Genomic DNA, 57,671 nt, shown 5'->3' with positions numbered 1-57,671 from the left:
ATCCTGTGCATCTGCATAGGTCAGGTTGAATTGGTTTGAGATAAAGGGTTGGCCTGGACGGGCATGGGTTAATTCTAAATTGGTTCTTAGATAATTTTCACTATCGATACCATAACGATAAATTTGTTCGGCTAAAAAACTGTAATCATTGTCGAGTTGCCATTTTTTAGCTGCTTTTAAGCGGACATATAGGTCATCACCAGAACGTAAACCTAGATCAACGTCAGTTTCGAAGGGCAGTCGATCTGAAATTTCTGACCAACGTAACGCGAGCGAACTGTTATCTTCACGGGTTTGCTTATTGTCATAATTTTTATCACTACGCCCCGCAGGGTTTTCATTGGTAATTGCAGCATTATTTTCTAATTCATTATCAAGTGAGTCATCACCAAAGACCACACTCAATTTTTTTTCTAAAGTGGGAAGCTTAATTTTACCGCGAATACGTGGCTTAATTTCGTATTCATCGTGCTTATTCCAACTGTTGTCTAAAATCACCCTAAGGGTAGCATTGGCTGGTTTATCAGGCTCACTTTGCCCAAACCAGTTATCCATGCGAACGGCCGTTCGATCTGCCCAATTTCGGACTTTCTTCTGTTGTCGATCGGTCCAGCTATTATTTTCCGTTTGTTCTGTTGTCGGAACAATGGGGTGATCTGATTGTTCAGGTAAGAAGGTCGGTGTTGCATCAATCCAACGAGGAATTTGATCTAAAAAATCATAGGTCTTTGGCATGATATACGGTGAACTTTGCTCGGTTGCAGGCACATCCTGCGAATGTTGCCCCTCAGTTTCATTGGCCCAAGCAACTTGATACATCAAGCTCATTGATGCGGAAAAAAGCAAAGTCCGAATAAAGTACTGTTGTTTTTTATGCATATGTTTTGGCTCTATTTAATTATCATCTGAGTATCCTGCATCTGTAGTTTTGTTATTTTTATCGGATAAATGCAAGCCAAACTACAAAATAAATGCAATTAATCTTCGGTCATTTGCTTAAGTGCTTGATAAAGCGAAATCACATCAATGGGTTGAGGCAATTGTTGGATCACATTTTGGATGCTCTGCCAATTTAAACCTTGCTGTCGATGGAGGATCAAATAGGGAAGGGCTTGTTCGGTACGCAAGAGTGCCATGCGTTTTTGACCGTGGATTAACCGTATTTTTTGACGTTCTTGTAATAATAACAACGGGGTATGTAGCGTCGGTTCAGGTTCATCAAAATGAATGAATTTTTGCGTATGAATTAATTGTGCCGGGATAAAGGGGTAATAGTCGTTTTGCGACCAAATCATTTCAGCCTGCTGAGACTGTTGATAGAGCTGATCAGGTGCAGCACAGAGTTGCTCTAGATTGTCCCATGTCATGACTTTAATCGCGGCAAGTTCATGTTGATGTTGTTGGCAAAACAGCTGAGAGAGTCGAATGGCTTCCATTTGCGTTTGAGCACCAAACAACAAGAGATATTTGATGAAGCGACCTTCGGTATTGATTTGCTCTGCTAAATACAGTGGCTGGTTTTTCCAATCTGTACCATCTGTCGTATGCAATAGAACATCAAGTTGCGTTGTGAGTTCAGGCTGATCTATAAACTGCAATTCATACAAGGCCAATTGCGCATCGATGTTTTGCAGCGTTTGAACGCGAGCGGCATATTGAGCGATTTGAACCTGTTCAGGAAGTTCAACGCCTGCCATTGTCGAGTTGAGATGTTCCTCCGATGGCGCATGTGTTGGCTGCTCAATTAGAACAAGAGGAACGGTATCAGGTGCAGAAAGCTCCGGTTTATTTGTATTTGAGTTATCAAGCAACGTATCCGCTTCATTGATTTGCTTATCGCAATGATCTAGATCGACAGAACCGTCTTTATTTATCGCTTCAATTGGCAGTAGGTCGTCCACACTTGCGGCAACACAGCTTGGCGCTGTAATGATTTCATCCTTTAGGCGTAAGGTATGTAGACTTAGATCGGTATCACTGATTAAACATTTATATAGCTGTTGTTGTTCAATTAACCAATCATAGCATTCGTTAAAATTGCCCCATTCACTGAGTAAAGCCGTGCGCTGTTTGGCTGGAATCATCCACACTTGCCAACCTAATTCATGGTCATGCAGCAAGGCCCAACCCATCTCTGGATATTGATATAAAGCATTTTCAAGTGCAGCATCATGGTTAAAATAGCCACGAAATAACAATGAATATGGCGTTTGTTTGGAAAATTCAGTGGCAGCCATTTGTGGCTTAGTTAATGCACGATAACTTAATATTTGCTTTTGAAAAATCGGTTCATCGCATAAGGCAAAAATTTCATGAATCCGACGTTTAGAAAGCGCAGTTTCATAAAAACTCAAAGCACGATGTTCAAGTTGATGGGTCAGTACATGGATTTCTTTTATTAATTGTACTTTGTCTTGTAAATTCATTTGTCCACTTCCTAAAGGACTTTTTGTGCTTTTTCTAAATATTTAGCCAATACAATATTGGTTGCAAGTTCTACTAATTTATATTCAGCCGAATTCGGGTTTCGATATGTATTGGCCAATTCAATCAGGTGCTCAATATCTATGACCTGCGGTGAAATTTTTCCTTGTATCAGTGCCTGAAGTTCTTGCATAGGACAATGTAAATTTAAAAATAAAGAAGTCGATTAGTTCATTTGATTATAGAGATTTCATTAAAAAAAACATGGAAATAAATGTCAGCTTCTACAAATTAAGCGTTAAATATGACAATTAATGCGCATTTTGTTTAAAAATAATACCAAATCATTAGCTTAAAGATAGGTTTTGCAAAAGATATAGCGGTATGGTTTGATCAATTTTTTTGAAGTCATCATCAGCGATCGAGCGCTTTTAGATGTTCATTTTTAATGTTAAGTAAAGAATAAAGCCCAAAGTAAAGGCACATAAAATAAAAAACCGATGGTGGGAGCCATCGGTTTTTTTTGGAAAAATCAGCTAAAAATTATGCTTTTTTTTCTGTGTTTGTTACAACTTTAGTTGTATCTGCAGCAGGTGCTTTGTTATCTGCATTGGCAGTTTCAGCAGTCACAGCTTTTTTTACTGGAAAATCTGGTACATAAACGATTTGTGCAGAAACAGTTGCAGAAAGCGCCATCACAGCAACAGCCATAGCATATTTGATTGCGTTCATTTGTGTATTCCTATCAATCATTAGTGACTCAAAAAATGAGTCAGGGAGAAAATTAATCACTTGAATTTATGTGAAAATAATATCAAAAAATAATCAATTAAAAATGATCGATTCGGCAACGCAAGATAAACGGTATGAATTAATATTTATATAAAACAATCTATTAGAGTTATTGCTCTAGAGCTTTTGGTGGCTGAGTGACAGCGTTGTATCACTCAGATAAAGATGAAAAATCTATGAATGTTTGGCACATTTCTTTTCATAGACTTTGCCTGCGATACCACCAATAATGGCACCGCTAATCGTACCAAAAACAGGCAAAATACTGCCTGCAACAGCACCGATCGCAGCACCTTTGACGGTCGGAGAAAAACGCGAGAGAAAGCTATTCTTCCCTGTTTGCGACTCGTTGGCGGTTGCTTGAGGGGTTGTATTGGTAGATAGATCGGTTTCAGCAGAAGTTACTTGAGGTTCAATTGTCATGACATTACTCCCGAGCATGATCATTAGAAGAATGAAGCTTTTAGCCTAATCGGAAGCGACCGCAGCTTAAACAGAAAGCATGTAATAAATGATGGTCAGTTTGTAATCCCTCGAAGTGGAATTCACTCCTGTGTAAGACATGTAATATTTTGCTGTTTTGATGTTTAAAAAATAACCAAAATAAGCGACTTAATCATATGATGAAGATTCAAAATCATAACAATGAGGATAAATACAATGTCTGTTGCTAAAGTCGTTGAAGTAAATGCAAGTAGCACAAAAAGTTTTGAAGATGCAATTCAAACGGGAATTAATAAAGTCACTGAAACTGTGAAAAACGTTCAGGGTGCATGGATTAATGAACAAAAAGTCGTGGTGAAAGACAATAAAATTGCGGAATATCGAGTGAACTTAAAAATCAGCTTCTTGGTGGAATAAGTTTCATTTTATTGATGTTAAAAACTGATCATAAAAAATCCCCGAAGTTCGGGGATTTTTGATTGAACGCGCTGAATTATTTTTCAGGTGTTTCACAGCTTTCATCATTACAGACAGGTGTAGGAGCAAGCTCAGGGAGTTCCGCAGCTTTGTCCATCACTTGTTTAAATACGTCTTTCGGTTGAGCGCCTGCTAAAGCAATGCGTTGCTCAAATACAAAGAACGGTACACCCGTAACTTTAAGTTGATCGCGTGCTACTTCTTCGTCGTATTTGACGAAATCAGCAAATTCATCTGAGTCTAATAAGTCATCGACTTCAACAGGGTTTAGACCAATACGAGATGCAACGTCTTCTAAGGTTTCACGTTCACCAATGGCCAAGCCTTGCGTCATATAGCTATAGAAGAAAGCTTCTTTGGCTTCACTGCCGAGACCTTTGCTTTGTGCAAGATGAATCAAGCGGTGCGCGTTGAAAGTATTGCCTGAATTGGCTTTTTGCCAGTTAAATTCAATACCTTCAGCTTTTGCCATTTCGGCAATATTGCGCTGCATTTCTTCAACTTCTTCAATACTACGGCCATATTTTTGAGCCAGACGTTCAGTATTGGAAATTTCTAGGCGAGCGGGCGCATCTGCATCAAGTTGATAGCTATGCCAAAACACTTCAAGTTCTACACCCGATTCTTCGGCAGCAGCTTCAAGGCGTTTTTTCGCAATATAACAAAATGGGCAAACCACGTCTGACCAGATATCTACACGCATGGGAAATCTCTTTTCTATGTTCTGGGAAAATGATGGGGGCAAATCCTAAAATTTAAAGCCAAGCAATGCAATCCATTTTTGTTTCGATGGCGCAATGTCGAATTTTTTTGATGTTGATACAAGGCTTGACCGAAGATTTGTCTGGCCACTAATCCGTGATTAAACGTTTACCCAAACAAATCACTTCAACCTCTTCATAGCCCAATTGTTCATAAAAATTTTGTACGTCAATGTTGTCTTGGCGAATCAGTAATTGAAGTTTTGGACAGCCTAAAGCAATTAAGCGTTTTTCTAATTGCTGAATGAGGGCAGTAGCGACACCATTTCGCTGAAAATGTGGATGTACGGCGAGATAATTGACCCAGCCTCGATGTCCATCATAGCCACCCATCACAGTTGCGATCAATTGATCATCTTTGACAGCCAATAAAAATAATTGATCACGTTGAGCCAATTTTCGAAATATATCAATTTCAGGGTTATTCCATGGACGGGTCAGATCACACAGTTCCCAAAGTGCAATCACATCATCTAAATCAGATTCGAGATAGGGGCGGATAATAAACATAATTTTTGTTTTAGCATGTATTTTGACCAATCTAGATTAGTCGAGTTTTGCAGACTTGATAAGTCATATTGAAAAATAAAAGCCATAAAAAAACGCTCCGAAGAGCGTTTTTTTATTCACTGTCAATTAAGCAGTTTTCACTTCAGGTTGAGCAGCTAACATGTGGCCGTTCTCTTCGAAGTTGATGTGCCAAGACAATGCTTCACGTAGAAGGTGAGGTGTTTGACCACCTTTCGCACATGCACGGTCGAAGTAATCATTTAGCGCATCACGGTACATAGGGTGAGCACAGTTGTCGATTACTGCACGAGCACGTTCACGTGGAGCAAGACCACGTAAGTCAGCAAGACCTTGTTCAGTAACTAAGATGTCAACGTCGTGTTCAGCATGGTCAATGTGAGAAGCAAATGGAACAACAGAAGAAATGTCGCCGCCTTTTGCAATTGATTTAGTCACGAAGATCGCCAAGTGTGCATTACGTGCGAAGTCACCTGAACCACCGATACCGTTCATCATTTTTGTACCGCAAACGTGAGTTGAGTTCACGTTACCGTAGATATCAAACTCAAGCGCAGTGTTGATACCGATGATACCTAAACGACGTACAAGTTCTGGATGGTTCGAAATTTCTTGTGGACGTAATACAAGTTTGTCTTTGTATTGTTCAAGGTTATTAAATACTTTTTCGCCATATTTAGCAGAAAGTGTAATAGAAGAACCTGAAGCAAATTTCATTTTGCCTGCGTCGATCAATTCAAATGTACAGTCTTGAAGTACTTCAGAGTACATGATCAAGTCTTCAAAGTTCGAATCTTTAAGACCAGTCAATACTGCGTTTGCAATTGAACCGATACCTGCTTGTAATGGACCAAGGTTTTTCGGTAAACGACCTTCTTCTACTTCTTTTTCAAAGAAAGCGATAAGGTGGTTAGCAATACCTTGAGTTTCATCATCAGGTGCAGTCACTGTAGATGGAGAGTCATGCAATTCGTTGTTAAATACGATACCTACGATTTTTGAAGGATCGATGTTGATTGCATGTGTACCAATACGTTCGTCAACATGAGTCAATGGAATCGCTTGACGTGTTGGACGATATGTTGGGATATAAATATCGTGTAAGCCTTCGAATGCTGGGCTTAAGTTGGTGTTGATTTCAACAATCACTTTTTCAGCAAAAATTGCGAAGCTTGCAGAGTTACCTACAGACGTTGTAGGAATGATGCCACCATCTTCAGTGATCGCAACAGCTTCAATAATTGCCACATCAGGCTTTTTAAGCTGAAGGTTACGCATTTGTTCAACTGTTTCAGACAAATGCTGATCGATGAACATCACTTCGCCTTTATTGATGGCTTTACGTAATGTGTTGTCTACTTGGAACGGTAAACGACGAGCAAGAACACCTGCTTCAGTCAATTTTTTGTCCAAATCGTTACCCAAGCTCGCGCCAGTAATTAGGGTAATTTTAAGAGGATTAGCATGAGCCTGTTGAACCAACGCTAAAGGTACAGCTTTCGCTTCACCTGCGCGTGTGAAACCACTCATACCTACCGTCATACCATCCTGAATGAATTCAGCAGCTTTTTCTGCGCTGATAACTTTGTCGTGAAGGGCAGCTAAACGGATGCGATCTAAAGACATCATATACTCTCGTGAAATTCTCAAAACTGATACGGATTGTACCGATCAAAAAAGCCATTTTGCATACCTGTTAGGCTAAGGTCTAATTTTTTGAAAAAATGTGGGTATAAGATTTTATTATGATTTTTAAACCACTGAATAATAAGGTTAAAAATATCAATGGTTAAAGCTTAAACAAAACTGTTCGTTGCTTTTTTGAACGCTTGTTAAAAGCGTTCAGTTAAACTTTGCTTAATTTTTTCCAATGGGCTGTTGTTTAATATTTCATCATTTTCGAGTTTTTGCAGTGGTAAAGAAATGATCGCTTCGAGTCCACCTTCTGCTCGATTGTGAATTGAAAGTTGACCTTCGTGAATATCCACAATACGTTTTACAATGGCTAAACCGAGTCCACTGCCTTGAATGGTACGTGCATCATTACCACGTACAAAAGGTTGCATCAGGTCTTCAATTTGGTCTTCAGGAATCCCTTCGCCATTATCGGCAACGCGAATTTGAATATGGTCACCTTCATATTCGGTAGACAGTTCAATCGGCTCGGCACCATAGCGTTTTGAGTTATTGATTAAGTTGCCTATTAATCGTTTTAAGGACAGGCTACGTGCTTGAATAATCGGTAAGTCTTGAGGTTCAAAGCGAATATCTAAAGGTTTAAATTGAATCACTAATTCCTGCAATAGCGCATTTAAATCAGTATCTTGCGGAACTTCATCTGAACCATCTCGCATATACGAAATGAACTGATTCAGAATCGCATCCATATCTTCAACATCGTAAATCAGACCTTCTTTTAGGAAGTCATCATCAGGCATCATTTCTGCGCTGAGTCGAATACGGGTCAGCGGAGTACGCAAATCGTGGGAAATACCGGCCAACATGATACGACGATCACGTTCAGTTTGTTCCAGCGTGTAGACCATGTGGTTAAAGGCTTGGTTTACTTCACGGATTTCTTGTGGCCCATGGTTGGTTTCTAAATAAGGTGCAGTGCCGTGTTTACTATAGTTGTTTGCCGCATCTTGTAAACGTTTTAGTGGACGGTTGAGCTGACGAACCAAGGTTAAGATAATGATGCCAGCAATCAGTGGAATACCCAATAACCAACCTAAAATCAGCTCTGCGCTATAGTTGGCATAGGTTTTTAAAGGCTCGCGAACCCAGTTTCCATTCATTTCTGGAGTTTGAATCCAGATGCGTGGGTCAGGTTTAAATTGGAAATACACGGTCGCATTATCAATGCGCATTTCTTTGGCCAGTTTCTTTTCAATTTGATTGGTAAAGAACTCTGCAATGACTTTGTCTTTGACATTGGGGAATTCTTTCGGATCGGTCACATATTCGATCCCGACACGGTTGCGCATCCAGTCGTCGACATCCACTTCGGCATTGTTATGAAAAATCCGTAAATCAGGATTGTTAATGATTTCAAGCTCGACCGCGAGGTAACGAGCATGTTGTTGAATTTCGGGTAAATAGAGTGTGCGCCAAAAGAACCATAAGGACATAAACAGGCTAAAAAACACCACAAATAAGACCAATACGGTGGTCCGCATGGCTGCAGAGCGGGGTTTGATTTTATCGAGGAAGCGTTCCCAAGGTGTCCGTTTTTTTTCGGAGTAGGTAACGTAGTCGGTAAATTCCTGTGGGTCGATGGGTTCGAGTTTCACGCAGAATCCTTTAAGCAAATTTTTTGAAAGGCAGTTTTTATTCTTTGCGATGGAATCTTACTGCTGGAACGTTCTTTGGGAGGAGTTCGTTATGTTACTTTTTAAAAAAGTAACCAAAATTTTTGCCATTCGCTGAACTCGCGCACATTACTTTTATTCATTCAATTTTAAGTGACTCAGACAGCAGCGAATGGCATTTCCGGACATGAGGTACGGTGGCTCGATTCTCAGGTCTTATTTTATGGCTTATTCAGCACCATCTGGAACAAAGACATAACCTACGCCCCAAACGGTTTGAATATAGCGCGCACGTGCTGGGTTTTCTTCAACCAAACGACGCAGGCGAGAAACTTGAACGTCAATTGAACGTTCCATAGCACCCCATTCACGACCACGAGCAAGATTCATTAACTTGTCGCGTGTCAGTGGTTCACGTGGGTGTTGAACTAATGCTTTGAGTACGGCAAATTCACCTGTCGTCAATGTGACGACTTGACCTTCACGGGTTAAGGTACGTGTAGATAGGTCGAGTGACCAAGGACCAAAAGACACCACTTCCATTTGTTGGCTTGGTGCGCCAGGTACTTCACGCACTTGGCGACGTAGTACTGCACGAATACGAGCTAATAGCTCATTCGGGTTAAATGGTTTTGGTAAATAGTCATCTGCACCGGCTTCAAGTCCAGCAATACGGTCTGAATCGCTACCACGAGCGGTCAGCATAATGATCGGGGTGTCGATGCTAGATTGGCGCAGACGGCGGCAAATACTCAAGCCATCTTCAACAGGCAACATAAAGTCGAGCACAATCAGGGAAAAGAGTTCCCGCTGCAACAGACGATCCATCTGAGTCGCATCATGTGCGGTTTTGACAACAAAACCTTTATCTTCTAGGAAGCGTTGTAAGAGGGTGCGTAGACGCACATCATCATCAACAACCAGAATGCGTTCGACTCGGTCGGTTTCGGCATGTACGGCATCTGTTTTTTCAGCAGGTACAACTAAACTCATGACGTGCTCCTTTATTCTTTATTGTCATCGTAAACAAAAAGTAGATTTCACTTGAGTATACGATTCATTTATATAAATTTACTATGCTCTAAAGCAACAAATATTGCAGTTAAAATCAAGACATAGATACCAAATGTATACATGTTAAGCGGTTTAAGTTCTGTACGCTGGATTCGCTAATTTGCTGTTTCATAGTCAGTTTAGTAAAAAAATGTGTCATTGCTATGGATTGGCAATAAAAACCACGCATAAATTTATAAAAACAATTGTGGATTTTATGGTCTTGGTCTTTATAATCATGGCTTTTAGAACTTATCCTTGCAGGGATCTAATACGATGACTGACTTAGTTCAGCAGTTGGCAAAAGAAATTGCCGTACGTCCAAATCAAATTGAAGCTGCCATCAAGCTCATTGATGAAGGTGCCAGTGTTCCATTTATCGCACGTTACCGTAAAGAAGTGACGCAAGGTCTGGACGATACTCAATTACGTCAGCTCGATACACGTCTGACTTACCTGCGTGATTTATTTGAGCGCCGTGAAAAGGTAATCGAATCTCTAAAAGAACAAAACAAGTTATCTGATGACCTACTTGCTCGAGTGAATGCAGCAGAAACGAAAAATGCTTTAGAAGAGATTTACGCGCCGTACCGTCCAAAACGTACCAGTAAATCATTTAAAGCCAAAGAAGCCGGTTTAGGCCCAATCGCTGAAAAAATCTTTAATGAAGCAGTTGATCCAACCGAAGCTTTAGCTGGTTTTAGTCATGAAGATTATGCTGATGTTGAAAGCCAATTAGATGCGATTCAACACATTTTAATTGATGACTGGGCACAAAATATTGCATTAACCACTGAGCTAAAAGCGACATTTGCGAAAACTGCAGTGTTGAAAAGTTTAGTTGCAAGCGATGAGAAAAAAGAAGTCGGTAAAAAATTCCGTGATTACTTTGATTTCTCTGAAAGCTTAAACAAAGTTCCTTCACACCGTTTATTGGCGATGCTCCGTGGCCGTCAAGAAAATGTCTTGGGCTTAAAAGTCGATGGTGAAGATGATGCACCATTGGCTCGTATTGATACTGAATACAATTTAGAAACAGCACAACCACAAGCACGTGCAGATTTCTTAAAACAAACTGCAAAATTATTCTGGCTCGGTAAAGTTCGTCCTGCGATTGAACATTCATTATTGACTGAAAAACGTTTGGCTGCTGAAGCTGAAGCGATGGATGTCTTTGCTGAAAACCTACGTCATTTATTACTTTCTGCTCCTGCAGGCGCACGTTGCACATTGGGTGTAGACCCTGGCATCCGTACGGGTGTGAAATTGGCTGTTGTGAATGCATCAGGTGATGTTCTTGCACATAGCACGATTTACCCATTTGCTCCGAAAGAAGATAAAGCAGGTTCAGTTGCTGAACTTGCGCGCCTTTGCCGCGAATTCAATGTTGAATTAATTGCGATTGGTAACGGTACTGCAAGCCGTGAAACTGAAGCTGTTGTGGCTGAAATGATGGCAGCAAATACAGACTTGAACTTGATTCGTGTGTCGGTATCTGAAGCAGGCGCGTCGGTTTACTCAGCATCTGAATTGGCGTCAAATGAATTGCCAGATTTAGATGTATCGATCCGCGGTGCTGTATCGATTGCACGTCGTTTACAAGATCCATTGGCTGAACTTGTGAAGATTGATCCTAAATCGATTGGTGTGGGTCAATATCAACATGATGTGAACCAAACCGGTTTGGCAAAAACGCTAGAAGCGGTTGTGGAAGACTGTGTGAACTCAGTAGGTGTTGATGTCAACACTGCATCATCTGCTATTTTGGGTTATATCGCGGGTCTAAACAAATCGATTGCACAACAAATTGTGGATTTCCGCAAAGAAAATGGTCGTTTTGATAACCGTCAAAGTTTGAAGAAAGTACCTCGTTTAGGCGAACGTACCTTTGAACAAGCAGCAGGTTTCTTACGTATTCAAGATGGTTCTGAACCATTGGATGCATCTGCAGTTCACCCAGAGTCATATGACTTGGTGGCAAAAATTGTGGCAGCGAAAGCAACCACAGTCAAAGATATTATTGGTAATACTGAAATTATCCGTCAGGTCGATGCAGCAGCATTTGTAAATGACCAATTTGGTTTGCCAACGATTCAGGACGTTTTATCTGAACTTGAAAAACCAGGTCGTGACCCGCGTCCAGAGTTCCGTACGGCAAAATTCCGTGAAGACATCACTGAAGTGGCGCAGTTGACTGAAGGTTTACAGCTTGAAGGTGTGGTTACAAATGTGACGAACTTCGGTGCATTCGTGGATGTGGGTGTACACCAAGACGGTTTAGTGCATATTTCTGAACTTGCAAATGAATTTGTTGCAGATCCGCACAAAGTCGTGAAACCAGGTCAAATTGTTCAAGTTCGTGTCTTGAATGTCGATGTTGAACGTAACCGTGTCAACTTGTCTATGCGTGCAGAAGGTGCTGCTGCAGCGAAACCACAACGTCAACCACGTCGTGACAATACGCAGCAAGAACAACGAGGTGAGCGTAAGCCACATGCGAAACGTCCACAGCATGCCCGTCCGCAAGGCGACCGCCCACAAGGTCATAAAAAACCTCAAGCAGCGAAACCACAAGAAAATAAAATCGGTGGTTTAGGTGCGTTGTTATTACAAGCAGGGATTAAAGGTTCGAAGTAATCTTTAACTGTTAAAAAAACCTCCCATATGGGAGGTTTTTTTATATAAGATTAAAACAATCAAAGCTTAAATAAACTTAGAAGACCATAATGTTACGTAGTTATTATCAGGGTTCAGTGCAACAATTCATACATACAAATGAACAAGAAATTATGGGGGCTTTGGCACTACAGCATGAATTTGCATTGGAAGATTTACAAAAGAACGCTTGGTTAAAACAAATTGAGATTTTAAAACAACAGTTGGATTTTTTAGATGAGGGAGAAATCTTTTTTGAATTCTCTATTCCACGGATGGGTAAGCGCGTAGATAACATTCTTTTGATACGTAATTTAATTTTTGTTATTGAATTTAAAGTAGGTGAAAAGAGTTACCCACAATATGCTAAGACTCAGGTCATAGATTATTGTTTGGATTTGTTGAATTTTCATGAAGGTAGTCATCAGCAAAAGGTCATACCACTTTTAATTTCAACCCAAGCTCAAAGTTGTGAACAGTCATGGTCAGCGGTATCCACTTATCAAGATACTTTATGCTGTAACACCCATAATTTACGGATTGTAATCGAACAAGCGCTTTATCAATTTGCAGGTCTTACGCAACTTAATATCAAACAGTGGGTTGAGTCTCGATATAAACCAACACCCACAATTATTGAAGCAGCTCAGGCGTTATATCAAGGTCATACAGTGGATGAAATTTCTAGAAGTGATGCCGGTGCAAAAAATTTAGCGATCACTTCGAAAAAAATCGAACAAATTATTGAAGATGCAAAATTAACAAATAAAAAAACGATTTGTTTTTTAACGGGTGTACCTGGTGCAGGAAAGACATTGGCCGGTCTTAATATTGCGAACCAGCGTTTAAAAACAAATGAACAAGAACATTCTGTATTTTTATCTGGAAATGGTCCTTTAGTTGATGTTTTACGTGAAGCATTGGTTCGAAATACCGTGGAACTTGCTAAGCAACAAACAGAAAAAAAGACGCGATCTGAGGCAGAACGTGAAGCCAAAGCCTTTATACAAAATATTCATCATTTTAGAGATCATTATTTGAAATCAAATGAGGTGCCAATCGAAAAAGTCGTTATTTTTGATGAAGCTCAAAGGGCCTGGCAAAAGGATCAGGTTTCAAACTTTATGAAACAGAAAAAAGGTATTGATAATTTTTCGATGTCTGAACCAGAGTTTCTCATTAGTGTTATGGATCGCCACGCTGATTGGTGTGTCGTTGTTTGCCTGATTGGTGGTGGGCAGGAGATTAACACTGGAGAAGCAGGTGTTTCTGAATGGCTATCAGCATTAGAACATAAATACCCGAAATGGAAGATCTACTTTTCTAACAAAATTTTGCAGGATAAAGTCTATTTAACTGATCCTAAACAACAATTCTGGGTTCAAAAAAATGGAAAAAATGAGGAAGATTTACATCTTGCTGTTTCTGTCCGGTCATTTCGCAGCGAACAAGTTTCACATTTGATTCAACATGTATTAGATGGTGATGCAAAGTCCGCGAAAGAAACTTACCATATGATGTCCCAAGATTATCCTATTCTGCTTTGTCGTGATTTTAATGTTGCTAAACAGTGGTTAAAAAGAAAGGCTAAGGGTTCAGAGCGCTTTGGGGTTATTGCTAGTTCGGGTGCCAGACGTTTAAAAGCCGAAGGTATTGATGTAAAGAATAAAATAACACCTGCAGATTGGTTTTTGAATTCAAATACAGATGTACGTTCTGCGTATTATTTGGAAGATATTGCAACTGAGTTTGATGTGCAAGGCTTGGAAATAGATTACAGTTGCGTGGCATGGGATATTAATTTTTATTTTGATCAAGATTGGCAATTTCAAGCCTTTAAAGGTAGTCGATGGCAAAATATAAGGCAAACTGAAAAGCAGAAATACCTGTTAAATGCATATCGAGTGCTACTGACTCGGGCGCGACAAGGTATGGTGTTGTATATACCATCTGTAGATGACAGTGACTGGACTCGTCCCAAGAAATATTATGATTCGACGTATAATTTTTTGAAGCAATGTGGTTTCAATACGCTATAAAAAACCTCCCATTTGGGAGGTTTTTTTATTTCTTTTAAGGCCTATCAAAGATAAATGAGCTGAATCTTAAACTTCGCAATAAAGTGTAAAAATCACACAAATCACGTATCAAAACACACTATAGAATCGTTCGATTGTCAGACAATATAAGTCACGCCATAAAGTGGTCACAAACTTTAGGCTTTACATACTTACATCTAATTATTTGATATTTATTATAAACGGTAAAATGATGACATCTAAAATTGAACGACATCGATTTCATATTCACGACTTTTTATCTGGAACAGTGGTATTTCTCGTAGCTTTACCGCTATGCCTAGGCATTGCATTGGCTTCTGGCGCACCGATTCTCTCTGGCATTATTGCCGGCATTGTCGGTGGTATTTTAGTCGGAGCATTGAGTGGCTCACATATCAGTGTTGCAGGGCCAGCAGCAGGTTTAACAGCAGTCATTTTGGTACAGCTTGAACTACTCGGCGGCAACTATGCCGCCTTTTTATTGTGTATTGTTTTTGCCGGTATCTTACATATTGGATTTGGCATATTTCGGCTCGGTTTCTTTGCCAACTTTATTCCAAACAATGTCATATTGGGTTTATTGGCAGCCATCGGACTGATCTTGATTGGGAGTCAAATACCTTATCTATTTGGCTTGAACCAATTTTCATGGTCTGTGCTGTGGCAGTCACAGCCGCTCGATTTGCAATGGGATATCGGTGCCGTTCTGATCGGTATCGGTAGCCTTGTGCTGATGTTGCTATGGGAGCAGAGCCCATGCAAAAAGTGGGTTCTGCCTTCTGCTTTAGTTGCTGTAGTCCTCGCTGCACTGTGCAATGCTGTGTTGGTACTCAGTGGTTCGTCTTATGCAGTTCATCCATCGAACCTCATCCAACTTCCAAATCTTTGGGATCAACTACAAAATGTGATGATCTTTCCAGATTGGACCGCTTTAAATAATCCACTGATTTACACGGGTGCTATCACTTTGGCGGTTGTGGCGTCATTAGAAACTTTATTAAATTTAGAAGCAGCAGATAAATTAGATCCGCATAAGCGCTCTTCACCCCCCAATCGAGAGTTATGGGCGCAAGGCATCGGTAATGTCGTTTCGGGCGCTATAGGCGGGATGCCGCTAACTTCAGTAATTGTCCGTAGTTCGGTCAATGCCAGTGCTGGAGCTAAAAGTAAATGTTCTGCAATCTTTCATGGCGTGTTGCTCTTGTTTGCTGTGCTGTGTTTAGTGCCTTTGATGAACATAATTCCGCTTTCAGCATTAGCTGCAATTTTAATCCTGACAGGTTTTAAACTGACACATCCCAAATTGTTTAAACAGCTGTATTTAAAAGGGTGGAAACAATTTATTCCTTTTATCATTACCTTATTGGCGATTTTATTCACAGACTTATTGCTCGGAATCTTGATTGGTTTAGCCAGTAGTGCGGCCTTTATTTTATACGCCAATTTTAATAAGGGGCTGAAGGTGTATAAAGAGCATCATTTACATGGGGTGATTACACGGATTGAATTGCCTTCACAAGTCAGTTTTCTCAACCGGTCGGCATTAATCTCGGCATTGGAACATATCCATCGCGGTGAACAAGTGGTGATTGATGCCACACATGTGAGTGATATGGATGCTGATATTTTCCAACTCATTCAAGAGTACCAACAGGAAAAGGCTGTGCAGCGTAAAGTGCAAGTACAGTTGATTGGTTTCAAGGCACACTATGCCGATGCGCAGGAGGCGGCATTAGATATAGATATCAGTACCGCAGCTTTACAGCAACGTTTGACGCCAGAGGCCGTGCTCGCTTTGCTCAAAGCAGGCAATGAACGTTTTGTACAAAATGAGCGTTTGCAACGAGATATCTATCGTCAACTGCGGGTGACCGCAGAAGAAGGGCAGCATCCGATTGCGGCAGTGTTAGGTTGTATGGATTCTCGTGCGCCGACTGAAATGATTTTTGATGTTGGAATTGGTGATTTATTTAGTTTGCGCATAGCGGGGAATGTCGCGGGGCAAAAAGTTTTGGGTTCATTGGAATTTGCCTGCGAAGCCAAAGGCGCCAAAGTGATCGTAGTGCTTGGTCATACGGACTGTGGTGCGGTTAGCAGTGCTTGTCAGTTGTATTTAGCTGGTCAATCGATACAGAGCCTGACGCGTATGCCGCATATTCAATATGTGCTGGGGCCACTCAATGAGTCTGTATCGCGTGTTGCCGAATTGATGCAACCACAAACGCTGAGTCCGGCATTTTTAGAGCAAGTGACGCAAATGAATGTGCATTACAACATCCGCTATATTTTGCAAAATAGTGAAGTGCTACAGCAATTGGTGCAAGAAGGTAAAGTGGCGATTGTTGGTGCAGTGTATGATGTAAGAACTGGACGGGTTAATTTCTTCGGATAAATAAAATCTGATGACATAAAAAAGGATCATCATGAACACATGATGATCCTTTTTATTGAACTAAAATACACTAGCGAATCATCGGTACGATCCAACTGGTAATGATCAGCAAAATACCGAAATGTCCCAATTTACGGGTCACATATACCAATTTTGACGGCTTTTGTTCCAATTGTTTCGCATAGTCTTCGATGCTAATGCCTTGTTTTGCATTACTGGTAAATAAAAACACCGCCAAATCGATACAAATTAAAATCGTACCAACATCTGCCACCACTTCCATTAAATCGTATTGGCCGCTGATCAAGGCGGTTGACACTTGATAAACAAGGAAAAGTGCAAAAGCGATGCAGGCATACTGCAAAACAGTTAAAAATATCCGCATAAATCTATACTAAATAAGCTCAAAATTTTGAAACAGGATTATAGCGTCCCTCGCAAGAGATTACTGTAACGCTCAGAGTGCTTGCATGACTGCTGGGAAATGTTGCTTTTCAACCAACTCCAAAAACTCATCGCCCATACGCTGACTTTCAGCCACACATTGATTCCACATTTTAATGCGTTGTTGGTTGTCTAAGCCTTTGAGGGTAAAGTCTTTACGGTCAGGCAGTCGGCCAAGCGGCAAGCTTGCAAGGTATTCTTGTGAAGGTGACAGTAACAGGGTACGCGCCTGATTTTCAGGATTGGCTTGGCGTTTAAATAATTTATCAAACCAACCTGGGGTGATGCTATCCGTGAAATGTGGATACAGCACGATGCCCTGACTTTGGAAGGGTAGGTCAATATGATAGTCAATCAGGCCGCCATCGCGGTAACTGCCTTGTGGCGCATCAGGGATATCACGTATCGCGGCCATGACACCGGGAATAGATGCAGAAGCCATAAGCCACGGCATGACACTGTCTTGAGTCAATGCATGGTAATGCGTGGTAAAGCCATCATCCGCCACGGTAAATTGATGACCTGACACAGGCTGACTAATTACACGCTGCATGAAATAACGACTGTGTTTACGTGCGAGCGCTGTCGTGCCCACGATCCCTGCGACAGAGGCTAACAGCGGCAGGGCTTTATCACTTTGGAAAATATGCTGAGCTTTGACTGAAAGCACAGTGAGGTGATAATCCGGGTGATTAACCAGTGCCGCTTCTTGACCTTGAATCAAATCGATCAGCATGCCACGACACACATCGCTGACTTCTTGACGGCTCATCTTTTTATGAAAGCTCAGATTGGTATACAGCTCAGAGAGGCGTTTCGTCCCTTCAATGGCTCCCCAAGCAGCAATACTGGCAAAGCGCCAACTGCCAATCGATGAACCAATTAAAGTACGCTTTTGTTGCGCACGTGGCAAAAAGTCAGCAAAAATCGCCTGATCTAAACCTTGAATACCAATGCCTTTCGGGCCACCAGCAGCACCGGGCAGTATATCCACTTGAGCAGCGTTTAAACCTTCTTGTTCAATCAGTTGGCGTGCTAAATGGCCAGCACGGATATTGAGCGCAGGCGGTTTTTTTTGCAAAATTTGAGTCATGGCAGTCGCTTAAAATACAGTCTTAGAATTATTCTAGTGCGTTTTTGCACAGACCCAATGGCTGAAACTTACGACAAATGACTTCTCAGTCATATCAGGGCACCGCTCACGAATGCTGTAATAATTGTTCATTATGCCGATGCAATTGAAACAAACTGAGGCAGACGATTGCCCATGTCGCCATTGGGAAGACCGCCCAAGCAAATAGATTAATGATAAAAACCACGGCCCCAGCTAATAACCAATAATTTAACCCGGCCATCAGTTTTTGCTGTGGCAAACAAAGCAGGAATATACAGGGAAGTGCATTAAAGAGAATGATCCACCAAAATGCAGCGCTATGCTGCATCCGATACATGGTGGTGTTGGCTGTCGGTTGCCAGTTCAGAAAAGATAAGTGCAAATTCAATTGAACCAACACATCGAGCAGAGTCGAAAAACTATATAGCAAGGCCGTTGCACATGCTCGGAGTGGATTTTGACCATACAGTACCCCTAAATAACTGTATGACTGGCGTTCAGCCTTATTTAAATTTTTTGTTTTTATAGCTTTAAGCCCTTTATTGTTAAAAGGCTTAAAGGAGTTATGGATACATCAAGATTATTTAAATACAAAGATTATTTAAACACACGCCAAATGGCAAGTAAGCTTGAAAGTGCAATTAATACGATGGAAACATACCATGGCACAATTATCGCGATGGAGAGGAAGATGGCCATAATACTGCCAAAAACCCAACTACGTTTTTGCTGATGTTCCATTTGCAAGCGCATGCTTTGCAGTTCATTCAGTTGTTTGGCATGCCAAGCCGACTGATTTTTTAAACCATTCAGGCTGTCGATCATCAGCGTTGGTAAATCTTGCGCACCTAAAAGTAAGTCTGGAATTTTTTGCCCGAGTTCTTTTAAGTTTTTCTGCGGATTCATTTGCGCTTTAATCCAATCGGTGAGGATTGGTTTTGCCAAACTCCAAATATCCAATTCAGGATAGAGATCAGTTCCTAAACCTTCAACATGGACCAAGGTCTTGAGCAGCAACATCAATTGTGGCGGAATCTCTAAATGGAAACGACGCGCAATATCCATCACTTGAATCAGGATGCCGGCGAAGTCCAATTCATGCATTGGTTTAGAGACCATTGGGCCAACGGTACGACGCATTTCACGTGCTAAGGCATCTTGATCTGTACCCGGTGGAATCCAACCCGCTTGATGCACGATTTGAATCAGTTGCATAAAGTCGCTGTTCATAACCGCAAGCAGCATGCGTGCTACGGTCATTTGGTCGTGCTTTGAAAGCTCACCCATAATCGCGCAGTCCAAGGCAATAAAGCGTGGATTGCTTGGATTAATGGTTTCGACGAAGACATTCCCCGGATGCATGTCTGCATGGAAGAAGTTGTCGCGGAACACTTGGGTAAAGAAAATGGTGAGCCCTTTTTCGGCTAAATCTTTACGATCCATGCCCAAGCGATCAAAGGTCGCAATATCTGAAATTGGTACACCCGTAATACGCTCTTCGACCATGACATCACGGCTGTCCATATAGACTTCAGGCACGTACATCATGCTTGAACCGGTGAAGTAATGACGCATACGACGCGTGTTATCCGCTTCTAAAGTCAAATCCAATTCATTGAGAATAATTTGACGGTAGTCTTGAATAATTTCAGACAGATGCAGGGCACGAGCGGCTTCTAGGCGTTTTTCAAGGAACTGACCAAGCCACTCTAATATTTCAAAATCATGCAGAATTTGATTGCGAATATTCGGGCGAGTCACTTTCACTACGACTTCGCGACCATCATGCAGTGCAGCAGTATGCACTTGTGCGATAGATGCTGCGGCTAAAGGCTGCTCGTCAAAGCGTGCAAATAAGGTATTAACATCGGCTTTGAGTGATTCCTGAATGCGCATTTTGGCAACGTCATTTGAAAAAGGTTTTACACGGTCTTGTAAAAGCACCAATTGCTGTAAAACTTCAGGTGGAATCAAGTCACGACGGGTAGATAGTAATTGCCCCATTTTAATGGCCAGCGGGCCCATCTCTTCCATGGCTTCTTTGAGCTTGAGCGGATTTTTTCGCTCGCGGCTTGACCATGCCGCAGGGTGCATGCGAATGAGGGAAAGAATATGACGGGCTTTTTCCGGTAATTCTTCCGCAGGAAACAACGTGTCGAGTCTATAGTGCGCAGCAATACGCCAAAGGTCGAGTAAACGTGAAACGTGCGGAATCATATATGCAATTACCTAGTCTTAAGTGTTGTCTTGTAATGAGTCAATTTGGCTGTGCAGTTGCTGAATTTTTGCTTCTACACGGTCCAGATTTTGATTCAAAATTCGGGTGTCTTGATTCAGGTCATCCATTTGCCAGCGTGGGGCAAGCAAGCCTGAATCTTCTTTTAACGCATCTTCAGCAAAGAACAAATGGCTTTGTAAAGTACGTTTGAGATGTTTGGGTGCAAGTTGTAACTTACCAATTTCATGCGCAAGGCTTGGCCCAATCCAAGGGCTTAGATGCGAAGCTAAATCGGGCTCAGCTTGCTGCATAATGCGCTGGATATCCTGCAATAAGTGATAATCACCTTGCAATGGGATATTGCCGACATCTTCAGCCAACAGCAGTTTAAGGAGCTCGACGACTGTTTTGACATGTAAGGTCGCCGTTGCTTCAGTTATGTTTGAATGCTGTTCGAAAGGGCGTTGCTCAAAGATGGATGCAGTTTCAGTATGTCCTGTTGGCGTCGGTTCTAAGCGAACTTTCTGATCGTCAAAAAACACATCCACCGACAATTGTGGTGAGTCGATCACCACACGAAGCATTTTGCCTTGCAATTCATTCAGTTGGATGCGAGTAATAGCATCCAAATCAATGACATGATGAATTAAGCGTTCAACTGCACCAAGTGCGAGAATCGACCACATAGTTCAGCCTGCAGTATTAAAGTTTGAAACCACGGTGTACAGCTACGATACCACCCGTTAAGTTGTGGTAATCACAGTTTTGGAAGCCGGCATTTTCCATCATACCTTTAAGCGTACGTTGGTCTGGGTGCATACGAATCGATTCTGCAAGGTATTTATAGCTTTCAGAGTCATTCGCTACGATTTTACCCATGATCGGTAATGCAGTGAATGAGTACAAATCATACAGTTTTGAGAATGGTTCAAATACCGGTTTAGAGAATTCTAAAATCAGTAAACGACCACCTGGCTTAAGTACGCGGTACATTGCAGCTAGTGCAGCATCTTTGTCAGTCACGTTGCGTAGACCAAATGAAATGGTCAATAGGTCAAAACTGTTGTCAGCAAAAGGTTCTAAAGTTTCAGCATTGGCCAAAACGAAATCGACATTGGTACAACCAGCATCAATTAGGCGGTCACGACCGACATTGAGCATCGATTCATTAATGTCTGAAAGCACCACATGACCAGTCGGGCCAACTTCACGGCTGAACACTTTGGCAAGGTCGCCTGTACCGCCTGCAATATCAAGCACGTGTTGACCGCGACGTACGCCTGACATGTTAATGGCAAAGCGTTTCCATAGACGGTGAATACCAAATGACATTAAATCATTCATGATGTCGTATTTTGCAGCCACTGAGTGGAAGACTTCCGCTACTTTTTGCGCTTTATCTTCGCTGCTCACGGTTTGATAACCAAAGTGCGTGGTTGCTCCAACGTTACCAGTATTCGCGCCACGTGGCAGATTATATTTGGGTACTGAACCTGTCACAGGTGTGTCGGTCAGACGTTGTTCTAAAGATTGTTGCTGACCTTGCGCTGTCCCTTGTGGTAAAGGTTCAGTTAAGAATGGACTCGCTTTGTCTGTATTTTGTGCCGACTCAGGTGTAGGGACAGGCGTTTGATTCTCGTTAGACATTAGAGTCACTCCTAACTTATAAATAGGGTTAATGTTACTTTGTAAGCATGATGACAGATTCTCTGTTGTTATACAGCAGTCATTTGCATTTGTTGTGAATAATATACAGAAAAAATAAGGGGCTGCTGTAATTGCTTTGCAAAACCCCTATAAAAAATCTGAATTCAGCCTTGAACGCCCTGTTTGTTTTATATCAAATGTGGGCTGAATGGGGATGATAATTTTGTTAGGTCGCAGGCTGAAACGGGTTCGGGTCTCCAGCATGTACACGGTCAATGATTTGACGTTCTACAGTGGTAAATTCACGCACAAATTTTTCTGCTGACTTAAGTGGTTTCATTGCGAGAAAGCCATCTTGCATAAAGTCATACATCACTTCGAAGTTATATTTTATTGCTGCACCTTTGCACATCTTAAAGGCGGTATAGACCATAAATGAGCGCATATATTTATCTAAATTACGACCTAAATCGTCCAATAGTTGCAGCTGTAACATACGGTCCTTGCCCTGATCGAGCTTAAGATAAGTCTGGCGCATCATTTCATCGGTTAAGGGCAGATTGGATGGATAATCTTCTAATAATTGCATGGCCACTTGTTCATCAAGCTGTACGGCTAAAATGGCAAGTTGAACGCCCGAAGTACCAGTCTTTATGGCATTGTCTGGAATCAATTTTTCAGCTTTGTGTGCATAGCGCGTGAGACGAGCAATTTGTGCTGCTAATGCATCAAAATCAGGACCGCCATATAAACGATTAATAAAATATTCAGACATCAGCACATTGTGTTTTTCAGCAAATTGTACGGCATGTGTGCGTTGCATACGTTGTTTTTGCCACTGCTGGACATCTTGTAAACGCTGTAAAATTTCTGGCTTTTTGTGGTAGTTCAACTGGTAATACAGTTCAAGTAAATCATCTAATACTGCAAGTTTGGACATTGAGTGTCTCAATTATTTTTTAGATGTTTGAATCTTAGTGGGTGTTGGAGCTTAGGGCTATGACAAAGTGACGAAATTACAGGTCAATCTGAGTCAGTTTGTTGCAGAAACGGTCATATTTTGCATTTCAGCATATACATGAAAGCATTGTTGTGGGGTGAAGGGCATGGTTATACTCAAAACAGAATAAAACCAAGGGTCCGCCATGAGCTTAAAAGAAACAGAATTTCAATTGATGGATGAAGAACAACTCTCGGTTGAGCTGATTGAAGCGCAGTATCAACTGAAAAATACCAGCCGTCAGCCCAATGCCAAAAGCATGTTGATTTTAGTGAGTGGAATCGAGCTTGCGGGTAAGGGAGAGGCTGTCAAACAGCTCCGCGAATGGGTCGATCCACGCTACTTAATGGTGAAAGCGGATGCCCCGATCATGTTTAATCAAAAACAAACGTTTTGGCAGTCTTATGCACGGTTTATTCCTGCCGAAGGGCAAATCATGGTGATGTTTGGAAACTGGTACAGTGATTTGCTCAGTACCGCCATGCATGTGTCGAAGCCTTTGGATGAAACCTTATTTGATGAATATGTCGAGAACATGCGAGCCTATGAACAAGACCTAAAAAATAATCATGTCGATGTGATTAAGGTCTGGTTCGATTTATCTTGGAAATCTTTACAAAAACGTTTGGATGAAATGGACCCGAGTGAAGCGCGTTGGCATAAATTGCATGGTTTAGATTGGCGCAATAAAAAACAATATGACAACTTGCAACGTTTACGTCAGCGTTTTAGTCATGACTGGATCATTATCGACTGTGAAGATGAGCAAGTCCGTGATCAGCAATTTGCACAGCATATTTTACGCACTTTAAAACATTGTCCAACACATGAAACTAAAGCGGTAGGGCGTTGGAAACAAGCCAAAACCCCACAGGCGTTATTGGAACCCAGCACTGCCGTCGCTGATGAAGCTGATTATAAAAAAGAATTAAAAAAATTAAGCCGCAAGGTGGCTGAAGCTTTACGTTTTGATTCACGCAATGTGGTGATCGTCTTTGAAGGGATGGATGCGGCAGGGAAAGGCGGGGCAATTAAGCGCATTGTCAAAAAGTTAGATCCGCGCGAATATGAAATTCATACTATTGCAGCACCCGAAAAATATGAGCTACGCCGTCCGTATTTATGGCGCTTTTGGAATAAAATTCTCCCTGAAGAAAAGATCACGATTTTTGACCGCAGTTGGTATGGTCGCGTTTTGGTTGAGAGAATTGAAGGCTTTGCCAATACGGTTGAATGGCAGAGAGCCTATGATGAAATCAACCGTTTTGAAAAGGACTTATATGACAGTCAAACGGTTGTCATCAAGTTCTGGTTAGCCATTGGAAAGGATGAGCAAGCTGCACGGTTTAAAGCTCGAGAAGAAACCGCGCATAAGCGTTTTAAAATTACTCCAGATGACTGGCGGAATCGTGACCGTTGGGATGACTATCTCAAAGCTGCCGCAGATATGTTGCAACGTACGGATACAGAATATGCGCCGTGGCATGTGATCGCGACCAATGACAAACATAGTGCGCGCTTACAGGTATTAGAGACGATCTTAGCGCAATTGAAAGCAGATTGAATGCATGAAAAAAGCCACGATATTCGTGGCTTTTTTCATTTTCAAAACTAGCTCATTTTCAGATCTACTTAATCTTTAGATCTATGGTTTAGATCACTTTGATTTATAAACGATGTTGATGCGCTAGATATCGCCGTTAAACATTGTTCGGCGTTGGGACAGGTTGGTTCGGAAATTTCTGTTGAATACGCTTCGCCAATTGGTAGCTTTCTTCTACATGGGTTTCAGCGACTTTTTTCATCACAATATAACCCAAACTGGCTGCCACCAATTGTCCACCTAATGGAATAAATTTAGTGACTTGTTTGGTAATATATTTTGCTGCAATGTTATTTAGCGATTTTTTCATCGCGGTTCGTGCAACCACTAAACCAGAAAATTCGACACCACGTTTACGCAGTTCTGTCCAATGAATTTGTTTGGTTTTTGGATCATACACACTAATTTGATCTGGCGCTAAACCAAAACGCGCATTAATTTCTGGAATGAGCTGTGACAAAATTCCGACGTCAATCACCACATCCAAAAATGGCACAGGAATAATAGCTGCACCTGCTGAAAAATAAGCACGTTTTTTGACGAGCTCTAAGCATTCAGCGCGAATAATGTCCAGATTTAAGTTAGGGTCGATGGAATCAGGAATGTTATCAATTTTCATAAGCAGATACCCTTGATACTGGATTGGTTTTTTTCTCATAAAGTATCATTAAGATACTTGTTTAAAAGCATTTTTTGCAATCTATTCTCTTGTCAAAGTCGCATAGACAGCCCAAGATGTATAGTAAATAATCATTGTTGTTTTGTAGTAGTTGGTCACTCAGGCTGTAAAGGTAATCCATGGCAATACATGTAATTCAAAGTCAACGAATCGAAGTTTTGGTGGATTGTCTAATCGAAAAATTGAAATCGAATCAATCGACCAATGCTTTGTCCGTCTTGCAAGAACGACATATCGTGGTGCCCGATCAAGCCATTGCTGCATGGTTAGAAAAACAAATTGCTGAAAAAATCAGTATTAGTGCCAATATTAAGCATCATCGTAAAATTTTAGGGTTGCAGTGGAAAGCCTACGATTGGGCCTTGCCGAATAAACAAGACCGAGAGCGGATTAAAGGTATCAACATGCCGCCGTTGATTATGCAATGGCGTATTTATAATGCTTTAGCGGTTTTTATTGCAGCTGATCAGTTTGATGCAGCACAGATTCCGACAGATGTTCAGCCCTTAGTTCAGCGTATTTTTGACAGCACAGCACAGCTCTCAGATCGAAAAAAACGTGAGCAAAAGCGGCAAGAAATGTTGTACTGGATCGCTGCTCAAGTCACTCGGCTTTTTACCAACTACATGGCCTTTCGTGGCAGTTGTATTCATACCCCAGATGAAGGTGTTGAGCACTGGGTTTGTCCACATTGCGATACTGACTGGCTAAAAGCGTGGAGTTATAACCAGCCGTTAAATATTATGCAACTTACAGGTCTGAAACCTGAACAAGCTGATGAATATCTACCGACTCAGGCTCGACAACTGGAGCATTGGCAGCGTTGGCTGTGGCATCAAGTATTCCAAAAAGACTTTAATGACCGTCAGGAAATAGACAATAAATTTTGGTTTGCCTTGGCGCATGCTGAGCAAAATCGGCAGCAGCAATTTGATTTGGATGCTGAGGATGATGAGCGCGATGATGATGAGCGTCACCAAACCTATAACGGTTTGCCTGAACAGATTTTCGTCTTTACGACCTTAGAATTACCCCCTGCACAACTGAAATTTTTATATCGCTTGGCAGCGTATACCGAAGTGCATCTGTTGTATTTCAACCCATCGCGTGAGTATTGGGCAGACATGGTCGATCCCGTATGGAAAGATCGTTATAACTTGAAATTACAACAGCGTTATATTGAGCGAAATCCCAATGTCAGCACGGCACAAATTCAGGCCTATCTGAGTACGACCAATGCGGAATTTCGTGAATCTCAGCATTCATTACTGACGCGTTTAGGTAAACGTGCGCGGGATAACTTTGCATTATTGGTGAATATGTCTGGTGGCGAAGGTTGGGAAGATATTTTTCCAGACACCGAGCCGACAACGCTGCTCGCTCAAATTCAATATGACATCATGACCTTAGAAGAACCCAAGCAGCATCAATATGCACTCGCGGGTTCAGATGAATCGATTCAATTTCATGTCTGTCATTCTAGCCTGCGTCAATTAGAGGTTTTACGTGAGCAGTTGGTACATTGGTTGGCCGAGGGCACGGAACAGGAGCCACGCCATCCGAGTGATATCTTGGTCTTGGTGCCAAATTTAAAAGAGCTTGAACCGCATATTCGGACGGTCTTTTCGACGACTCGTGGCATGGGACGCAGTGCGGTGGATTTACCTTATATCCCAGTAAAAATTGCAGGGGTGGTCAGCCAAGATATTCAAAATGCATGGCAAGCTTTCGTTGGACGCATTGAAATTAGCCAAGGTCGTTTTACCGCAGAAGATTTTCATGATTGGCTGAATTTGAATGCGGTGCAAGAACTGTATCAGCTCGACAATGTGCAAATGGAAGGTATGATGGAACTGCTGATTCAAGCTGGTTTCCGTCGTGGTTTAGACGAACAGCACATGTTGGCTTATTTGTCCGAGCAAGACCGAGATTATCGTTATACCTTTAAATTTGCATTAGACCGTTTGGCTTTAGGGATTGCGATTCCACAACATGCCGTATTTGAGGACACCTTAAGTTTTGCAGGGGTGTCGAGTAGTGATTTTGAGTTGGTTCAAACTTTAATTCAGATCTACCGAGATATCAGTGCGCGTCGAGATTGGCTCAATCCGAATCTCAGCACACAGACTGTCAAAGTGTGGTTGCAACAATTAGATGCAGATTTAAAGCCTTTTGTGGAAGCCAGTGGTCGAGCATTTGAAACCATTCGCAGTGTGATGCGTGCGATGATGCAACGTCTGCATAATGCCCAAAGTGATAAAGTTGAGTCGCTCCCAAACAGCTTTAATTTGCCATTATCTTTGCTGCTCAAAGAAATACAACAAGGCATCGATAGCTCTGCCGATCAGATCGAACCGACAGGATCCGTGACCTTTGCGGACATGGGGAAAATCCGCCAAGTCCCATTTTCATTGGTGGTGTTGATGAACATGGATAGTGGTAAGTTTCCACGTCGTGATCAGCAAGTGCCTTTTGATTTGATGGATGTGTTTAAACCGGTATTGGGTGATCGCTCACGTTTGGAAGATGATAAAGGTGCATTTTTAGATGCCTTGTTATTTGCCCGACAGTCCTTGTGGATTTTCTATAATGGCTTTGATGTCAATGATGGTGAAAGTCGTGAGCCATCCTCCGTGATTTATGAATTTAGCCAATTCCTCGCACGGATGATTCAGCCGCAGCAATTGAACCAACCCCATGATGCCATGCTGGATTTGGATGGCTTACGCATTCCACAGCAGCTCGAGCCGCTATACCATATTTATCCTTTGCAGCCATTTGACCCGATGGGTTTTCAGCAGTCGAAAAACCTACGATATAAAGATCAATGGTTTGCTGTGGCGGAACATATTTTAGATCAGTCTGGTCAACGCCAATCGTGGATTAACCGTGATTATCCTGTGCATGATGAACAAGAAGTACGGGTTTTGGATGGTCAGGAATGGATTAAAGATGTGGTGTTTCCAGCTCGTGCATATTTGAAAACGCTTGGCGTGGCCAGTGTCTATACCGGTGACCAATTACCACAGCAAGAGCCTTTATTGCTCGACCGTTTACAGCAATATCATGTCCGTGACTTATTGCAAAAGCATTATGTGCAGCCTGCCTCTCGTGTCCATCAAGCTGAGGATCAGAACTCTACGACTCCAACTGAACCGGATATGGCCTTGTTCCAAGATGTACTGCCTGTGGGACATAGTCAAATAGCGACTTGGAAGCTCAGTTTGCAAGAGCAGGCACAGTTATTAGAGCGTTTGGATGGACGCCGTGTAACCGCGACCACCTTACAAAACTTACAGCTTGAACCGCATTTGATACTGAGTATCACCGTGCCTGAAGACTCTCAGAGTATGCATTGGTTAAGCTGTATGGCGTCTGGGGCAAAGCCTAAGCGTCAGACGCAAACCTGGCTCGAATATCTGCTGTGGTTGAGCTATTTAGACTTAGGCGATGAGGGCGCGACGTATCGTCGTGAAGTGATTTGTAATGATAAAAGCATAGTCTGTTGTGGATTAAGCTCTGCACAAGCCAAGCTGCAGCTCAGTGAATGGGTGGCGATGTGGAAACATGCACAAAAACGTCCTGTGGTGCTGCCTGCTGCCTTAATTCGCCAAGAAAAATGCACTTGGGTGGAGAATGAAACAGGCCAGCTCATGCCAGATAATTTTGCAAAGCTTCAAGAGGAATGGCTGAAAAATCATAGTTTTGGTGGAGTGGAGTTGGAGTCGAATGAAGCCAATAGCCACCATCGTGATTGGAGCTTTATTTTACAGCAACAAGCGGCAGATGAGCTTCTGGCATTGTCCTGTCGTTATTATGCAGAACGTTTATATCATGTGATGGATACCGAGGCGGATGACGGCCTAAAAAAACTCAATGTCATCAAGCCTGAGGTGAAAAAATGAATATGCCACAGCAAACGATGAAAATATCCACCAACCCGATTGCAGACATGAGCTTTACCGGACTGCACTGGATTGAAGCCTCGGCGGGTACAGGAAAAACCTATACGCTTTCCAGTCTGATGGTGCGGATTTTTCTCGATCGCTATATGCCGAATCAGGTCATTGCCACCACTTTCACCCGTAAAGCCACAGCGGAACTCAAAGCGCGGGTACGACTGCGGATTGAAGAAACCCGTGGCTTTGTTAATGGCCTGCTCGCGGCACCTCAAAATGAGTTGGCCGAACTTCAGCAAAGTTTGAGCGACCCTTTGTATCAGCAAGTGCTGAAAGATCATGGGCATCACTTAGAATATGCGTACAATCGTCTGAACGTGGTCTTACAACAATATGAAGAACTCTTTGTCGGAACTTTAGACAGCTTTAGTCAAAAGTTATTACGTGAATTTGCCTTTGAAAGTGGTCGTATTGAACAGGTGCAAATCAGTGATGATGAAGACCTGCATATTGAACGGATCATTCATGATTTATTAAGAGATTGGATTCAGCAGCAGCCTGCGCATTTGATTGAATATTTGATGTTGAATCATCAGTTGAAAGGTCCTGAATACTATCTTAGTGTAGTAAAGGAAAGTCTAAATTTCCCATCGGTGGATTTGCGCGTCCCTGAATTACCCGAAAATGCTTTGGCGCATTTTGAAGCGATGTGTCATCAGCTTGCGCAAATGCTGCCTGCCGCTCGTGTAGAGCTTGCAGCGTGTTTTGATGCCGCAAGTCATTATAAAAACTTGGTGGACGCTCGACGTTTTAATAAAGGTGCATTCTTTGTTACCTTTAATACACGCATTCCCGAGTTTTTACAGCACTTTGAAGCAGCGGGTAGCCAAGGGGTTTTGACTCAGTCCGATGTGTTACAACAGACAATGAAAGCCATTCGTTCATTGTTTTATGATCCGAATAAAACTGAATTTAAGCCACGTGTCTTTAAAGACAAAGTCGTTGAAGAACAGCCGGATATCTCAAAAGAATTTTATCAACATGCTTTTGTTCAACAACTCCGAGCGGTGCTCAGCGCTTATGAACATATCAATCAAGCAGAACAATATCTAAATTTTTATTTGGCGCAGGAAGTTAAAAAGCGTTTGCCTCAAGTGTTGTCCCACGCTGGGGAAACCACCTTTTCACAACAAATTCGGACCTTATCGGAAGCCTTACAGCAAAGCTCAGCCGCAGGGAAAGACAGTTTTGCTGCTCATGTTTTAGCACGATATCCGCTGATTTTAGTCGATGAATTTCAAGATACCAACCAAGATCAAGATGACATGCTGTCTAGCATTTGGCGGGTCAAGGAGCGCTTACATCAGGGTTGTATGATTATGGTCGGCGACCCCAAACAGGCGATTTATGGGTTCCGTGGCGGTGACATGCTGACCTATCGTAAAGCGCGTCATGATATTCAAGCCAAGGGTGGGCGTTGTTATACCTTGAACAAAAACCATCGTTCAGTCAAAAACTTGGTTGAAGTGGTGGATGCCTTGTTTCATCGGCAAATGGACTTTGGTGAGCAAGTTGAATACACCCCGATTCAAGCAGGTGAGCGTGAGCATCCGCCGCTGATTGATCATGATCAAGTCAATCCACAACCGCTGCGTTGGTTGGCTTTGGATGAAACGCTGAATGAAGCAGAGCAAGTGGCTTGGCAGATTCAGTCATTGCTCAACCAAGCTCAGCAAGGACATTTATATTTTCAAGACAACAATACCCAGCGAGCACTGACAGCAAACGATATTGCGGTCTTGGGGCAAAACCATTTCGACTTAGAGCAAGTGCAACAATGTTTATTGCAGCTCGGTGTCCCTTGTTATAAAGCATCTCGGGACAGTGTCTATAAAAGTTCCGTCGCACAAGATGTAGCCGCTTTGCTGACCGCGATTTTGAATCCCTATCAAGAAGCCAAGGTGAAACGTGCGCTGCTGAGCCGTTTATTGGGTTTTGATCTGAAACAACTGGTCGCACTCGAACAGCAAGCGGATGGACTGAGCGAAATCATCGAAAAACTCGAACAGATCCGACAAATTTGGCATGAGCAAGGATTCCGCAGCGCGTGGAATAGCTGCATGACGGTCTTTCAGGTGTGGACGCGTTTGGTGGCTGGACAAAGTCGAGATAATGAACGCACAGTGGTGAATTTACGTCATATCGCAGAATTATTAAGTCAGCAAAGTGAACACTACACGGGTGCGCATAAGCTCTATCAATGGTTTATTCGCCAAATCAATTTAGGCATCAATAATGAAAGCACCCAAGAGCGAAAATTGACCGGGCAATTGGGGGTGCAATTGATGACGATTCATGCATCCAAAGGCTTAGAGTTTGGTTGCGTGTTTTTATTGGGAGCAAATGCGGGCTTAAGTGAAAAAGGTAATTTGAATTTTTCCCTTAAAGACAATCAGCAAAAAAGCCTTGGGTTAGAGCGTGTGATTGCTGTGAAGTCTTCGGACTTACCTGAAGATGATATTCAACAAAATGATGCGCGCAATGAAGCAGAGCATCATCGCTTGTGGTACGTGGCGTTGACCCGTGCCAGTTATCGTGTCTATGCCGTGCTACGTCATCATGAAGTAGAAAAGAAACAAATGGCAGAAGCGCGTTCAGGACTGACTTTTTGGCGTGGAAGCGAACCTGATCTGTTCCAACATGCAGAAAGTGTGGATGCTGATGTTTTGCGTGCAGCACCACCGATGTTGACTCAGACTCAGGTTGAAACTGTTGTATTAGACGCGGAAGAAATTCCCAACAGCCATTTTTATCCACGGGAAACCACTAGTTTTACCGCGCTCACGCGTACGGCACATAAGGCACATATACAACGTGACCAACTGGCAGCGGCAATGAACGAACAGGAAGACAGTGCTGCCGATGAAGTTGAACAGCTTGAAATCATTGAAGCAGAAACGGCAGAGAAAATAAGCTGGATTAAACGGCATTTTCCAAAGGGAACCAAGCCCGGAAGTTTCTTGCACAAGTTGATGGAAAAAGTTCGATTTAGCACCCCAGAAGAGAAGTTGGCCAAAGCCATCGCATCACGTTTTCATAGTGATGTTGAGTTTGATTCGCCGCAAATATTGCAAAATTTGATTAAACAGTTTGGGCAAACGGCGAACCCTGAACAAGATGAAGCTGAACTGATTGAAGAAATGCAGGAATGGTACAGTCAAATCATTCATACACCGTTGCATGATGGTTTTAGCCTGCATCAGTTAAACGATGGCGAATATCGTTCGGAAATGGATTTTCATTTGAGTATGGCAGATCGTGCATTGGCGATACGTAAAATACGCATGCTATTTGAAAGCCTAAAAGAGCCAGATTTACAAATACAAGATTTGAATGATGTGTTTACAGCACGCTATCTGACGGGGTCGATTGACTTGGTGTATTTTGATGGTCAGCGCTATCACATTGCCGATTATAAAAGTAATTTCTTAGGCGATCAGACCGCACATTATGATCATGCCTATATTCGAGAAAGTATGAGTCATTCCAGTTACTGGTTGCAGGCTGCATTATATTTGGTGGCCCTGCATCGTTATTTGAAAGCCGTGATGAAAGACTATGATATGACGCAGCATTTGGGTGGGGCGAGTTATCTGTATCTTCGTGGTATGGATGGACAGTCCGATCGTGGGGTATATCACTGGAAGCCGGCGGATACATTCATTCAAAACCTCGATGCAATATTGAGCGAAAAGGTTGTGGCTAAAACGTGAAAAAGCACGAAAAAGATAAAAATATTCACGCTGAAACAATAAGTTGCTTTGTGGATAAGTTTGAGGATAACTGTGTGGAAAATGATCAAAAAGCCTTGTCAGCACAGCCTTTGCACGCGGGACAAGAAAACACTGTAGAAATGCAGGTTTTAGTTACCCAAAATCCCCAAGAAACTGCTGATTTAGATGCGGTTTTGCCGGATTGGATTGACTATTTAATCCAACATTATTTACCCAATCAGGTCAGTCATCCTGCTGCAAATCAGTTAATTCAACAATTGATGCAAGCCGTGGAAAAAGGCGACAGTTGTATTTTGGCCGAAAATGTACAGATTCAATGTTTGGCTCAGATGGTTCAGCTTGAGCAAGCTGAAAAAACGCCGGTTGCGCCTTTTGTATTTGATTCACAGCGACTGTATCTCTATCGCTATTGGGCACTAGAAAATGCTTTAGCCAAGCAAGTTGCACGTTTAAAACAGCAAACAGAGCAAGATCTTAATCAAACGCAGATGCTTAATATTGAAAAGGATTTACTGACCGATCCCCATCAGATCCAAGCACTGCACATGGTGTGTCAGCACAATTTTAATATCATTACCGGTGGGCCTGGGACAGGTAAAACTTATACCTTGGCTCGGATTATTGCCGTGTTGAATGAGCAAAATCCAAATTTAAGAATTGCGATGGCAGCGCCGACAGGAAAAGCGGCGCAGCGAATGGAAGAAGCCTTACAAGCAGCGTTTAAAGATCCTGCATTGCAGCATTATTCGATTATTCACAAACATTTGAAACCCGTAACTTTGCATCGTCTATTGGGTTTAGGGACGCGCGCTATCCCGCGGTTTAATGAGCGCCAACGCTTACCCTATGACGTCATTGTGGTCGATGAAGCCTCCATGTTGGATTTAAGTTTGGCGCAGATGCTATTCGCGGCAATCCCTCAACACAGCAAGCTGATTCTCTTAGGGGATGCAGAACAGTTGGCTTCGGTCGATGTTGGCGCTGTTTTGGCCAACCTTCAGGATGTCGATGCCTTACAAGCCAACCGTACCCATTTACAGACCAGCCGCCGTTTTGTACAGGGTGCAGCCATTGGTGAGTTTGCTCGTTTTATTCAACAACAAGAACAACAGCAAACAACCACTGAAGTTCTGGCGAAATTCGAACATCAGGTGGTATCTGCATCCGAACTTCAGCCGATTCAACTGACACCGAATATGAGCGATGTGATTCAGTTGCAATATCTCCCCGACGCTACGAACAGTGCGGCACATTGGGCAAAATATTATGATCAACTGATGTATGGTTTTCAGCCCTATGTGGCGTGGTTAAAACAATGGCCAGAGCAACCCGCTGAATATGCAAATTGGTCAGCCCAATTGATTCGCTATTTTGATGATTATCGGATTCTATCGGCCATTCGACATGGAAAATTAGGCTTACACGAACTCAATCAGCAGATTGAACTTCGGGTCTTAAATACCTTGGGTGTGTTGAAACAAGGGGATTGGTATGTCGGTCGTCCAGTCATGATGACCTATAACGATTATCAACTTGGACTATCAAATGGTGATATCGGGATTTGCTTAAAACGACCGATGACGGAAAAGTCGCAGTTTGAGGTTTATTTTCCAAGTTTGGATAAATGGGTGGTGGCAACACGGTTACCTAAAAGTATAGAAACCGCCTATGCCTTGACCATACATAAGTCTCAAGGTTCTGAATTTACCCATACGGCGGTAGTTTTGGAAAATCATGCTACCGAAATGATGAGTAAAGAGCTGATTTATACCGCCATCACTCGTGCCAAAAAAGTGGTGAGTTTGCTTGTTGCAAAAGATGCATTGGCAAAAGCGCTTATAAAAAGAACAGCGCGAGTTAGTGGTCTGTTAGAAAAAATTAACAATCACCTACCTTTGTAAAGCCTAGGCAAAATGTACCGTATTTTGTAAGAAATGGCTTACATCGATTCAGGAGATTTGCGCATAGAGCTTTTTAGAGCTTTTTGAGAAGATGACTTCACAGAAAAAGAACTCAACACGGATGGTTGAGTAAAATCGCAAAAGTATAAGAATAACGTCAAAAGACAGCGAACTTACAGTGAAGTAAGGAAATAGGAAACTTACAGCCGCTAAGCCTTGTAGTTTTGGGAGAGACTACAGGGCTTTTTTATGTCTGGAAAATAAGAAATGCCTATACGCTGTAACAGAAAAGAAATAGAGCTTAACTGATGTACGAAAAAGCTTACATATAGATACGAAAAATACGACTTTTATCTAATAGCCGTTGTGGCAAAATCTACCACATAAGGAAGTGCAAGTTAAAACATGGAATGTTTGACATAAGGACGCGGAAAAGCGCCACATAAAACAATAAATAATAAAACAATAACTAAAAAAGAAGAAACTACAGCGCAAAAAAGCCCGAGCCTAGCTCGGGCTTTTTTTTAATCATTCCACTTTGAGTTTTGCATGCTAAACATCGAGTGGCAAAATATATCAAAAAATCAGTTTAAAATTCATTCAATGACATCGCATTCAACATGTTAGAAATATGCGGTTTTGTGTCGCATAAAGTATCGAAACATATAAAAAATTTATAATGGAATCGATGTGAAAAAAAAGGCGCTATTATCGTCATGAAAACCTGACGAAGTCGGCCATCTCTTTTTGCAATTGGGACGATTTTCCCTTAATATAATGCACTTGCTGTAGTGATGCACGGCAGTCAGCTGATTTATCAGTTGATTCGTATCAAAAGTTAACTTTATAAGCATCTCGGAGAAATCGAATGGCTTTAACAAACGCAGATCGCGCAGAGATCGTTGCAAAATTCGCTCGCGCTGAAAACGACACTGGTTCACCAGAAGTTCAAGTAGCTCTTTTAACTGCTCAAATCAATGATTTACAAGGTCACTTCAAAGAGCACAAACACGACCACCATAGCCGTCGCGGTCTTATCCGTATGGTTAACCAACGTCGTAAGCTTCTTGACTACCTTAAAGGTAAAGACGCTACTCGTTACAGCGCATTGATTGCTGCTTTAGGTTTACGTCGTTAATTCGATTTAAACTTTTATTTTCGGACTATTGCATGCTTAGTGCTGTATTACTGAAAACTAAAGTCTATCCAACCTTGGTTGGATAATGGGGAAGGGGCGTTGATTCGCTCCTTCTTTGTGTCTCAAATTAGTATTTTTAATTAATGTTTTTAATATCTAGTGAGGTCGGCTTCTAAGCTTTGTCATTTATGTTGCAGCGTTTGGGGCGTTGAGTGAATGCCAAACCTTAGGGGTCTCCACTAGAATAAAATCAGGAAAAAATAAAACATGTCGATGTTTAATATTATTCGTAAAGAATTCCAATACGGTCAGCATCAAGTTGTCCTAGAAACAGGTCGTGTTGCGCGTCAAGCGAACACTGTAATCATCACTATGGGTGGTGTACAAGTTCTTGTTGCCGTTGTTGCTCAACCAACAGCTAAAGCAGGTCAAGACTTCTTCCCATTAACTGTTAACTACCAAGAAAAACAATATGCTGCAGGTCGTATCCCGGGCGGTTACGGTAAACGTGAAGGCCGCGCGTCTGAAGCTGAAACTCTTATTTCACGCTTAATCGACCGTCCAATCCGTCCGTTGTTCCCAGAAGGTTACTACAACGAAATCCAAGTGACTGCGACTGTGATTTCTTCTGACAAAACGATGGATGCTGACATTGCTGCAATGTTAGGTACATCTGCTGCACTTGCAATTGCGGGTACGCCTTTCCGTGGTCCAATCGGTGGTGCGCGCGTTGGTTTAATCAACGGTGAATACATCCTTAACCCGAACCACGAACAGCTTAAAGAATCTGACCTTGACCTTGTGGTTGCAGGTACAGAATCTGCAGTATTGATGGTTGAATCAGAAGCGAAAGAACTTTCTGAAGACCAAATGCTTGGCGCTGTATTGTTCGGTCATGACGAAATGCAAATCGCGATCCAAGCGATTAAAGAATTTGCTGCGGCTGCTGGTGCAACAGAGTCTACTTGGACTGCACCTGCGAAAAACGAAGACCTTCGTGCAAAATTAAAAGAAGCGTTTGAAGCGAAAATCTCTGAAGCATACACAATCGCTGTTAAACACGATCGTTATGCAGCACTTGATGCGCTTCAAGCTGAAGCTGTTGCTCAATTCGTTCCAGAAGAAGACGTTGACGGTATCGCTGACGACTTAGCTGAATTATTCGAAGACCTGAAATACCGTACAGTACGTGACAACATCTTGTCAGGTAAACCACGTATTGATGGCCGTGATACTAAAACAGTTCGTGCGCTTGACGTACAAGTTGGCGTGTTAGACCGTGCTCACGGTTCTGCATTATTCACACGTGGTGAAACTCAGGCGTTGGTAACAACAACTTTGGGTAATACACGTGATGCGTTAATGGTAGATACATTAGCGGGTACGAAAACTGACAACTTCATGTTGCACTACAACTTCCCTGCATACTCTGTAGGTGAAACTGGTCGTGAATCTGGTCCTAAACGTCGTGAAATCGGTCACGGTCGTTTAGCGCGTCGTGGTGTTCAAGCTGTACTTCCTGCAGCTGACCGCTTCCCGTACGTGATCCGTATCGTATCGGACATCACTGAATCTAACGGTTCATCTTCAATGGCTTCTGTATGTGGTGCTTCTCTATCACTTATGGACGCAGGTGTTCCACTTAAAGCGCCAGTTGCGGGTATCGCAATGGGTCTAGTCAAAGAAGGCGAGCGTTTCGCAGTTCTTTCTGACATCTTGGGTGACGAAGACCACCTTGGCGACATGGACTTTAAAGTAGCAGGTTCTGCAAACGGTATTACTGCACTTCAAATGGACATCAAGATCGAAGGTATTACTGAAGAGATCATGGAAGTTGCATTGAACCAAGCGTATGCAGGTCGTATGCACATCTTAAATGCAATGAACCAAGTAATTTCACGCGCTCGTCCTGAAATCTCTATGCACGCGCCTACATTCCAAGTGATCAACATCAACCCTGATAAGATCCGTGATGTGATTGGTAAAGGTGGCGCAACGATTCGTGCGATCACTGAAGAAACTAAAGCAGCAATCGATATCGAAGATAACGGTACAGTTCGCGTATTTGGTGAAACTAAAGCGGCTGCTTCTGCTGCTGTTGCGAAAATCCAAGCGCTTACTGCTGAAATCGAACCAGGTACAATCTACACTGGTAAAGTGATTCGTATCGTTGAATTTGGTGCGTTTGTAAACATCCTTCCAGGTACTGATGGCTTACTTCACATCTCTCAAATTTCTAACGAACGCATTGCGAACGTTTCAGACGTATTATCTGAAGGTCAAGAGATCAAAGTACAAGTTGCTGATGTCGACAACCGCGGTCGTATCAAATTAACCATGAAAGACATCGAACAAGCTTAATGGTTTGTTGATTCACAGGGTTTCGGCTCTGTGAATGGATTCTAAAAAGCCTTGAGTGCAGTCAGAGTATGAACTTTGACTTGCTCAAGGCTTTTTTTATGGCATCATGCAAAAAGTAAACACAATAATAAATGAGATATGCAAACCTATTATTTTTTTCAGCATCCAACAGCCGCGCATATCTATGTGCAAGACCAAGTGCAATGTGAGCATCATCCTGAACTTGAGCCTGAGTTTATTTGGATTGATTGTACCCGTGAAGATGTCGTTAACCGCCCTGAGCAATGGCAGCGTGAGATTATTCAGGCGTGTGATCTACGGGTCAATGAATATCATCTGTGGGATATTTTAAATCTAGAGCATCCGTGTGCCTTTGACACACTCGATGATTACGATTTATTAATTTTTAGAAAAATGGTCACCCCCGATGACCAAATTGTTGCAGGCGCCGACGCGCTTGAAAAGCATGAGCGGGTCTTTGGTTTGGCGACTACCCCGATCAGTTTTTTGCTCACGCCCCAAGTGCTGATTACGGTTCGTGAAAAGGGCAACAAAGCCATTGAAAGTTATATCCAGCGGATTGAAACCTTAATTTCTCGTCCGATTGATGAACAAAATAAACCACGAAAATTAGCCATGACGCCCTTAGATTTGGCATTGCGCTTACTGAATAATATGGTGGATGGATACTTGGATTTACGTGTTCCTTTGACGCGCCGTGTCGAGTTTTGGCAGCAAGAGTTATTACAAGGGCATCGACGGTTTACCAAGTGGCATCAACTGTTGCAGGAAAATATGGCCTTTCAGCAAGTGGAAAACTTGTGTGAAGAGCAAATTGAAGCCTTGCAAGAACTGCGTGATGAAGTTGTGGATAATTACCCGCATTTGAAAGGCAAAAAGCGCAGTGAAAAGCAGGATATCATGCTGGTTCGCGTAGATGATTTAACTAGCCATATCGAACGCATTCAAAAACACACCACACGATTACGCAGTGCCGTGCAGGCCGCCATTGATCTGCATTTTTCAGCCGTTGCCAACCAAACCAATGAAAATATGCGTATTTTAGCGATTATTACGGCGATTTTCGCACCATTAACCTTATTAACTGGTATATACGGTATGAACTTTGAGTTTATTCCCGGACTCAAATCGCCAACCGGTTTTTGGATCATGCTTGGTATCATGTTGATTACCACGATTTTACTGCTGTATTATTTTTATCGACGGCATTTGGTGGGGCGTGGCGAAAAAAGTGTGATTGATATGCTGGCACAGCAACATGGCGATCAACACATGAATTTGTTTTGGTTTATGGATTATGAACCAATTAAACAAACGGTGAAGGGCACAGTCAAAGGTACGGTTAAAACTATGAAAGAAATTGAGAAGCTGACGAAACTCAAATAGTTCGCGTTAGCTTCTCTGATGGATGGGTCTGCTTTAAATCCTTTGATAACTTCGAGACTCACCAAGGGTGCATATTTGAGTTTGCCTTTGCGTTTTAAGCACACTTCGACCAAGGGCTTGTACGGCATTGGGCGTATTGCAGTAAGTGTTCCACTATACGTCCCGTCGGCATTTTTGACGATGGTCACATCACCGCGTGAATATCCTGTTTGGTCATCCATGGTTTTTCAAATACTCGTTTATCACTGGCATGTAATAGACTACTGAAACTGAGTAATGCCACCCAATAGGACATGATGCATGTGCATGATGAATCCTTTGTCATGATTTTATTGTTTTTACATTTTGTTTTTTAAAGAATCTGCAGTACAACGCGATTTGACCGATCCTTATGGTCTTAGCAATTCAATTGCTTAGCCTCGTGGGTTGTACTGCGAACGACATGCATCATGAAAATTCCCCTATACGAGTCGATATCTCAAGATATATCATCATTTTCATTACTTTTCAGTAAGCGATAAATTTCATCTTTTAGCTTTAATTTCTTACGCTTAATGGTCTCAATATCCGTGTTGTAGTGATTAACAGGATCTAATTCCAATTGAATGATTTCGCGATCCAACTCATCATGTTCTTCAAAGATCCGCGCAAAATGCGGATTTTCATCACGTAACTGAGTGACCAAATCACGGTACTCAGGAAACATGTTTTTGACTTTTTTATTGCAATCTCGTGTTTTCATGGTTGTCGATCATTTCCTCTACAAGAAAAAAGAAAAACGCCCTGCAGGACAGAGCGTTCACGAATACATTTAGTGCGAATGAAGCTGTTGGTGTTTCACTTGGCGACGTAGTTGTTGGACTTCATCAATCAGGTCGAGCATCATGGCGACCGCAGTAAAACTGGCATCGAAATCTCGTTGAAGCCGATAGGCACGCCGTGCGCGAGATATATCATCGCCAAAAAATTGATGAATCCTGTCTTCTGAACGGCTAGGCAGAATATCGTATTCGAGTAGTTGCAGAACCCATTCTGGACTTTGCCCACAGGCAGAGGCAAAGTGTTGTAGATCAAAACTACTTTTTTCGTCTACGATTTCAGTCTGTTTACATCCGTCACAGACAATTTCACGATAATGAATTGTTGTCATGGTGCTCTCCTTAAGACTGTCGTGGATTAAATGACGGAAAAGCTTGAGCAAAAGCCGCATAAGCTTGTTGCTCTTGTTCTGTTTGTGCAGCTGGTATCACTATATTTAAAACCAGGTAAAGCTGTCCGGGTGTTTTGTTTGGTATCCCTTTGTCCTTTAATCGTAGCTGCTGTCCAGTACGCGCATTTTTAGGAATCTGTAGCTCTAATGTTTTGCCATCAGGACTGGTAAATGCAATTTTTTGACCCAATGCTGCTTCCCAAGGACTGATATTCAGTTGTTGGAAAATATCAGCACCTTCTACACGGGTTTGCTCGGTTTGTTTATACAAAATTTCAATGTATAAATTACCAGCAGCTCCACCGTTATAGCCAGCTTGCCCTTGGCCCGAGAGTCGAATTTGTTGACCTGATTTCATGCCTGCAGGAATTTTGACTTGTAGGGTTTTACGTTGAACTTCAGGCTCACCATGGGCATTTAAGCTCGGAATCTGCAAGGTGATATTCTGCGTTGCACCATGAAATGCGATTTCTAAATCCACTTCTAAACTGGCGTGTTGGTCTTCACCACGGAAGCTCTTGGTTTGGCGGTTTGCACGTTGATACTGATAGTCACCGCCACCAAAGCCTTGCCCAAAACGACCAAACAAGTCTTCAAATCCACTAAAGTCCGCATGCTGACCATCACTCGTCGATTGGCGATAAAACTGAGATTGGTCAAAACCACCTTGGTTGCCAGCATTAAACCCAGCAAATCCTTGAGGATGATCGAGTTCAAAATCGTATTGTTTTTTCTTTTCGGCATCACTTAAAGTGTCGTATGCAACATTAATCGCTTGCATACGCGTTTCGGCATCAGCTTCTTTGCTGACGTCAGGGTGATATTTACGCGCCAATTTTCGATAGGCTTTTTTAATTTGATCTGCCGAAGCATCTCGGGCGATCCCTAAAGTTTGATAGTGATTGTCTGGCATACTCTCTGTATAAATATTAATCATGTTTTAATCAATATAGAAGGGTTCATCAAACTGTCATAGGGGCAAACTGCAGCATATTGTTTCAAAACATGACAATAAAAAAGCCTCACGAGGAGGCTTTTAAAAACACATTTAAAATTAATATTTTATCCAAGTGACACTACGACCAATCACAGATACACCAACATACCCACGTATAGTTAAATGTTTTCCTGAAGCACTAAGTCTTGCTTTGCCTTTATAGATTTTTCCACCAATCGGGTCCAGAACTTTACCGTTTTGGAATTCACGTGGATTTTTTGGATCTTGTTTAAAGTCCCAAATAAATGGCAAGCCGATAAAAGGTTTATTTTTCAATTCACCTGGGCAGTTCGAGCAGACGCCCATTTTTTCAGTGCCAGGGACATTGCGTGTGGTGACAATGATGCCTTCATAGCTTCCATCGGCTTTTTTGCGAATTTCAACGTCTGCACGTGAATATCCGGTGCGGTCATCGACAGTTTTCCACTTACCCACTAGCGGATCGGTTTCCGCAGCGATTGACAATCCTGACAAAGTGCTAAGTACTATTCCGGCAAATAATTGTTGATATATTTTTTTCATTTCATCCCCTGAAAATTCAGAATTGTGTTTTTAGAGTAAGTTGCCTAATTTATATATAAAGCCCTACAAAATCAATGTGATGGTTTGTGATGTATTTGGCAGATTTTTTTAAAACACTGCTTTAATATGGAGTTTTTACTCTAATTTTTAAGTTAAAAAAGGCCTTTAATGATTTAAAGGCCTCGTGCTTAGTTTTTGACCCAAGTGACATTGCGTCCAATTGCAGAGCCTTCAGTACGACCATTGATGATCAAATGCTTGCCATTATTCATCAAACGAGCGCGTGCATTGTAGTGCTTGCCTGATTTGGGATCGAGCATCACTCCACCCACAAATTCATTGGGCTTTTCTGGATCAGCGCTTAGGCCGCTTAAAGTGGTTAAACCGACCATGGGTTTATTTTTCTGAGCACCGGTGCATTGCGTGCATGTCGAAACATTTGCTGTTCCGGGTACGCTTCGGCTTTGGATAATGGTGGCCGAATACAGGTCATGCTTATCTTTACGAATCACCACATCGGCAAGGGAATATCCTGTTCGATCATCAATGGTTTTCCATGTCCCCACTAAGGGGTCAATCGCTGCAAAAGCAGAGGATAAACTGCAGATGGAGAACATGCCGAACAGGATAGAAGGGAGGAATTTAACAGCCATACAATTACCCACATTACACAAAAAGCGGATGCCTAAAACTTAAAGGCATAAAAATATTATGGTTTTAATGTAGCCTGAAATAATATGAATATTCTAGTGATTTTTTAAGAATTGGTATTTATATTTTGAGCCAAAACATGAACGAGTTGGCGCTAAATGAGGTTTATGCTGAACGTCTACGCACTAGTAAAATAGTCGGAATTCATCTCAAAGTAGATTATTATCGGCATGATGAACTCGTCTGGAGTTGAGTTCATCATGCCAATGAAAGCCAAATGGCGACTTTAGTTGACGCGGATCCAAGATACCGTCCGGCCGAGAAGCGTGGTTCCAACATAACCTCGAAGTGTCAGGACATTGCCGCGCGCATTCAATTGCCCTTTACCTTGATAAGTATTGCCTGAAAGTGGGTCGATCACCTTGCCATCGGTGTACGCATTCTCTTTTGCATTATGTTTAAAGCCAGAGAATATCGGTAAACCAATTAAGGGTGCATTTTTGAGTTTACCTTCGCATTTTTCACAAATCGTGGTGACAGGGCGGTTGGGGATGGCATGCACTTTGGTGATTTTACCGCTATAGCTGCCGTCTTTTAATTTAGTGATTTGGACTTCAGCACGAGCATAGCCTGTTTTATCATCTATGGTTTTCCATGTCCCGACGAGGTCTGCTGCATGTGCTGTCATTGGGCCAAAGTAGAACATGGCTAAAGCAATAGCGAGTGTTTTGAGTTTCATAATTTATCCAGTTTTTTTTACATTATTTTTCAATTAAAAATAAAGCTTTGTTGGTTTTTTTGACTTTATTTCTGGCGCGATATTTCTGGCGCGATTCTACTCGAAAAAAAATTGATCGCAAATACAGCTGATCATGTTGATGCTTTATAGTTCGAACCCATTCGACTAAGCGCAAGAAAGTAGTAGGTCTAAATTTTATCGGGACAATAAAAAAGCACCCCGAAGGATGCTTAGATTTAGGCTTTTAATCATGCAATGATTTAGCTAAGGTGTTGACCAAAAAGGGATAAAGCTTCTTCTGCCGTAAAGGTATATTTTGTATTACAGAATTGGCAGTCCATTTCAATTGGGTTTTGAAACTCTAAGGTTTCACGAACTGCAGCAACACCAATTTGTTCAAGTGCTGTCGCACAGCGTTCTTTTGAACATGTGCAGCCAAATTTTAAGGCTTCAGTTTCAGGTAGACGAACTTCTTCTTCGTTATATAAACGATATAAAATTTCGTTTGCAGATAAAGACGTTAACTCTTCTGCTTTTAATGTCTCGGTCAGCATGGTTAAACGTGGCCATAGATCTTCATCAACTCGGCGTTGTTCTTCTTCGCTATTCCGAGGTAATAACTGGATCAGTAAACCACCTGAACGGCTGTTGCTGCTTGCTAAGACGATGCGTGTTGGGATCTGTGCAGATAGATCATAATATTGCATCAAGCAACCCGCTAAAGTCGGTTTGTCTAAAGGTACAATCCCTTGATAACGCTCACCAAATTCAGGCTCGATATTAATGAAAAGTACTGGGTTTACCAAGGCTTTCAGTACCGTGCTGCTGTCTTCAGCGGTTTGAAAGTGCGGGTCTTCTTCATAATCTGCAAGTGCGCGAACTTCACCGAGATGATTACATTCCGCCATTGCCCATTTAAAAGTGCCTGCAGCCTGAATTTGTAAGCTAATACGACCTTTAATTTTTAAGGTGCTGGCCAACAAGGCAGTCGCGCTGAGCATTTCACCCAAGAGAATTTGTACAGCAGGTGCATAGTCACGCTGTGCAAGAATCGTTTGTAGGGCTTCTTCAAGATGAACCACTTCTCCACGAACAGGGCTATCTTCAATAAAAAAGCGTTGGCGTAAATCTGACATAAAATTCTCCATAACCCTGCTTTAATGGTGACGATATTGTAAAACACAAGTCATTCATTATCATCTCTTGTGACATCAATACGATGACGTTGTAAGCTGCGTTGTAAATCAACACCTGTAGGTTTTTCACGGGCTTGCGCATCGCTTTCAAACAAATGTTCCAGTTCAGCTAAAGCGTTACGATGCGTTTCATAAATTTTTTGTTCATCGGTATAGATTTGCTGCTGTTGAGTCAGCAGTTTTTCATCATAATCACGGAACAATTCGATACTTTTATAGGCATCTTCATCGCTGATGCCTAAGTCGCACAGCATGTGATAGGCCATTCCTAAAGACGATAAATAGGTTTCACGCCAAATATGCTCAATCCCCAAATCACGCAGCAGATGCACCTGATGACGGTCACGCGCACGGACCAATAATTTTAACTGAGGGTAATTCAGGCGAATATGACGCGCCACGTTCATCGAGTCTTCAATATCATCTATAGCAAGGACGAACACTTTGGCATGTTCAATGCCCGCAGCGCGTAAAATATCTGGTTGTGTGGCATCGCCATAATACAGATGACCACCATAATTACGTACGAAATCGACTTTGTCTAAGTTGCTATCAATGGCGGTAAAAGACAAATGCTGTAAATGCGCCACACGAGCAATGATTTGTCCAAAACGTCCAAAGCCCGCAATAATCACAGGATTATGTTCATCCGGAATGTCGTCATATTCGGGGATGGTTTTTGGATTAAAACGTGGCAAAATTTGTGATTGTATTAACCAGTACAACATAGGGGTCAACACCATCGACAAAGTGACGATGAGGGTTAATGGCTCCAAAATGGCTTGCTGTACGACATTTTCACTTTTCGCCACACTAAAGACCACAAAGGCAAATTCACCGCCTTGAGCCAAACAGGTCGCCAGTAAAATACTGTTGCGCCATGAATTTTTAAGATAACGCGCAATCGCCGTAAGTGACGCCATTTTGATGAGCATCAGTGCCAATGCACCACCGATAATGAACCATGGCATTTCAACAAACAACGACAGTTCTGTGGTCATGCCCACGGTCATAAAGAACAAACCAAGTAAAAGCCCTTTAAACGGAGCAATACTGGCTTCGAGTTCATGGCGGAATTCCGAGTCTGCCAATAGCACGCCGGTCAGAAATGCTCCGAGTGTGGTACTGATGCCCAGTACATCCATCAACACCACGACACCCAGCACAATAAATAAGCCAACAGCAGTGATCAGTTCATGCGCGCCACTTTTCGCGACGAAGCGGAAAAAAGGCCGCATTAAGTATCGACTAAATAAAAATAAGCCTGAAAAAGTCGCAATGATGGCAGCGAAATAGGCGATTCCGTGATGTGATGATTCTGTCCCTGCGAGCAGGGGGATGACTGCAATCAGCGGAATTGCAGCCATATCTTGAAACAGCAAAATCGAAAAGGATTGTTGCCCATAGGTGGTGTTTAATTGCTGTTTTTCACTCAGCATCTGCAAGACAAAGGCAGTAGAAGAAAGAGCGAGAGCGAAACCGATAACGATACTGGCTGCAATGCCTTGTTGTAAGGCAAAAAAACTGCCTAGCGCTAAAACAAGACCGGTCAGACCAACTTGTAAACTACCCATGCCGAAAATAGAACTACGCATACTCCATAGACGCTGTGGGCGGAGTTCGAGGCCGATCAGGAACATCAGCAAAATCACGCCAAACTCAGCGAGATCTTGGATCGCTTGGGGATCACTGGCAATGTTAAAGACATCGGGGCCGAGCAAAATACCAGTGAACAGATATCCCAAAACCGTTGCAATACCAAAGCGCTTGAGCAAAGGGACAAGCAATAAGGATGCGCCAAGGAAAATTGTGATCTGTAACAGTAGTGACATTTACTCGTCCTAGAGTGGTATTTTTGGTCGAAAGTTGCAATTCAGTATGACTGATTTTTCAGACTGAATTGTACGCGTTTAACTGAGTTCCTGTGGGTCTATATCGAGGCTCAATTTCATATTTGATGGCTTGTTATGCAAGATGTTTTGCCACCAATAACGCAGATAATAATGTAAGCGCGCACGATCTGTAGACAGTAAAACCATGTGGGATTGATAACGTCCCGCTTTGCGCTCCATCGGGGCAGGAATCGGCCCCCAAATGTCAATAATTCCAGCAGAGTCCTGACGCAGCAATTGGGCATGTTGCTGTAAAAATTCAGTATTGAGTTCTTGGTTTTTGGACTCACAGCGCACCAATGCGGCATAGCGAAACGGTGGCATTTGTGCCATTTCCCGTTCTTTCATGGTTTCTTTGGCAAATTTTCGATAGTCCTCATTGACCAAGATATTCAAAAGCGGATGGTCGGGTCTTAGGGTTTGTAAAAACACATCGCCTTTACGTTCACCACGGCCGGCACGCCCAGTGACTTGTACAATGAGCTGTGCAGTACGCTCGATGGCACGGAAGTCCACACTCAGTAGACCTGAATCGATATCTAAAATCGCCACCAAGGTGACGTAAGGGAAATGATGTCCTTTGGCCAGCATTTGTGTACCGAGTAAAATGGCAGGTTCGCTTTTTTGAATCTTGTCATAGATTTTTTGCCAACTGCCGACTCGACTGGTGGAATCACGATCGACCCGTATAACGTCATGCTGCGGAAATAGCTCATTTAGGCTTTCTTCAACCTTCGCTGTACCCATACCCACGGATTTCAGTTCTTGGTGATTACACTGTGGACAATGCTCTGGCATACGGTGAATGGTGCCGCAGTGGTGACAATGTAGGTGTTGATAGGGTGTGCGGTGTACCGTGAAATTGGCATCACAGTGCGGACATTTGGCCTGCCATGCACAGCTTTCACAAATTAAAACCGGGGCATATCCACGACGGTTTAAGAACACTAACACTTGTTCTTTTTTTTCAAGGCGCTTACGGATTTCACCAATTAATAATTGGCTGATTCCATGCTGTTTCTGTGCCACTTTCAGATCAAGGATGTGCATTTTCGGCATGACCGCAGTGCCCGCACGTTGGTTCAATTCCAGTACGGTCATTTTGCCTTGTTTCGCCAGTGCATAGCACTCGATACTAGGCGTGGCAGAACCTAAAATGACAGGGCATTGTTCCAGATGCCCACGGTAAAGTGCGACATCCCGAGCGTGATAGCGAAAGCCTTCTTGTTGTTTAAAGGACAGATCATGCTCTTCATCAATCACAATCAAACCCAAATTAGGCAGTGGCGTATAAATCGCAGAACGCGTGCCTAAGATAATAGATGCCTTACCTGTTTGCGCCGCTTGCCAAGCTTGCATACGTTTTGAATCGTTTAAACCCGAATGTAGTAGAGCAATATTGCAATGAAAACGTGATTGGAAACGGCTGATGGTCTGTGGGGTAAGTCCAATTTCAGGCACTAAAACCAAGACCTGTTTGCTTTGCTTTAGAACCTCTTGCATGATTTGTAAATAGACTTCGGTTTTACCACTGCCGGTGAGACCATCAAGTAAAAATGCCTGATATTGATTCCGCGCTTTTAACACCCGATCAATGGCTTTCTTTTGCTCCAGATTTGCAGTGAGTGGCATTTGCGCCATGCTCATAGGCATCGGGCTAAAGTCCTGTTCGGCCAAGACACATTGGCAGATACCTTTTTTCTCTAATGCTTTGAGTGTCGCGGTTTCCACACCTGCTAAATTGAGTAAATTTTCCCCAGTTCCAGTTGGATGTAATTTTAAAATTTTATAGGCTTCTTGCTGTCGTTCCGAACGCTTAATTTTATCATCGGCATGGAGGTCGAGGAGATTCCATGTACGTGCCAATAAATTATACGGTTTTCCTTGGCGTAACAGGGTCGGAAGGGCACTTTGCATCACTTCACCAATCGGAAATTGGTAATACTGTGCAGACCATGTCAATAAATTTAAAACTTTCTCATCTAAAATGGCGCGATCATCAAGTAGTTCGGTAATGGCCTTGAGTTTAAAGCTTGAATTGAGTGGTGCATCGGGTGCAATTTTTTCCACGATGATGCCGGTCAAATTTTGCCGACCAAAAGATACAGCAACGCGTGCACCTACTTCAGCTTGTTGGTATTGCTCTTGGCTTAAGCTGTAATCGAAGCAGTCGTATAAATATACCGGAACGGCGACTCGAACGCGGTAAATAGGTGTTGCAATGCTCGCTGAATTTGCCATAAAACGTGGATAAGTTCCTGATTAAATTTCGTCGTGATCGTAAAGGAGTTGTGTTAGAGTGAGCTCATATTTTATATCTAAGAATATGAATGATTTTGATGGTCAGACGCAACTGCGCTGATAGAAATTTTGGAAAATTAGAGCATTACAATGCCTGCATATCAGTTTACTGCCATAGACGTTTCAGGGAAGCAGCAGAAGGGTGTACTTGAGGGTGATTCTGCGCGTCAAATTCGTCAACAGCTCAGAGATCAGTCACTCATTCCAGTTGCTGTCGATCCGATAGAGCAAAAAGACAAACACACGCAGCAGCGCTTGTTTCAAAAAGGGCTGAATGCCTATGACTTGGCTTTATTGACTCGCCAACTTTCAGTTTTGGTTGCCGCTGCGATTCCATTAGAAGAAGCGATTCGTGCTGTGGGAAAACAAAACGAAAAAGCCCATGTGCAAAACCTGTTGATGTCGGTGCGTTCTAAAGTTTTGGAAGGGCATTCTTTAGCCAACGCACTACAACAAGCGGGACGCTTTCCTGAACTGTATATTGCCACGATTGCAGCAGGTGAGCGTTCAGGTCATCTCGATCTCATTCTCGACCAACTTGCCGATTACACCGAAAACCGCTTTGCCATGCAAAAAAAAGTGCAGGGTGCGATGATTTATCCCATCATCCTGATGTTAATGTCTTTCGGTATTGTGATGGGACTCATGACCTATGTGGTCCCAGATATTGTCAAAACCTTTGACCAAAGCAAAGATGCCTTGCCGTGGATAACGATCGCTTTAATGAAAGCCAGTGATTTTATTCGAATGGCCTGGCCATTTTTATTGGTCGGTAGCGTAGTCTCGATTTTTCTCTTGGTTCGATTCCTCAGAACAGCGGCGGGACATTATGCCTTTGACCGATTGACCTTGAAATTACCGTTATTTTCCAAACTGTCTAAAGGTATTAATGCCGCTCGTTTTGCCAGTACCTTGTCGATTTTAACCAAGTCTGGCGTGCCATTGGTCGATGCTTTAAAAATTGGCGCAGCGGTCAGTAATAATTGGGTGATTCGAGATTCGGTCAACCTTGCGGCAGAGAAAGTAACAGAAGGTGGTAATTTAGCAACACAGCTTGAGCGAAGTGGTTATTTCCCACCGATGATGGTACAAATGATCAAAAGTGGTGAAAGTTCAGGCGAATTGGATCGGATGCTAGAACGTGCGTCGACGATGCAAGACCGTGAAGTGACGACCTTAATTTCAACTTTATTGGCGTTGCTTGAACCGCTGATGTTGGTATTTATGGCGAGCATTGTACTGGTGATCGTGATTGCTGTGATGCTGCCAATCGTGAATATGAATAATATGATTTAAGACATTCGAACAATGATGTGAACAGAGATTTGTAACATGCAAGTGAAGACAAAAAATATGAAGCAACAAGGTTTTACTTTAATTGAAGTGATGGTGGTCATTGTCATTTTAGGTGTTTTGGCTGCGCTGATTGTACCGAACGTGATGGGCCGTGGTGAAAAAGCCAAAGTCGATACTACGGCGATTACCTTAAAAACTGTGGCAGGTGCACTAAAGCAATACAAAATTGATAATGGTAAATATCCATCGATGCAAGATGGTGGTTTAAATGCCTTAATCACTAAGCCAGAATCTGCAAAAAATTGGTTACCAGATGGATACTTAAATGGGCAATATCCAAAAGACAGTTGGGACAATGACATTCAATATGTGATTCCCGGTTCTGAAGGCCGTCCTTATGATCTTTATTCATTTGGTGCGGATGGTCAGTCTGGCGGTGAAGAAAATGATGCCGATATTTACTATAAACACTAACTGAGAATAATTATAAATTCAGTTTTAATGGAATTAATCACTTCACTTAATAGGATGTTTCAATATTGAGTGAAGTGATAATAAATCTTAATTATAAAATTAATATTAAGTTGTTGAATTTGCTTTAAATTATATAATATAAAATATGTGATATTTATAATAAGAATTATTCCCAATTTTATTGATTACAATAATCGTAAAATATGAATAAATATAGGCTTTTCATTTAAATAAAACCGAGCATAATATCTTTTATGGTACTTTTTTAGCCATGGAGGATAGTATGAAAGCATTATTATTAACGGATGAAATTAACCAATTTCATTGGTCTATGCTGAAATCTGTTCTTTTGATTTTAAGTATTCTGCCGATCAGTCAAGGCATTGTGTATTTATGGCAAAGCACTGAGGGCAGTAGCCAAATTATGGTGGGCTTCTTTGCCATGAGCTTAATGAGTTCATTACTGGCTTTAAGTTTTTGGTCTGCATTAAAAGCGACTGTGGCAAATTTAAAACAAGAACATGCATCTGCCATCGAACAAATGGTTGTTCGTCTTTATCGATATATTCCAATGGTATCTTTAGCTGCCATGCTTTCCTATTTAGTTACGCAGTTATAACCCCAAAATTAAACTTTCCAAACTGGAGCTTGTTCCAGTTTTTTTATGTCTCGTGCAAATGAACAGTTAGCCTAGATCAAAGCGTACATTAATGTGATACGTGTTCTAAGATGACCTTGCTTTGTCTGTTTTGACGCATCGAATGTCTGCTTCACATATCGTCAGCCTGAATGAAATTTTTATAATGCTTAGATATCAGATCTTAGATAGTCAGATGAAGTACAACAAAGAAAAGCAAGAGGAAAAGATGCAACAGATCGATTGGCAAGATTTTTTGAAAGTTGAATTACGTGTGGGGAAAATTGTACAGGCGGAAGTCTTTGAGCAAGCACGTAAACCTGCGTACATTCTTTATGTGGATTTTGGAGAGGAACTGGGCATTAAAAAATCCAGTGCGCAAATTACACAGCTATATCAGCCGGAAAATCTAGTGGGAAAATTGGTCGTTGCTGTCGTGAATTTTCCAAAAAAACAAATTGGGCCGATCCAGTCAGAGTGTTTGGTCACAGGTTTTCATAATGCAGAGGGGTATGTTGCTCTTTGTGTGCCCGATGCTGAGATTCCCCTAGGCACCAAGTTACTTTGAAAAAGTAGGATGAGCTAGCACGTTGAACGTTTATCAATAAAAAACCGAGCCAAAGCTCGGTTTTTTTGATCTTTTGTAGAGGAATCAACGGCGTGATTTAAAAGAAATATCAACTTTACGCGGGCGATAAATCCAACCGAGAACCAATAACAAGAATGAGAAAATCAACACAGGCAAATCACTTAAGCGAGTGTAAAGTGTTTCGCCTTGCATAGCAGGTAAATCACCACGCAGTACTGCATCTTTATCCATCGGTGCCTGTTTCACAATGTGACCATTATGATCAATAAAGGCGGTAATGCCGGTATTGGTTGCACGGATAAACCAACGGCCATTTTCTTTGGCACGCATTTGAACCATTTGTAGGTGCTGATGCGGGCTCGCCGTTCCAGTAAACCACGCGTCATTGGAAATGGTCACGAGATAGTCACTTTGACTGGCATTACGGCGCGTTAAGTTGGGATAAGCCACTTCATAGCAAATCGCCGCACCTAAATCATGACCTTTAACATTCAAAGGTTTTTGGTTGTTTGCACCACGTGAAAAACCACTCATCGACGGGTCATTTTGTAAGGCTGGCAGTACCCAACTTAACATCCCTGAAAGCGGAATGTATTCACCAAAGGGGACTAGACGTTGCTTCTTGTATAGACCTGAAGATTCATCACCAGTTGCCATGATGGTGTTGTAATACATAGGGTGTTGGTTTTGCTGTGATTCTGTCAAGTCCCAATAGGGAATACCTGTCACCCAAGCCGTGCCTGTTTTATTGGCTTGGACTTTCATCGCATCTAAAAACGGCTCAATATCGGTTTGGAACATTGGAATGGAGGATTCTGGCCAAACAATGACATCACGCCCCCATTCGGTCCGACTTAATGACGCATATTTCATTAAGGTTTGAGCTTGGTATTCTGTTAACCATTTTAAATCTTGTGGAATATTGCCTTGAATTAAAGAAACACTCAGCGGTTTTTCATTTTTAGGTTGAACAAATTGCAGTTGCGCTGCACCCCATGCACCGAGCAAAACAAGGGCAGATGGAACAATCCAAAAGATGCGTTTACGTAGGATTTCAACCAAGGCACAGGCCAATACAATGACCGCAAAAGATACCCCAAAGATCCCGAATAATGGCGCATAGCCATCGAGGAATCGTTCAGTAAAGGCATAACCTGCAAACAGCCATGGAAAACCGGTAAAGACCCAAGTTTTACTCCACTCGAAAAACACCCACAGTGGCGCAAAGGTCAGTGGGGTTTCTGGAAAGAAGCGGCGGTAGAGCCAACTCTGAACTGCGGTAAACAGGCCCATCACAATCGCCATAATGGCAATCATCAAAACACTGAGTGCTGAATTGGTATCACCATAGACATGGATCGAGGTATACAGCCAAAAAGCCCCGACAAACCATAAGCCAAAGCCATAAGCTAGACCAATGAAAAACGATTGTTTAGGGGCACGCTGACTTAAGCAAGCATACAGCAGGGCTGGAGATAAAATTGCCAACCACCAATAATGATAAGGTGCCAGCGACAAGCTGAAGATGGCACCTGAAAATAATGCAATCAGCAAAGGATAGATGAAAGGTAGCTGTTTTTTTTGTTCTGAGTGGTTTAGCAGCTTATCAAAGTAGGTTCTCATTTACGGACAGCTCGGATCAGATGAATAGTACGTGCATCTGCCTCCAAAATGGTAAATTCCCAGTTTTCAAGTTCAATCACTTGACCTTGTAAATCACTGACTAAGCCCATTTCTTGTAGCAGTAAGCCGCCCACAGTTTCTACTTCATCATCTGAAAAATCAGCATCTAAAAGATTGTTAAAATGTTCAATTGGTGTAAGTGCTTGAACCAGCCATGTATTTGCACTGAGTGGGTCTTCATCTGGAATGATAAATTGAGCTTCTTCATCGACTTTGTCGTGTTCATCTTCAATTTCACCCACAATTTCTTCAAGAATGTCCTCTAAAGTGACTAAGCCTGAAGTTGTGCCATATTCATCAATCACTACAGCGATATGGGTTTGGGTATTTTTCAACATACGTAAAACTTGGTCAGAACGCGCGCTCTCGGGTACAAATAAGGGTTGACGCATTAATGCACGAATATCGACTTTGGTGGTCGGTTCTGTCAAAAATGGCAACAAATCTTTGGCCAACAAAATACCGACAACATTGTCTGGCTGGTCTGAGGAAAAGACTGGGAAACGTGAGTGTGCAGATTCAACAAGTACATGCAAAATATCTAATAGCTCATCATCTTCTTGCAAGCTGATCATCGCAGTACGGGGGGTCATGACCTCGCGGATTTTAGTTGCAGGTAAGTCGAGTACCCCTTCGAGCATGGCAACTGTATCGGGTTCTAAGAAGCGACGTGAATCTTGTACCAATTTCAACAGTTCGTCACGGGTTTCTGGTGCAGTGCCCAGCCATTTACGTAAGCCGCGCATGCCCCACGACGGGCCGGATTCCTCTTGCATGATCTTTCCTAAAGACTCTTAATATCTAATAAATGATGATTTTATCATACCGTAGAAAATACAGTTGTCTATTGTTAATGTTGATCTAGATGATGAGCGATCAAGTCATTTTAAGACGCTATCGTTTGCATTTTTCAAGCTAACATTCGGTCGTCAGGATTATGCTAAAATAGCCCTAGATTTTAATACTGAGTTTTCTAATGTCTGAGCCTTCTGTGTCCCCATCAATTCAATTAAACACCCGTGGCTTACGTTGCCCTGAGCCTGTGATGATGTTGCATCAAGCCATTCGTAAATCAAAATCGGGCGATATTGTTGAGGTTTTTGCAACAGATAATTCGACCTCTTGGGATATTCCGAAATTTTGTATGCATTTAGGTCATGAGCTTTTGCTTCAAGAAGAATGTCTTGATGAAAATGGAAATAAAGAATTCCATTATTTGGTTCAGAAAGGTTAATTTAAGAGATTGTAAAAAAATAATAATTATTAAGATGTTACATTTTTATTAATAAAATAGGCTGGTCAAGTCTGATGGCTAGCCTATATCATTCGCTGCATAATTATACAAAGTTTAAAAAACAGACTTTTAAAATGTTAAATTCGATTGCTCTTATACTTGAAAAATTAGGCTTATCCGCCCAAAAACGTGCCATTCATGTGCAATTTTCCAACCCTGCGTTGAATGACGAGCTTTTTATTCAACGTATTGATGGGGAGCATGTCTTAAACCAAGGCGTGCAAGCGACTTTGATTTGCCTATCTACGAATGCACTTATTCCACTAAAACAATTTATTGGCGCACAGGTCGCCGTTGATCAAGTGACTGATCAGGGCGAACTCTTCCGTACTACGGGTATTATTACAGAAGCCACCCAAGGCCAGAGTGACGGTTCACTCACCCTATATAAACTCACTCTAGAAGACGCAACGTCGCTATGGCATAAACGCCGCAACAGTCGTGTGTTTATGAACAAATCGGTGCGCGAAGTCAGTGAGACTCTCTTTAAAGAATGGCAAAGCAAAAGTCCGCTCTTTGCTGCCAGTGTAACGCTAGATCTAAGCGGTTTAAGTCAGAACTATGATGTACGACCTTTCATCATGCAGTCGAATGAAAGCGATTATGACTTTTTAACGCGTCTTTGGCGTAGTGAAGGCATTAATTGGCTCATCGATGAAGCGCAGCTGAAAGTGCCACCTTCCTCAGCCCCAATTGAAAAACAAAAACTCCGCCTGATTGATGACAATAGCCAATATCAAGCACTCAGCCGTCGTAGTATCCGCTTTCATCGCTCTAGCGCCACTGAAAAACAAGACAGCATCACCAGCTTGATCGGTGAACGTAGCATTCAGCCGACTGCGGTCCATGTACAGCGCTGGCAAGCCGATGGACTCAGCCAAGAAGAAGGCGCAGGTTCAGTTCAAAGCAAACATCAGCATAGCCAAAGCCAAGACAATGCCAGCTTAAGTCTAGAGCAAGCATGGCATGTTAGCCCTGCATGGATGCAAGACTTAAACGGTGAGGATCAAGCGACTAAAGCATCCAATCAACAAATTGAAAAACTGAATCAAAACCTAACGCGCTACCACGAGCTACAATCTAAAAAATTCAATGCACAATCGACCGTGCGTGATACACAAGTGGGTTATTGGTTTGAACTGAATGAACACCCAGAAATCGATCAACATAGTGGTGCAGACAAGCAATTTTTAATTACAGAAAAGAAATTCTATAACCAAAATAACTTACCCAAAGACCTCACTGAACAAGTCAATCAACTGATTGAACAAAGCCAGTGGAATATTAAACCCATCCATGAACAGGCCGAGCGTCAGGCCAATCAGCTCACATTACAACGCCGCAATATTTCGACTGTTCCTGAATATAACCCACTCGAACACCGTCCAAGCACCCATCCGCAACGGGCTAAAGTCGTTGGGCCAAGTGGTGAAGAAATACATGTCGATGAATGGGGGCGTATCAAAGTCCGCTTCTTATTTACCCGTGGTGATGACCACAGCCATGATGGCGGTGCAGGCAGCAATGACAATGACACGGACTCTGCATGGGTAGATGTACTGACTCCATGGGCAGGCGAAGGCTATGGAGCACGTTTCTTACCACGTATTAATGAAATCGTGGTCATTGATTTCTTTGACGGTAATATCGACCGACCATTTGTGGTGGGGCGCATACATGAAGCACAGCGCAGTCCAACCCAATTTGATAGTAAAGGCAAACTGCCAGACACCAAAAAATTGGCTGGAATAAAAAGTAAGGAAGTCCAAGGTGAAGGCTTTGGACAACTGCGCTTTGATGACACCACAGGACAAATCTCGACACAATTACAAAGCACCCATGGTGCCACTCAGCTCAACCTCGGTAACCTTAGTCATCCTAAAGAAACCGCAGAAAGTGCAGGTCGAGGCGAAGGCTTTGAACTGAGAACCGACCAGTGGGGCGCTGTACGAGCAGGACAGGGGCTCCTTGTCAGCACACACCCACAACAACAAGCAGCAGCAATGCACCTCGACGCACAAGCGGCGAAAGAACAAATCGAAGCGAACTTAAACAGCAGCAAAGCCTTAAGTGAAGTGGCGAAAAACC

At 42.3% G+C, this 57,671-nt stretch carries 46 protein-coding genes (1 of these 46 running past the window's edge); 17 read left to right on the top strand and 29 right to left on the bottom strand.

All coding sequences use genetic code 11. The features are described 5' to 3' along the window. The 5 genes from FTT72_RS09565 to FTT72_RS09545 form a co-directional block, all read right to left on the bottom strand. Positions 1-879: the 5' portion of a hypothetical protein gene (locus FTT72_RS09565; RefSeq protein ID WP_306669430.1), read on the bottom strand. 261 nt of this gene lie to the left of the window's left edge; only the first 879 of its 1,140 coding nucleotides appear in the window; its start codon is at positions 877-879; its stop codon lies beyond the left edge, outside the window. Positions 880-977: 98 nt separating this feature from the next. Next, positions 978-2,426: a hypothetical protein gene (locus tag FTT72_RS09560; protein ID WP_180178277.1), complete on the bottom strand. Its 1,449-nt coding sequence runs from the start codon at positions 2,424-2,426 to the stop codon at positions 978-980. A gap of 11 nt (positions 2,427-2,437) precedes the next feature. Continuing rightward, a complete protein-coding gene (locus FTT72_RS09555) occupies positions 2,438-2,617 on the bottom strand; it encodes a hypothetical protein (protein ID WP_180007056.1) in 180 nt (59 codons plus the stop codon). A gap of 350 nt (positions 2,618-2,967) precedes the next feature. Beyond that, complete coding sequence (locus FTT72_RS09550) at positions 2,968-3,156, bottom strand: hypothetical protein (protein ID WP_180010237.1); 189 nt, start codon at positions 3,154-3,156, stop codon at positions 2,968-2,970. Between the two features lie 234 nt (positions 3,157-3,390). Then, complete coding sequence (locus FTT72_RS09545; protein ID WP_218950844.1) at positions 3,391-3,639, bottom strand: glycine zipper domain-containing protein; 249 nt, start codon at positions 3,637-3,639, stop codon at positions 3,391-3,393. Positions 3,640-3,876: 237 nt separating this feature from the next. Here FTT72_RS09545 and FTT72_RS09540 point away from each other — a divergent pair, with 237 nt between their 5' ends. Next, entirely contained in the window at positions 3,877-4,077 is a 201-nt protein-coding gene (locus tag FTT72_RS09540) for a dodecin family protein (protein WP_067761311.1), read from the top strand. A 76-nt stretch (positions 4,078-4,153) separates the two neighbouring features. Here FTT72_RS09540 and FTT72_RS09535 read toward each other — a convergent pair whose 3' ends face one another. The 5 genes from FTT72_RS09535 to ompR all read right to left on the bottom strand — a co-directional run bounded on the left by FTT72_RS09535 (position 4,154) and on the right by ompR (position 9,730). Beyond that, positions 4,154-4,840, bottom strand: coding sequence for a DsbA family protein (locus tag FTT72_RS09535; RefSeq protein ID WP_180022688.1), 687 nt, complete (start codon positions 4,838-4,840; stop codon positions 4,154-4,156). 148 nt (positions 4,841-4,988) lie between these two features. Beyond that, on the bottom strand, positions 4,989-5,408 hold the full coding sequence (locus FTT72_RS09530; RefSeq protein WP_078189811.1) for a GNAT family acetyltransferase: 420 nt from the start codon (positions 5,406-5,408) through the stop codon (positions 4,989-4,991). A 126-nt stretch (positions 5,409-5,534) separates the two neighbouring features. Next, positions 5,535-7,052 carry an acetyl-CoA hydrolase/transferase family protein gene (locus tag FTT72_RS09525; protein ID WP_168378000.1) on the bottom strand — a complete coding sequence of 506 codons (1,518 nt, stop codon included), beginning with the start codon at positions 7,050-7,052 and terminating at the stop codon, positions 5,535-5,537. A gap of 206 nt (positions 7,053-7,258) precedes the next feature. Further along, positions 7,259-8,719: an ATP-binding protein gene (locus FTT72_RS09520; RefSeq protein WP_111885830.1), complete on the bottom strand. Its 1,461-nt coding sequence runs from the start codon at positions 8,717-8,719 to the stop codon at positions 7,259-7,261. Positions 8,720-8,965: 246 nt separating this feature from the next. Then, entirely contained in the window at positions 8,966-9,730 is a 765-nt protein-coding gene (gene ompR, locus FTT72_RS09515; protein WP_180178276.1) for a two-component system response regulator OmpR, read from the bottom strand. Positions 9,731-10,066: 336 nt separating this feature from the next. Between ompR and FTT72_RS09510 the strand changes: the two genes are divergently transcribed. From FTT72_RS09510 to FTT72_RS09500, 3 genes are all read left to right on the top strand, one after another. Continuing rightward, positions 10,067-12,427, top strand: coding sequence for a Tex family protein (locus tag FTT72_RS09510; protein WP_180178275.1), 2,361 nt, complete (start codon positions 10,067-10,069; stop codon positions 12,425-12,427). Positions 12,428-12,516: 89 nt separating this feature from the next. Further along, positions 12,517-14,484, top strand: a complete 1,968-nt coding sequence (locus FTT72_RS09505) for a DUF2075 domain-containing protein (protein WP_180007251.1) — start codon at positions 12,517-12,519, stop codon at positions 14,482-14,484. Positions 14,485-14,716: 232 nt separating this feature from the next. After that, positions 14,717-16,897: a SulP family inorganic anion transporter gene (locus FTT72_RS09500; RefSeq protein ID WP_180178274.1), complete on the top strand. Its 2,181-nt coding sequence runs from the start codon at positions 14,717-14,719 to the stop codon at positions 16,895-16,897. Positions 16,898-16,967: 70 nt separating this feature from the next. Here the strand turns inward: FTT72_RS09500 and FTT72_RS09495 are convergent, their stop codons facing one another. The 7 genes from FTT72_RS09495 to FTT72_RS09465 all read right to left on the bottom strand — a co-directional run bounded on the left by FTT72_RS09495 (position 16,968) and on the right by FTT72_RS09465 (position 23,260). Then, entirely contained in the window at positions 16,968-17,282 is a 315-nt protein-coding gene (locus FTT72_RS09495) for a hypothetical protein (protein WP_078189807.1), read from the bottom strand. Between the two features lie 72 nt (positions 17,283-17,354). Further along, on the bottom strand, positions 17,355-18,434 hold the full coding sequence (locus FTT72_RS09490; protein WP_180156606.1) for a patatin-like phospholipase family protein: 1,080 nt from the start codon (positions 18,432-18,434) through the stop codon (positions 17,355-17,357). Positions 18,435-18,540: 106 nt separating this feature from the next. After that, positions 18,541-18,837 carry a hypothetical protein gene (locus tag FTT72_RS09485; protein ID WP_180178273.1) on the bottom strand — a complete coding sequence of 99 codons (297 nt, stop codon included), beginning with the start codon at positions 18,835-18,837 and terminating at the stop codon, positions 18,541-18,543. Positions 18,838-19,052: 215 nt separating this feature from the next. After that, on the bottom strand, positions 19,053-20,672 hold the full coding sequence (locus FTT72_RS09480; RefSeq protein WP_180178272.1) for an AarF/ABC1/UbiB kinase family protein: 1,620 nt from the start codon (positions 20,670-20,672) through the stop codon (positions 19,053-19,055). Positions 20,673-20,690: 18 nt separating this feature from the next. After that, on the bottom strand, positions 20,691-21,359 hold the full coding sequence (locus FTT72_RS09475; RefSeq protein ID WP_180178271.1) for an SCP2 domain-containing protein: 669 nt from the start codon (positions 21,357-21,359) through the stop codon (positions 20,691-20,693). A 16-nt stretch (positions 21,360-21,375) separates the two neighbouring features. Beyond that, complete coding sequence (gene ubiE / locus FTT72_RS09470) at positions 21,376-22,320, bottom strand: bifunctional demethylmenaquinone methyltransferase/2-methoxy-6-polyprenyl-1,4-benzoquinol methylase UbiE (RefSeq protein WP_180066183.1); 945 nt, start codon at positions 22,318-22,320, stop codon at positions 21,376-21,378. Positions 22,321-22,546: 226 nt separating this feature from the next. Further along, positions 22,547-23,260 carry a hypothetical protein gene (locus FTT72_RS09465; RefSeq protein ID WP_180002883.1) on the bottom strand — a complete coding sequence of 238 codons (714 nt, stop codon included), beginning with the start codon at positions 23,258-23,260 and terminating at the stop codon, positions 22,547-22,549. 205 nt (positions 23,261-23,465) lie between these two features. On the opposite strand from FTT72_RS09465, the gene FTT72_RS09460 reads away from it, so the two are divergent. Continuing rightward, entirely contained in the window at positions 23,466-24,884 is a 1,419-nt protein-coding gene (locus tag FTT72_RS09460; protein ID WP_180178270.1) for a phosphate--AMP phosphotransferase, read from the top strand. Between the two features lie 136 nt (positions 24,885-25,020). Here FTT72_RS09460 and FTT72_RS09455 read toward each other — a convergent pair whose 3' ends face one another. Next, the gene (locus FTT72_RS09455; RefSeq protein ID WP_168377972.1) at positions 25,021-25,542 is read right to left on the bottom strand and encodes a hypothetical protein; all 522 of its coding nucleotides are present in this window, start codon (positions 25,540-25,542) and stop codon (positions 25,021-25,023) included. A 179-nt stretch (positions 25,543-25,721) separates the two neighbouring features. On the opposite strand from FTT72_RS09455, the gene FTT72_RS09450 reads away from it, so the two are divergent. The 6 genes from FTT72_RS09450 (at position 25,722) to FTT72_RS09425 (ending at position 40,102) form a co-directional block, all read left to right on the top strand. Then, complete coding sequence (locus tag FTT72_RS09450) at positions 25,722-29,507, top strand: exodeoxyribonuclease V subunit gamma (RefSeq protein ID WP_180178269.1); 3,786 nt, start codon at positions 25,722-25,724, stop codon at positions 29,505-29,507. Continuing rightward, positions 29,504-33,274, top strand: a complete 3,771-nt coding sequence (locus FTT72_RS09445) for a UvrD-helicase domain-containing protein (RefSeq protein WP_180178268.1) — start codon at positions 29,504-29,506, stop codon at positions 33,272-33,274. The genes FTT72_RS09450 and FTT72_RS09445 overlap by 4 nt, the downstream gene beginning before the upstream one ends. Before the next feature lie 140 nt (positions 33,275-33,414). Then, positions 33,415-35,196, top strand: a complete 1,782-nt coding sequence (gene recD, locus FTT72_RS09440) for an exodeoxyribonuclease V subunit alpha (RefSeq protein WP_180164766.1) — start codon at positions 33,415-33,417, stop codon at positions 35,194-35,196. An 868-nt stretch (positions 35,197-36,064) separates the two neighbouring features. Beyond that, positions 36,065-36,334 carry a 30S ribosomal protein S15 gene (gene rpsO / locus FTT72_RS09435; protein ID WP_005007057.1) on the top strand — a complete coding sequence of 90 codons (270 nt, stop codon included), beginning with the start codon at positions 36,065-36,067 and terminating at the stop codon, positions 36,332-36,334. A gap of 273 nt (positions 36,335-36,607) precedes the next feature. Further along, a complete protein-coding gene (gene pnp / locus FTT72_RS09430; RefSeq protein WP_171262611.1) occupies positions 36,608-38,695 on the top strand; it encodes a polyribonucleotide nucleotidyltransferase in 2,088 nt (695 codons plus the stop codon). Between the two features lie 138 nt (positions 38,696-38,833). After that, on the top strand, positions 38,834-40,102 hold the full coding sequence (locus FTT72_RS09425; RefSeq protein WP_180041037.1) for a magnesium transporter CorA family protein: 1,269 nt from the start codon (positions 38,834-38,836) through the stop codon (positions 40,100-40,102). Between the two features lie 478 nt (positions 40,103-40,580). On the opposite strand, the gene FTT72_RS09420 is transcribed toward FTT72_RS09425, so the two are convergent. The 9 genes from FTT72_RS09420 to FTT72_RS09380 form a co-directional block, all read right to left on the bottom strand. Next, positions 40,581-40,844, bottom strand: coding sequence for a YdcH family protein (locus FTT72_RS09420; protein WP_180002890.1), 264 nt, complete (start codon positions 40,842-40,844; stop codon positions 40,581-40,583). Between the two features lie 69 nt (positions 40,845-40,913). Beyond that, positions 40,914-41,252 (bottom strand): chaperone modulator CbpM, encoded by a 339-nt coding sequence (locus FTT72_RS09415; RefSeq protein WP_078189792.1) that lies wholly within the window; start codon positions 41,250-41,252, stop codon positions 40,914-40,916. A gap of 10 nt (positions 41,253-41,262) precedes the next feature. Next, positions 41,263-42,225 (bottom strand): DnaJ C-terminal domain-containing protein, encoded by a 963-nt coding sequence (locus FTT72_RS09410; RefSeq protein ID WP_180041045.1) that lies wholly within the window; start codon positions 42,223-42,225, stop codon positions 41,263-41,265. A 141-nt stretch (positions 42,226-42,366) separates the two neighbouring features. Beyond that, positions 42,367-42,831: a DUF2147 domain-containing protein gene (locus FTT72_RS09405; protein ID WP_168377965.1), complete on the bottom strand. Its 465-nt coding sequence runs from the start codon at positions 42,829-42,831 to the stop codon at positions 42,367-42,369. Between the two features lie 188 nt (positions 42,832-43,019). Beyond that, the gene (locus FTT72_RS09400; RefSeq protein ID WP_168377964.1) at positions 43,020-43,484 is read right to left on the bottom strand and encodes a DUF2147 domain-containing protein; all 465 of its coding nucleotides are present in this window, start codon (positions 43,482-43,484) and stop codon (positions 43,020-43,022) included. 284 nt (positions 43,485-43,768) lie between these two features. Then, a complete protein-coding gene (locus tag FTT72_RS09395) occupies positions 43,769-44,221 on the bottom strand; it encodes a DUF2147 domain-containing protein (RefSeq protein ID WP_180041039.1) in 453 nt (150 codons plus the stop codon). 260 nt (positions 44,222-44,481) lie between these two features. Further along, positions 44,482-45,357 (bottom strand): Hsp33 family molecular chaperone HslO, encoded by an 876-nt coding sequence (gene hslO, locus FTT72_RS09390; RefSeq protein WP_078189788.1) that lies wholly within the window; start codon positions 45,355-45,357, stop codon positions 44,482-44,484. A 50-nt stretch (positions 45,358-45,407) separates the two neighbouring features. Beyond that, on the bottom strand, positions 45,408-47,249 hold the full coding sequence (locus FTT72_RS09385) for a monovalent cation:proton antiporter-2 (CPA2) family protein (protein WP_111885622.1): 1,842 nt from the start codon (positions 47,247-47,249) through the stop codon (positions 45,408-45,410). Positions 47,250-47,327: 78 nt separating this feature from the next. Next, entirely contained in the window at positions 47,328-49,550 is a 2,223-nt protein-coding gene (locus FTT72_RS09380) for a primosomal protein N' (protein WP_180178267.1), read from the bottom strand. A 150-nt stretch (positions 49,551-49,700) separates the two neighbouring features. Here FTT72_RS09380 and gspF point away from each other — a divergent pair, with 150 nt between their 5' ends. The 4 genes from gspF to FTT72_RS09360 all read left to right on the top strand — a co-directional run bounded on the left by gspF (position 49,701) and on the right by FTT72_RS09360 (position 52,585). Then, complete coding sequence (gspF, locus tag FTT72_RS09375) at positions 49,701-50,906, top strand: type II secretion system inner membrane protein GspF (protein ID WP_180164730.1); 1,206 nt, start codon at positions 49,701-49,703, stop codon at positions 50,904-50,906. Positions 50,907-50,942: 36 nt separating this feature from the next. Then, positions 50,943-51,380: a type II secretion system major pseudopilin GspG gene (gene gspG, locus FTT72_RS09370; RefSeq protein ID WP_180022603.1), complete on the top strand. Its 438-nt coding sequence runs from the start codon at positions 50,943-50,945 to the stop codon at positions 51,378-51,380. Positions 51,381-51,663: 283 nt separating this feature from the next. Continuing rightward, on the top strand, positions 51,664-51,999 hold the full coding sequence (locus tag FTT72_RS09365; protein WP_078189783.1) for a hypothetical protein: 336 nt from the start codon (positions 51,664-51,666) through the stop codon (positions 51,997-51,999). 247 nt (positions 52,000-52,246) lie between these two features. After that, complete coding sequence (locus FTT72_RS09360; RefSeq protein ID WP_180178291.1) at positions 52,247-52,585, top strand: tRNA-binding protein; 339 nt, start codon at positions 52,247-52,249, stop codon at positions 52,583-52,585. A gap of 84 nt (positions 52,586-52,669) precedes the next feature. On the opposite strand, the gene lnt is transcribed toward FTT72_RS09360, so the two are convergent. Together lnt and FTT72_RS09350 are read right to left on the bottom strand one after the other, a co-directional pair. Continuing rightward, complete coding sequence (gene lnt, locus FTT72_RS09355; protein WP_180178266.1) at positions 52,670-54,229, bottom strand: apolipoprotein N-acyltransferase; 1,560 nt, start codon at positions 54,227-54,229, stop codon at positions 52,670-52,672. Next, the gene (locus tag FTT72_RS09350) at positions 54,226-55,065 is read right to left on the bottom strand and encodes an HlyC/CorC family transporter (RefSeq protein WP_078189781.1); all 840 of its coding nucleotides are present in this window, start codon (positions 55,063-55,065) and stop codon (positions 54,226-54,228) included. The genes lnt and FTT72_RS09350 overlap by 4 nt, the downstream gene beginning before the upstream one ends. Positions 55,066-55,265: 200 nt before the next feature. Between FTT72_RS09350 and tusA the strand changes: the two genes are divergently transcribed. Continuing rightward, positions 55,266-55,523, top strand: coding sequence for a sulfurtransferase TusA (gene tusA / locus FTT72_RS09345; RefSeq protein WP_180022606.1), 258 nt, complete (start codon positions 55,266-55,268; stop codon positions 55,521-55,523). Between the two features lie 134 nt (positions 55,524-55,657). Beyond that, the coding region (locus FTT72_RS09340; protein ID WP_180178265.1) for a type VI secretion system Vgr family protein at positions 55,658-57,671 on the top strand (2,014 nt) is incomplete at its 3' end.

Origin of the sequence: Acinetobacter sp. YH01005 (genome assembly GCF_013420465.1) — a bacterium.
Taxonomy (GTDB): Bacteria; Pseudomonadota; Gammaproteobacteria; order Pseudomonadales; family Moraxellaceae; genus Acinetobacter; species Acinetobacter amyesii.
This window is presented reverse-complemented; position numbering and strand designations above follow the sequence as displayed.

What these genes read in the sequence shown, in the direction of transcription:
- FTT72_RS09405 (WP_168377965.1), bottom strand. Translation starts at nt 42,831, where the DNA reads ATGAAAAAAATATATCAACAATTATTTGCCGGAATAGTACTTAGCACT.
- FTT72_RS09540 (WP_067761311.1), top strand. Translation starts at nt 3,877, where the DNA reads ATGTCTGTTGCTAAAGTCGTTGAAGTAAATGCAAGTAGCACAAAAAGT.
- FTT72_RS09535 (WP_180022688.1), bottom strand. Translation starts at nt 4,840, where the DNA reads ATGCGTGTAGATATCTGGTCAGACGTGGTTTGCCCATTTTGTTATATT.
- FTT72_RS09530 (WP_078189811.1), bottom strand. Translation starts at nt 5,408, where the DNA reads ATGTTTATTATCCGCCCCTATCTCGAATCTGATTTAGATGATGTGATT.
- FTT72_RS09550 (WP_180010237.1), bottom strand. Translation starts at nt 3,156, where the DNA reads ATGAACGCAATCAAATATGCTATGGCTGTTGCTGTGATGGCGCTTTCT.
- FTT72_RS09460 (WP_180178270.1), top strand. Translation starts at nt 23,466, where the DNA reads ATGAGCTTAAAAGAAACAGAATTTCAATTGATGGATGAAGAACAACTC.
- FTT72_RS09510 (WP_180178275.1), top strand. Translation starts at nt 10,067, where the DNA reads ATGACTGACTTAGTTCAGCAGTTGGCAAAAGAAATTGCCGTACGTCCA.
- gspF (WP_180164730.1), top strand. Translation starts at nt 49,701, where the DNA reads ATGCCTGCATATCAGTTTACTGCCATAGACGTTTCAGGGAAGCAGCAG.
- FTT72_RS09395 (WP_180041039.1), bottom strand. Translation starts at nt 44,221, where the DNA reads ATGAAACTCAAAACACTCGCTATTGCTTTAGCCATGTTCTACTTTGGC.
- FTT72_RS09425 (WP_180041037.1), top strand. Translation starts at nt 38,834, where the DNA reads ATGCAAACCTATTATTTTTTTCAGCATCCAACAGCCGCGCATATCTAT.
- FTT72_RS09475 (WP_180178271.1), bottom strand. Translation starts at nt 21,359, where the DNA reads ATGTGGTCGATTCTCGCACTTGGTGCAGTTGAACGCTTAATTCATCAT.
- hslO (WP_078189788.1), bottom strand. Translation starts at nt 45,357, where the DNA reads ATGTCAGATTTACGCCAACGCTTTTTTATTGAAGATAGCCCTGTTCGT.
- gspG (WP_180022603.1), top strand. Translation starts at nt 50,943, where the DNA reads ATGCAAGTGAAGACAAAAAATATGAAGCAACAAGGTTTTACTTTAATT.
- FTT72_RS09500 (WP_180178274.1), top strand. Translation starts at nt 14,717, where the DNA reads ATGACATCTAAAATTGAACGACATCGATTTCATATTCACGACTTTTTA.
- FTT72_RS09480 (WP_180178272.1), bottom strand. Translation starts at nt 20,672, where the DNA reads ATGATTCCGCACGTTTCACGTTTACTCGACCTTTGGCGTATTGCTGCG.
- FTT72_RS09350 (WP_078189781.1), bottom strand. Translation starts at nt 55,065, where the DNA reads ATGCAAGAGGAATCCGGCCCGTCGTGGGGCATGCGCGGCTTACGTAAA.
- FTT72_RS09555 (WP_180007056.1), bottom strand. Translation starts at nt 2,617, where the DNA reads ATGCAAGAACTTCAGGCACTGATACAAGGAAAAATTTCACCGCAGGTC.
- lnt (WP_180178266.1), bottom strand. Translation starts at nt 54,229, where the DNA reads ATGAGAACCTACTTTGATAAGCTGCTAAACCACTCAGAACAAAAAAAA.
- FTT72_RS09380 (WP_180178267.1), bottom strand. Translation starts at nt 49,550, where the DNA reads ATGGCAAATTCAGCGAGCATTGCAACACCTATTTACCGCGTTCGAGTC.
- pnp (WP_171262611.1), top strand. Translation starts at nt 36,608, where the DNA reads ATGTTTAATATTATTCGTAAAGAATTCCAATACGGTCAGCATCAAGTT.
- FTT72_RS09360 (WP_180178291.1), top strand. Translation starts at nt 52,247, where the DNA reads ATGCAACAGATCGATTGGCAAGATTTTTTGAAAGTTGAATTACGTGTG.
- ubiE (WP_180066183.1), bottom strand. Translation starts at nt 22,320, where the DNA reads ATGTCTAACGAGAATCAAACGCCTGTCCCTACACCTGAGTCGGCACAA.
- FTT72_RS09450 (WP_180178269.1), top strand. Translation starts at nt 25,722, where the DNA reads ATGGCAATACATGTAATTCAAAGTCAACGAATCGAAGTTTTGGTGGAT.
- FTT72_RS09455 (WP_168377972.1), bottom strand. Translation starts at nt 25,542, where the DNA reads ATGAAAATTGATAACATTCCTGATTCCATCGACCCTAACTTAAATCTG.
- recD (WP_180164766.1), top strand. Translation starts at nt 33,415, where the DNA reads ATGCAGGTTTTAGTTACCCAAAATCCCCAAGAAACTGCTGATTTAGAT.
- FTT72_RS09525 (WP_168378000.1), bottom strand. Translation starts at nt 7,052, where the DNA reads ATGTCTTTAGATCGCATCCGTTTAGCTGCCCTTCACGACAAAGTTATC.
- FTT72_RS09415 (WP_078189792.1), bottom strand. Translation starts at nt 41,252, where the DNA reads ATGACAACAATTCATTATCGTGAAATTGTCTGTGACGGATGTAAACAG.
- FTT72_RS09385 (WP_111885622.1), bottom strand. Translation starts at nt 47,249, where the DNA reads ATGTCACTACTGTTACAGATCACAATTTTCCTTGGCGCATCCTTATTG.
- FTT72_RS09545 (WP_218950844.1), bottom strand. Translation starts at nt 3,639, where the DNA reads ATGACAATTGAACCTCAAGTAACTTCTGCTGAAACCGATCTATCTACC.
- ompR (WP_180178276.1), bottom strand. Translation starts at nt 9,730, where the DNA reads ATGAGTTTAGTTGTACCTGCTGAAAAAACAGATGCCGTACATGCCGAA.
- FTT72_RS09495 (WP_078189807.1), bottom strand. Translation starts at nt 17,282, where the DNA reads ATGCGGATATTTTTAACTGTTTTGCAGTATGCCTGCATCGCTTTTGCA.
- FTT72_RS09365 (WP_078189783.1), top strand. Translation starts at nt 51,664, where the DNA reads ATGAAAGCATTATTATTAACGGATGAAATTAACCAATTTCATTGGTCT.
- FTT72_RS09490 (WP_180156606.1), bottom strand. Translation starts at nt 18,434, where the DNA reads ATGACTCAAATTTTGCAAAAAAAACCGCCTGCGCTCAATATCCGTGCT.
- FTT72_RS09465 (WP_180002883.1), bottom strand. Translation starts at nt 23,260, where the DNA reads ATGTCCAAACTTGCAGTATTAGATGATTTACTTGAACTGTATTACCAG.
- rpsO (WP_005007057.1), top strand. Translation starts at nt 36,065, where the DNA reads ATGGCTTTAACAAACGCAGATCGCGCAGAGATCGTTGCAAAATTCGCT.
- FTT72_RS09410 (WP_180041045.1), bottom strand. Translation starts at nt 42,225, where the DNA reads ATGCCAGACAATCACTATCAAACTTTAGGGATCGCCCGAGATGCTTCG.
- FTT72_RS09400 (WP_168377964.1), bottom strand. Translation starts at nt 43,484, where the DNA reads ATGGCTGTTAAATTCCTCCCTTCTATCCTGTTCGGCATGTTCTCCATC.
- FTT72_RS09445 (WP_180178268.1), top strand. Translation starts at nt 29,504, where the DNA reads ATGAATATGCCACAGCAAACGATGAAAATATCCACCAACCCGATTGCA.
- FTT72_RS09420 (WP_180002890.1), bottom strand. Translation starts at nt 40,844, where the DNA reads ATGAAAACACGAGATTGCAATAAAAAAGTCAAAAACATGTTTCCTGAG.
- FTT72_RS09560 (WP_180178277.1), bottom strand. Translation starts at nt 2,426, where the DNA reads ATGAATTTACAAGACAAAGTACAATTAATAAAAGAAATCCATGTACTG.
- FTT72_RS09505 (WP_180007251.1), top strand. Translation starts at nt 12,517, where the DNA reads ATGTTACGTAGTTATTATCAGGGTTCAGTGCAACAATTCATACATACA.
- tusA (WP_180022606.1), top strand. Translation starts at nt 55,266, where the DNA reads ATGTCTGAGCCTTCTGTGTCCCCATCAATTCAATTAAACACCCGTGGC.